This window comes from Paenibacillus mobilis, from assembly GCF_058267595.1.
Genome location: NZ_JBZCMS010000009.1, coordinates 173,015 through 227,895, shown reverse-complemented (window position 1 = coordinate 227,895; position 54,881 = coordinate 173,015). Strand labels below are relative to the sequence as shown.

Sequence of the window (54,881 nt, the reverse complement as noted above, 5' to 3'; positions counted from 1 at the left end):
CCCCTCAAGATGAGATTTCCCAATTAGTAAGACCCCTTGAAGACGACGAGGTAGATAGGCTGGGGGTGGAAGTGCAGCAATGCATGGAGCTGACCAGTACTAATCGGTCGAGGGCTTATCCAAAAGAGTCCCACCAAAGTGAAGAAGCGCTGACGAAGCAAATTCCGAATACTTTGGCGGGGCCCCGAAAGAACAACTAATTGCAAATGATTGTTTCGTATCCAGTTTTCAAGTGATCAAACACTTGAATGTGGGCAGATATCAGGGATTGATATTTTCTCGCAGCGATTTCGAGGAGCAGATGCTCCGAAAAATCATGTTTGGTGGCGATGGCGGAGGGGTTCCACACGTACCCATCCCGAACACGACCGTTAAGCCCTCCAGCGCCGATGGTACTTGGACCGCAGGGTCCTGGGAGAGTAGGATGCCGCCAAGCGAAACTTAATATTTATTGTTCCCTGATAGCTCAGTTGGTAGAGCACTCGACTGTTAATCGAGTTGTCACAGGTTCGAGTCCTGTTCGGGGAGCCATTATGGAGAGGTGTCCGAGTTGGCCGAAGGAGCACGATTGGAAATCGTGTAGGCGTCACAAGCGTCTCGAGGGTTCGAATCCCTCTCTCTCCGCCAGCTAAGATTTTAGTAAGGCCCGTTGGTCAAGGGGTTAAGACACCTCCCTTTCACGGAGGTAACAGGGGTTCGAATCCCCTACGGGTCACCATATATATTCGGAGGCTTAGCTCAGCTGGGAGAGCATCTGCCTTACAAGCAGAGGGTCGGGGGTTCGATCCCCTCAGCCTCCACCATTTACAATTTCATATTTTATAACGACGCGGGGTGGAGCAGCCCGGTAGCTCGTCGGGCTCATAACCCGAAGGCCGCAGGTTCAAATCCTGCCCCCGCAATTAATTCCCAAAAAGTAAAGAGATGCTTTGAAGCAGATTTCGATTACTTTACGGGGATCCCAAGCAAGACTTTAGGCTGTGGAACCGTGGTGTAGAGGCCTAACATGCCTGCCTGTCACGCAGGAGATCGCGGGTTCGAATCCCGTCGGTTCCGCCATTTTATTTGTACGAGCCATTAGCTCAGTTGGTAGAGCACCTGACTTTTAATCAGGGTGTCGAAGGTTCGAGTCCTTCATGGCTCACTTTTATTCCTTAAATGTTTTTGCGGACGTGGCTCAGCGGTAGAGCATCGCCTTGCCAAGGCGAGGGTCGCGGGTTCGATTCCCGTCGTCCGCTCCAATGTGCGCCCTTAGCTCAGCTGGATAGAGCGTTTGACTACGAATCAAAAGGTCAGGAGTTCGAATCTCTTAGGGCGCGCCATTTTTTTCTTAGCAGGTTTTACACCGTGCCGGTGTGGCGGAATTGGCAGACGCGCGCGACTCAAAATCGTGAGGGAAACCGTGGGGGTTCGAGTCCCTTCACCGGCACCATTGTTATCGGGATGTAGCTCAGCTTGGTAGAGCACCTGGTTTGGGACCAGGGGGTCGCATGTTCGAATCGTGTCATCCCGATTTCACGAAAGCAGTCATTCTTAGGAATGGCTGCTTTTTTTATTTTCGGGTTATTATCTTTGGTTCCTGTTATTTTGCATAATTGAAACCCTGAAGGGTCAAAATAGGAAAAAATAACACTGGATAGAGGGGATAACCCGTGACTATTTTTAAATTGAAAAGAAGGATGAGGCTCCGTTGGAGAAGATGGAGAAGGGCCGTGTGGTCACTGACGGCGGTAACAGCTTTATTCGGGTTTGCGAGCCTAGGCGTGCCTCTTTCCGGCCAACTGAAGCAGCTGCTGAACGATGACGGGCCTATAGCCAAAGAAACACTGGCCAGCCTGCAGGAATGGACCCAGGAAAATGCTGAAGAAACCGCAGAGGACACTGAAATGGCAGAGAAAGCCGTTGAGGATAACTTTTTAGCCGAGCTTATCCGCTCTAATCGGGCGAGAATCGTGCATACGGGCACCGTATATATTGGTGGTTCTGAAAATAAAATCGTCGGCATTATGAAGCCGGATGAAATTCTCGATTTGATGAAAAGCCACCCGAGCTGGACCGGTCGAATGGATTATAAAGGTGAAGTGTGGCTGGAGGAGCATGTTGCCGAGTTATCCGCCGCCTGCAAGGAGAAAGGGTACATCGGTCTCGACGCGAACGGAGCCTTGAGCTTGTTTGAAGGGAAACCGGAGAAGGAAAAGGTGATGCGGACGTTTTTTCAAATTGATATTAAGTCCATGGAGTCCGCACTTCCCAAAGAAATCGTAAACCAGCTTCATGACGGCATCCGCGTACAGGACTTGGAAGAGTACAACAGCGTTATCTCCACGTTCAGCGACTATGCGTTAGATACTGAAGCGGCCGGAATAAAACATTAGATCAAAAGCTTGTATACTGATGGAGCGCGTATGGAGCAGGTAGGATACGTTAGGAGACATTAGGAGACGTTCAAAGGGACGTCTCTTTTTATTTTTTTCACTAATCCGCAAATTCCAGAAATCGCATCTAAACCTGCCCCCGAACGCATAAAGTTTGTTATAATGTAGAGTGAATACATATGTTCGCCTCCCTGTATGAGGAGGACATGGGTTTGGGATAGATGAATTGGGAGAGATGAATTTGCGAATTTTAGGCATTGACCCGGGGATCGCGATTGTGGGTTTTGGATTTATCGATAAACAGGGCAGCAAATGTGTGCCCGTGCAGTACGGCTGTATTCAAACTGAAGCCCATACGCCTGAAGAAGAGCGGCTGCTTCATGTTTATGAAGGAATGATTCAATTAATTGATAAATATAAACCGGATGCGGTGGCTTTGGAGAAGCTTTTTTTCAACCGCAACGTGACGACGGCCATGACGGTCAGCCAAGCTAGAGGGGTTATGGTGCTTGCTGCTGTTCAAAAAGGACTGCCGATTGCCGAATATACCCCTATGCAGATCAAACAGGCGATCGTCGGTTACGGGAAAGCGGAGAAAAAGCAGGTCCAGGAAATGACCCGGATGTTCCTTAAGCTGCAGCAAATCCCGAAACCGGACGATGTGGCGGATGCGCTGGCGGTTGCGATTTGTCATGCTCATTCTTATACTTTAAATTCCAGGATAAATGAGGTATTGCGCAAATGATCGATTTTTTGAGGGGGAAGGTTGCCCATTTTGAGACGGAGTATGTGGTGCTGGACGTAAACGGCGTCGGGTACAGGGTATTTTGCCCTAATCCGTATTTTTTTGCGAAAAATAAAGAAGAAGTCACGATTTATATCCATCATCATGTGCGCGAGGATGCGATCCTGCTGTTTGGGTTTGCGACGCGGGAAGAGCAGAAATTATTCCGTAAACTGATTGAGGTTTCGGGCATCGGTCCGCGGGTGGCGCTCGGCATTTTGGCCGGGGGGACGCCGGACAGCGTCGTGGCTGCTATTTACCAGGAAAATATTACGTTCCTGACCCGCCTGCCGGGCATAGGGAAGAAAACGGCGCAGCGCATCATACTGGACCTGAAGGACAAGCTGGACGGCATAAGCACCGGGGCTGTAGTGATTCACTCCGAGCTGGAGGTCGATCTGTTTAATCCGGATCAGTCGATGTGGCAGGAAGCCAAAGACGCGCTGAAATCACTGGGTTATACGGACGTAGAGCTGGATAAGGTATGGCAAAACATGAAAGACAGCGTTACGCCTGACGAAACCGTGGATGCGGTCATGAAAAAGGCGCTTAAACTGCTGTATGTCGGATAAAGCAAGGAATAGGAAAGGAGCGGTGCAGAGATGGAGGACCGGATCATTTCGGCGAATTTGATGATGGAAGATCAGGCGGTGGAACTCAGTCTGAGACCGCGTTATTTATCCGAATATATCGGACAAGGCCAGATTAAAGAGAATCTGAAAATTTATATTGAAGCAGCAAAAATGCGGAAAGAGGCACTGGATCACGTGCTGCTTTACGGACCTCCGGGACTGGGGAAAACGACCCTCGCCAACATTATCGCCAACGAGCTTGGCGTCAATCTTCGCACGACTTCCGGACCGGCCATCGAGCGGCCTGGCGATTTGGCGGCCCTGCTGACGAATTTGCAGGAAGGGGACGTTCTTTTTATCGATGAGATTCATCGTCTGCATCGAACGGTAGAGGAAGTGCTCTATCCGGCCATGGAGGACTTTGCGCTGGATATCATGATCGGCAAGGGGCCGAGCGCACGGTCGGTCCGGCTGGACCTGCCGCCTTTTACCCTCATTGGAGCCACAACCCGGGCAGGACTGCTTTCCGCGCCGCTGCGGGACCGTTTTGGTGTCGTAAGCCGTTTGGAGTTCTATACCGTGGAAGAGTTAAGCTATATCGTTTCGCGGGGCGCGGATATTTTGGGCATTGAAATCGTCGGCGATGCCGCAGATGAGATTGCTCTTCGTTCACGCGGAACGCCGCGGATTGCCAACCGGCTGTTAAAAAGAGTCCGCGACTTCGCGCAGGTGCGCGGAGACGGCATTATCACGCCGGATGCGGCGGTAGAGGCTCTGCGCATGCTACAGGTCGATCCCCGCGGGTTGGACCAGATCGACCATAAAATGCTGCGGGCGATGATCACCAGCTTTCGCGGCGGGCCGGTCGGTCTGGATACGATCGCGGCCACGATCGGCGAGGAAAGCCAGACTATTGAAGACGTTTATGAGCCTTATCTGCTGCAAATCGGCTTTTTGCAGCGGACGCCAAGGGGACGGATGGCGACGCCGGCGGCGTACCATCATTTAGGGCTGCCAATTCCGGAACCGATGTAAGTCCAAGTGTCCAAGTCCGGCGGCCTATCGGCCGGCATCAAGATGTTTGCAGATTAGATTTAGTCATTATAGAATCAGAAACCATAGAGCGGCCAATGGTCGCAAATTTTACCGTCACATAGAAATCGAATAACTTTTATAGTAGCAATACGGAAAGCGAGGTTCGTATGAAACATACCGGAAAGTTTACCGGCCTGAGGAAGTGGGGCAGTGGAATCGGAGCAGGGCTGCTGCTGCTGGGCGCATTAAGCGTACCGGCCGCAGCGGATGATTCCGGCGGACAGACCGACGAACGGATCAGGGTTGCCATGTTTTTGGATCTGGGCAGCACCTATAAATCAACTACGCCTTCGGTAACGCTGGTGCCTTCAAGCGGTTTGAACGCCGGCCCTGGAACCGCAGGGAGCTACTTAAACTGGATTCAGCCCGGAGCTGGAAAAGCGGTAAAGTTCAGCGTTAACGGATTTCGGGTAAAAGTCCTTCAGACTTCGGATTTCAGTACAGCCGCTTCGGCTGCCAAGAAACTCCAGGCGACTTCCAACAAACCGCTGTTATTCTCGGCAGAGGCGGCAGGAAAAACGGTTTATCAGCTGTACACCGGCATGTATGCTTCGGCTGATGAGGCGAATAAAGCGGCAGCTTCGGTCGCCAGCACGCTCGGCAGCCTGCTGGGCACGCAAAAACCTGAAGCTAGAGGCAAACTTTATCTTTCGGCGGGAGTGTTTAATTCCGCCTTTGATGCGCAATCTCTGCGCGACCAAATCCTTGCCCAGGGAATTGATGCCTGGGAAGTGCTGACGAAGGGAGCAGGGGACAAACCCGCTTATTCCGTTTGGATTGGAGAGGCGGCAACGCAAACCCAGCTGGCTGCGGCTAAAGCGGCGGTAAATGCCAAGCTGCCGAATATGCATCTGTCCGAGGTCGACGGCTCGGCGCCTGCCCTAATTGTCCAGAGCGATGTAACCTCCGATCTCACCGCGCCTGCCGAGGTTTCGCATTTTATGCTGGCCGGAACCGGGGCTAAGCTGTGGGTGGACGCCGGAGACGGCGGAGTGACCCAGATCAAGGAACGTTCTGCCCGCAAATACCGGGGCGGTTTTGAAATCAGCATGGTCAACGGACAGCTCGCTTTGGTGAATGAGCTCCCGCTTGAACAATATTTGTATTCCGTAGTGGGCGGAGAGGTTTCGTCGTCTTGGCCGCTGGAGTCGCTGAAAGCGCAGGCGGTTGCCGCGCGCAGCTACGCTCTTTTTCAATCGCCAACAAAATTCAGCATAGCCGGCGTAGTGGATACGACGCTCAGTCAGGTATATTCCGGTGTAAGCACGGAAGCGGACAGCATTGTGAACGCGGTGGACAGCACAGCAGGCGAGGTGCTGGAAAGCGGAGGCAAAATCATTGAAGGCGTCTTCTCCTCCAACAGCGGGGGCATGACTGCCGACCCTTCCGAGGTATGGGGTAATCCCAGTCCCGTATATGCGGCCGTAAAAAGCACCGAAGACGTTGCCGCAAACGCCAATTTGAAGAAATGGTACCATGTGCTGCTCAGCAGCGGCAAAAGCGGGTATGTGAGGGAAGACAATACGAAATTTACCGGCGCTTCAACGGCAGCCGGACTCAAATATTTGACGGTCACCGCGGACGGCACCAATGTGCGTCCTCTGCCTTTGATCCAATCGGGCGTAGATCCCGTAGCTAAAATGGATCCGGGAGATCAGGCAGTGGTCCTGGAACTGGTGGAAGAGTCCGGTTCTTACGCCTGGGTACGGGGACCGTTCACTTCGAGTCAGCTCGTGGCCAGCATGAAAGGCAAGGTTTCCGGGACGGTTCCGTCTTCCGTTACGTCGCTTGAAGTGACGCAGCGGGGGCCGTCGGGACGAGCTACGGAGGTCAAAGCGAACGGTCAGGCGCTGAAGGTGAAATATCCGGACCTTTTCCGCTCTACCTTCGGCAGCCTGCCAAGTACGCTGTTTGATATTGTAAACACAGGACGGTATACTGTACAGGGTGCAGGCGGGCAAACCGGAAGCGGGACCGCGGCATCCGGAACGACCGTACTGTCGGCCAACGGAAAAACGACGTTATCCGGCAGCAGCAACCTGGTTGTGATGGGCGGAAATGGACAAGCCAGAGTGGTAGACCATACGAACAACTTCCTGTTTGTCGGACAGGGCAACGGACACGGCCTGGGCATGTCCCAGTGGGGCGCAAAGGGAATGGCCGATGCCGGGTATGATTACCAGAGCATTTTGCAACACTATTATCAAAACGTAACCATTACGAAGGACTGACTTTTAAAATGAATGTAGATTTATATGATTTTGAACTGCCTGAACGACTGATTGCTCAGACGCCGCTGCTTGACCGGACGGCCTCGCGGCTGCTTACTTTAAATAAAGAGACAGGCCATGTCGAACACCATCAGTTTTCTCATATTCTTGAAGAGTTGAAGCCCGGAGACACGCTGGTGCTGAATGACACGAGAGTGCTCCCGGCCCGCTTATTCGGTACGAAAGAAGATACCGGGGCCAAGGCCGAAGTGCTCCTGCTCAAAAACCTGAGCGGAGACAAATGGGAAACGCTGGTGAAACCCGGGAAAAAGCTGAAAAAAGGTTCGGTGATCGTCTTCGGCGACGAGCTTAAAGCCGTCGTGGAAGAAGAAGGCGAGATGGGCGGCCGGGTGCTGAACTTCATTTACAGAGGCATCTTTAATGAGATCCTTGACCGGCTCGGTCAAATGCCTCTTCCTCCATATATTAAGGAGAAGCTGGACGATAAAGAGCGGTACCAGACAGTGTATGCTCGTCATGAGGGATCGGCGGCGGCGCCGACAGCCGGGCTGCATTTTACGGAGGAGTTGCTGGATCAAATCCGGGCAAAAGGGGTCACGATCGCTTTTGTAACGCTTCATGTCGGATTGGGCACGTTCCGTCCGATGTCGGTGGATCGGGTGGAGGATCATGTGATGCATGAGGAATATTATATTCTTCCACAGGAAACGGCGGATATTCTGAACGAGACGAAAGCCAGAGGCGGCCGCGTAGTGGCGGTAGGAACCACTTCGGCGCGCACCCTGGAAACGGTGGCAGGCAAATGCGAAGACGGAAAAATCGTCAAATCCAGCGGCTGGACCGGCATTTTTATATATCCGGGCTACAATTTCCGGCTGGTGGATTGTCTGATTACCAATTTCCATTTGCCGAAATCCACGCTGGTCATGCTGGTTAGCGCTTTGGCCGGCCGGGAACGTATTCTTGCAGCCTACCGGGAAGCGGTCGAGCAGGAATACCGGTTCTTCAGCTTTGGGGATGCCATGTTTATTTACTAATAGATTGTTAGAGGATGGTTGATCAGATTGGCAGCAGCGATTACTTACGAACATATCAAAACGTGCAAGCAGTCCGGTGCAAGGCTCGGCCGGGTGCATACGCCGCATGGCGTTATTGAAACGCCGATTTTTATGCCGGTGGGCACGCTGGCCACGGTAAAAACAATGAGTCCGGAAGAACTAAAGGAAATGGAAGCGCAAATTATTTTGTCCAACACGTACCATTTGTTTCTTCGTCCCGGGCATGAAATCGTCCGCGAAGCGGGCGGACTTCATAAATTCATGAACTGGGACCGCGCCATCCTGACGGACAGCGGGGGGTTTCAGGTGTTTTCCCTCAGCGACATGAGAAAAATCACCGAAGAAGGCGTGCATTTCCGTTCCCATCTGAACGGGGACAAGCTGTTCCTTTCTCCGGAAAAAGCGATGGAGATTCAAAACGCCCTCGGTTCTGATATTATGATGGCCTTTGACGAATGTGCCCCTTATCCGGCTGAACACAAATACGTGAAAGATTCGCTTGAACGCACCACAAGATGGGCGGAGAGATGCCTGGAAAGCCATGCCCGCCCTCATGACCAGGGCTTGTTCGGCATTGTTCAGGGCGGGATGTTCGAGGACCTGCGCAAGCAGAGCGCCCGTGATTTGACTTCCCTGGATTTTCCGGGTTATGCTATTGGTGGACTGAGTGTAGGTGAGCCTAAACACCTAATGTATGAAGTGCTCGATTACACGGTACCCTTACTGCCGAGTGACAAACCCCGTTATCTGATGGGTGTAGGTTCACCGGATGCGCTTATAGAAGGCGCGATCCGCGGCGTGGACATGTTTGATTGCGTGCTGCCGACCCGGATCGCCCGCAATGGAACAACCATGACCAGCCAAGGAAGACTGGTAGTCCGCAATGCCCAGTATGCCCGTGATTACGGCCCGTTGGATCCGGAATGCGATTGCTATACTTGCCGGAATTATTCACGTGCATATCTTCGCCACTTGATTAAAAGCGACGAGACGTTTGGCCTGCGGTTAACTACTTACCATAATCTGCATTTCCTGCTGAACTTGATGAAGCAGGTGCGTCAGGCGATTATGGAGGACAGACTGCTCGACTTCCGGGATGAATTTTTCGAGAAGTACGGTTTGTTTGGCAACGAAAAAGGGTTTTAAAATCATTTGTTTTTAAGTAAAGGGGGATTTTACATGCATATGTTTTCGTATGCAGCGTCTAGTGGAGGAGGAGGCGGTTCCTTTATCGGGATCATCGTTCCTTTTGTCATCATGTTTGCCGTATTTTATTTTCTGCTGATTCGTCCTCAGCAAAAGAAACAAAAAAACCGCAGCTCCATGCTTAAAGAGTTGAAAAAAGGGGACAAAATCGTTACCATCGGGGGTCTTCATGGAACGATCGTTGAACTGACCGACGATGTTGTTGTGATCCGTGTCAACGATGTCACCAAAATGACGTTTGACCGCAGCGCGATCAGCCACAGCGTGGCTTCCGCTCCGGGTGAAAAGACGACGACAGCTTAAATCCAGATCACGGCTAAAAAGCCGGCTTACAGCGAAAACGCTGCAGCCGGCTTTTTATTTTGCGTATAAGGATATGCAGGGAACTGCCTGCTATAAATTAGCGCTGCCGGAGCAGCACCGGTTTCACGGAGGAATCCCGCACCGTGCCGGAAGCCCAGCGGACGGCCAGCGTGGTAGCCAGTGCGGATAACACCAGCCCGCCGAGCATATCCGTCAGCCAATGGATGCCCATGTAAAAAATCGTAAAAATGATGATCACAGCAATCGTACAGGCAATGGCCGCCCATCTGCGGTTGCCGGAACGGACGGCCAGGATGGCCATGGAAACGGAAATCGAGGTGTGCAGGCTCGGAAAACAGTTGTTGATACCCGACAGCGGCCGATAGACCTCTTCAAACTTCGGGTAAGCTTCCAGCATATAAAACGTAACACCCGCCGGCGGGTAAGACCAAACCTCGTTGATCGGGAAAAACAGGAAAAAGGGAATCGCGATCGCGTAATTCAAAAGCACCGTATAGCAGGTGGCGAACAAAAACTTTTTATTCTGCTGGCCCGCATAGATCCCGATGGAAGCAACAAGAACGGACTGTAAAATAATGACGTAGAAAAAGGCAGAGACCTGGGATACCCATGCATGGTGGAACAGCTGCTGAAAATCCCGGACAAAATGACCTTCAATCCCGAAAAACAAAGGGGTAAAGTCTTTGCGCTCAGGGAGCATGTTCTCCAGCTTCAATTCGTATTTGTTGACTAGAAGCACGCCGCCCATAGCCGCGAATACAAGCAGAAACCGCCAGGAATGAAGCAGTTCATAAACGAAACGGTAAGCGGCGGATAAAGGATTCCGGCCCGTTCCCGCGTAAATGAATACGGCTGTCATCAACACGGTTAATCCGGATACATAATACATAGATTCATAAAGCAAAGCGGGTATAGCCTCCTCTGGATTCAAAACTCCGATTTAAATAGTTTATCATACCGGAAGTGAGAGAGGGTATCCCTTCTTAAGCAATCTCAGTTTTTTCTAGCGTTTTTGCCGAAGATCCCTCCGGTTGCCCCGATCAGGAAGGCGGGAATCAAATAGAGGAAATCTCCGCCGTCAAAGGAAGAATCCAGAGCGAGAAAGCTGATCACAAACAGAAGCACGGCATAAAGCGTGCCGGTAATTCCCCCTTGGTACCAGCCTTTGCGTTCGCTTCTTTTGCCCGATACAAAGCTGCCGAAAAGCACGGCTGCCGCGTGAACGACATACGTAAAAGTAGACAGCTTCGTTTCCTCAAGGCTGGACCATCTTAGCAGCAGAGAGAGAAGCAGGGCGCCCAGCATCATCCATAAATAGGCGTACCATAGTCCGGAAAGCGTGGGGCCGGCAATGCGGAAAGGGATAAAACGGCGGATGTGTTGCATAAATAACCTCCTTAACGTTTTTATATATTTAAAAGGGATGGGCAAGCTTGGCCAGCGTTAACGAAACCATTTTCCAAAGACAGGCACCCGCTGCAGATCGAACCGGTCGATCAAACCTGTAGCGAAGGTCAGGATCAGGTAAAGCACAAAAGCCACGGCCGCAGAAAAAACAAATTGAAGGAGCGCCGTAGGCGCAAGACGGATCTCATGGTACAGGTAGCTGGCGCAGCCGGCCATGATGACCATCCCGCAAACGACCTTCACGGCATCCATCAGGGGAAATCGGTATTGAAGCGCCCGGGAAACGGCCATGCCGTGCAGAAGGGTGACGATAATGATATTAACGATGCTTGCGATAATAGCGCCGTAAATGCCAAGCGCGGGGTTGGAGGCGAGATAGAGAATCAGAACGATTTTGATAACGGCTCCGATCAGCGTGTTGGTCAAGGCGGTTCCGGGTTTGTCGAGAGCTTGCAGGGTAGCCTGCAGAGGGGCCTGGGCATACATAAACATGGCGAACGGCGCCATCGCCTTTAACATGCCGGCGATTTCGGTGTTGTTATAGAGCAATTGGCAGAGCGGTTCGGCCAAAACGTACATGACGACGGCGAACGGAGCGCCGGTGACAAGGGCCAGCCGCAGGGACTGGTGGAGACGTTTGTGGATCGTCTTTTTGTCCCCTTTGGCCTGGGCTTCGGCAAGAGACGGCACCAGCGATATGGCCAGCGAAGTCGTAAGGGCGCCCGGCAGCAGCAGCACGGGAACGACCATGCCCTGCAGCGCTCCATATTGGGCGGTTGCGACAGCGGTGGCTACACCGGCAATAGCCAGGCTTTGAGCCGTGGTAATGGATTCGAGCAGGTAAGATAAAGAGCCTACAAGGCGCCCGCCGGTAACGGGAACGGCAATTCTTAAAATCCGCCGCAGCGTATACAGAAAACCGGTTTGTGCGGATTTGGAGGAAGATGAATATGGGGTGTTTCCGGCTTTGGCGTTTGGCATCTCAACGCCTTTTGTTGTCTCTGTCCGTTCCGTATTTGTTGCGTCGTTTTTCTTCTCTCTGCTGCGGTGTACAAAAAACTGCCACAGCAAGGCGATCAGCGCGATCGCTTCCCCGGCGAGAACCCCGAGCATGGCCCCGGCGGCGGCATAAGCGATGCCCATCGGGAGAAACAAGGTGGCGAACCAAAGCTGGCAGAGAATCCGGGCCATCGTTTCCAGAATTGATGAGCTGGCTGAGGGAATCATGTTCTGTTTGCCCTGAAAATATCCCCTGAAGACGGAAGAAACGGCAACGATCACAATCATGGGACTCATGCTGATAAAGGAAGGATAAACGCGGGCATCGGTCAGCACATGGCGCATCAGCCAAGGAGCAGCCAGCAGGGAAAGGACCATAAACAGGAACCCGGCCGTTCCGGATAAAATAAGGCTTGTGCGCAGGATCGCGCGGGATTTTTCAGGTTTCCCTTCCGATTCGGCTTCCGCAATCAGTTTGGCAATGGCCAGAGGGATGCCGCCCGAAATGATCGTGACCAGCACGAGAAAAAAAGGATAACCCAGCTGGTACAGGCCGACCCCTTCCGCGCCAATGACTCTGGGCAGCAGAATTCGGGGAATGAAGCCCAAGATCCGGTTTACGATGCCTGCGGCAAGCAGAATCATAGTTCCGCGAATAAAAGATTGTTTGTTCAAGTGGAGTCCCTCTTCTCTTTCGAAATCCTGGGCAGCGCAATCAGGTGGTTGATATATGGATATGCCCAACCTGTCCAGCTTCATGACAGCTACTTTTGTTCATAATGTGTTAACTTTTTGAAGAAGCAGGAATTGGGAAGAGAAAGCCCGAAATATTATCCTTCTAGCGGCGTTTTTAAATGGTATAATGGCGAAGAGGTTGCTGTTAACCTACGAGGAGCGAAAGGAGTCTAACCAAGATGGCTGATGAAGAAATCAACGACCAGGAACTGATTAAAGCCATTGACCAGCTCTGTCAAAGCAAAGCTGAGGAGTTCCGCCTGTTCGGCTACGAGCATGTCACGCAGGCCGACGTATGGGAATGTATCAGCTCGAAATACAAAAAGGAAGGGATCCCGCCCGTTCACCGGCTGGTCAACGATATCCTGACTTTAAAAGTAACGACCTTTATGAATTATTTGACGCTTTCCGCCTATCGTGGATCCCGCTTTGAATGATCGGGGTTCTTTTTTTGCCTGGGGAGTCCATAATTTGACAAGCTGCAACTTGTTTCTGACAAATTGACGGCATTTTCCTGCATGGCTATAATAGGAATATTGAGAATGAAAGGGGAACAAATAACGGGATGAAAAGAATCGTCACATTCATAGCCGTAGTGGTAATCACCATTGGGGTTATGGCCGGGACAAGCCCTTGGTTGATCAATAAGATGGAACTGGGCCTGGACTTGAAGGGCGGGCTTGAGATTTTGTATCAAGCGACACCTTTGGAGAACGGCGCCAAAGTTACCAAGGAATCCCTGACACAAACGGCACTCAGTCTTGAAGAACGTTCCAATGTGCTTGGCGGGACGGAACCTGAAGTTACCACGGAAGGAACGGACCGCATCCGGATCAAAATTCCGGGCGTGGCAAACAGCGAGGAAGTCCGCAAAAAGCTGAGTGAACCGGCATCGCTGACTTTCCGCAGTAAAGACGGTACAGAAAAAGAAGCCAATCAGTATAACAAGGTCGAGCTGATCGGCAGTGACTTCGCCGAGAATGGCGCAAGCATCACTTATGACCAATTAAACCGTCCGCAAATCAGTATCAAATTAAAAAGCAAAGAGAAGTTTGCTGAAGTAACCAAACGTCTGGCGGCTAAACCTGCGGGTTCCCCGGAAAGACAACTTGCGATTTTCCTGGATGACCAGCTGCTTTCCGCTCCTGAGGTCCAGCAAGAACTGAATCAGGGCACGGCCGTCATCACGGGTTCCTATACGCTTGATGAAGCGAAAGAGCTGAGAGATACGATTAATCTCGGCGCCTTGCCGCTCAAACTGACGGAGAAATATTCCCAGGTTGTAGACGCGACATTGGGTAAATTGTCTCTGCATCAAACGCTTTTGGCAGGCGGAATTGCATCCGTTGTCATTTTGCTGTTTATGATGATCATTTATCACCTTCCTGGCGTTATCGCCAGCTTTACCCTGATTTCCTACGTCTGGATGATGCTTCTGGTCTTCCATTTTGCAGGAGTTACCCTTACGCTTCCGGGTATAGCGGCGTTTGTTCTTGGGATCGGAATGGCGGTTGACGCCAATATCATTACGGATGAACGGATCAAGGAAGAGCTTAGAAGCGGCAAAAGCATCATGTCTGCCGTCAAAGCGGGCAACAGGGTTTCATTCCGTACGGTTATGGACGCTCACGTAACTACGTTTATCGCCGCAGCTGTCATGTATTGGATGGGGACAGGCTCCGTTCGGGGGTTTGCGCTCGTTCTAATGATCGACATCGTGGTGAGCATTATTACGAACATTTTCTTCTCCCGCTATCTGCTTGTGCTTCTGGTGAAGGGAAATGTCATCAAGAAACCGGGCTTGCTTGGTGTTAAGGAGAGTGAAATCGGTGCCCTCTAATCCAAAAGAAAAAACAGTTGAAAATCAAAAAACAAGATGGAATTGGGATTTCATCAAATACAGTAAATTCTTTTATACCTTTTCGATTTTAATCACCATTGTAGGGATTATAAGCCTGCTGGTATTCCAATTGAATTACGGTGTAGATTTCCGCTCCGGCTCCAATGTGGATATCTCGGCCAAACAGCTGAATAAGGCTAAAATTCAAGAAGTGCTGAACGAGGCCGGACTAGGCCAGCGGGATATGGTCATTACGCCGGGTGCCCAGCAGAGCAGCGTCCGCTTCTCGGATGTATTGACCGAAGCGGATCAGAGCAAACTGCAAGCGGCCGTAACAAATAAGCTGGGCAAAGACGCCTCCACCGAAATCAATACGGTAGATACGGAAATTGCCAAAGAGCTTGAACGGAACGCTTTGATTGCCGTGCTTGTCGCAAGCTTGGGCATTATCATTTACGTAACGATCCGTTTCGAATGGCGTTTTGCCGTTGCGGCTATCGTTGCCTTGCTCCATGACGCTTTTATGGTCATTGCTGTGTTTTCGATCTTCCGCCTGGAAGTCAACCTGACCTTTATTATCGCGCTGCTCACCATCGTCGGTTATTCCATTAACGACACGGTCGTTATCTTCGACCGGATTCGTGAGAACATGCGTTTTGCGAAAGTGAAGACCCGGCAGGATCTGCATGCCGTAGTCAACAAAAGTATCTCTCAAACGATGACCCGATCGATCAACACGGTATTTACCGTATTTATTGCTTCCGTAGCCTTGCTGATTTTCGGCAGCGAATCGATTCGGATGTTCTCGCTTGCCATGGTCATCGGTTTGCTGTTTGGTGCTTATTCCTCTATCTTTATCGCGAGCCCGCTTTGGTTCCTGCTTAAAGGTAAAAACGTGAACACTAGCAAAAAGACGGCTAAGGCGACCAGTTAAGCCATAATTTAAAAGTGCAAAGCCGCGTCGCCTTGACGCGGCTTTACACTTTTCCGGGGTTTTAAACGATACTGTTTAAACCATAAAATTGAATTTTTATGGAATAAGCAAGGGGGACTAGCATGATTAACCGGCAAAGGGGTCAAATGGATGGAGCTGCCTTGGCGGGGGCGGTGAATCGTCTTACTCTCGCCTTGTTCAAAGGGGCTGTCGGCTGGCTGGGCGGCAGCAGGGCTTTATTGTCGGATGCTTTGTTTTCTGCGGGAGAAGCGATTCAGGTTCTTGCAGGAGTTAGACGGGGGAGAGCGGAAGGCCCATTCTCCGAAATTTCCGGCTCCCCGAAGGAAAAACAAGCGGATAACGGATTGCTTTTCATCGCTGTTTTAGGTCTTATCCTGGTGTGGGGCGCCGCCCAGTCGATCGCTGCTGCCATAAAAGCCTTAATGGAATCGGATACGCCTGCGCCTCATTATGCCGCGGGAATGGCAGCGGTTTTATCCATCGGCATCAATGAGTTGGTATTCCAGGTGAGATTCCGTCAAGCCGCTCAAGCCGGCCAGCGAAAAAAGCTCTTGTCCGAGCATCGTATTTCTATTCTTTCTTCGCTTATTGTGCTGGCCGGCGTCATTGGCGCGATGACCGGCGACCTGCTGGAGAACGATGTTCTGCTTGATTTTGACCCTGCCGCGGCGATTCTTGTGGCGGTTATGGTGCTTTGGAAAGCCGGGCGAATGCTGGTTCAGGGACTCTCCGCCTCTGCTGCGAAGCGGGAACCCGGCTACGATACTCAGCAGATGCTGGAAACGGTTCAGCGGGTATACGGCGTAATTACGGTCGAGCAGCTTCACATTGCCGAGCAGGGGAATAGACTTGCGGTTCATGTCCAGATCAGTGTAAATCCACGCATTTCCATGCACGAAGCTGTTGAGATTGCCGGAAGGGCCAAGGTGCTGCTGCTGACCAGATTCTCTTTTATCCAAGAGGCTGAAGTCCGCGTAATGCCGTACGAACCGGGTTATCCCTATAAAAGCAATTACGAAAATCAAGATAATGATGAAACATTGCTGCAATGAATATATATTTTTATAGAAAAAGAGCAGGAGGTGGTTTCTGGTGCTGCATGCCCATTATCGCTGGAGTACCCTTCAGCCTGATCAACAGGCGGTGGCCAAGCTGGCGTCGGAACTGAAGCTGCCTGAAATGGTGGCTTCCCTGCTTGTGACACGCGGGTTTGACACGGCCGAAAAGGCCGAAGCTTTTTTATACGCCGGTACGGAAGGATTACATGACCCCTTCAGCCTGCATGGTATGGAGAAAGCGGTCAGCCGGATTCGGGAAGCGCTGGCAAGCCGGGAGCGCATTTTGATTTATGGCGACTATGATGCAGACGGAGTTTCATCAACTTCGCTGATGATTCGTTTGATGGAGCATTTGCAGGCAAATTTTGAATGGTATATCCCCCACCGCTCCAAAGAAGGGTACGGCTTGCACAATCATGCGCTGGAAGCCGCGGCGCAGCGCGGCGTAACCTTGGTGGTTACGGTGGATACGGGCATTAGCGCTGTTCAGCAGATTGCTTTTGCCAAAACGCTGGGCATGGATGTAGTGGTGACCGATCACCACGAACCGCCGGCTGTTTTGCCTGAAGCCTATACCCTTGTGAATCCGAAGCTGCCTTTCTGTCCCTATCCGTTTAAAGGGCTGGCAGGGGTAGGCGTTGCTTATAAACTGGCCTGCGCCCTGGTGGAGGAGGTACCGTCTTCATGGACACAGCTTGTAGCGCTGGGTACGGTGGCGGATTTGATGCCTTTGACGGGCGAAAACCGGATTCTGGTTACCCAAGGCCTGGCTTCTCTGGCGGAGGAACCGTTGACCGGGATGTCTGCTTTGCTGCAGGTTTCCGGAAGCACGGCCATAAATTCCACGACGATCGGTTTTGCGATGGCGCCGCGGATCAATGCCAGCGGTCGGCTGGCACATGCCAAAGATGCGGTTGAGCTGCTGATCACCGCCGATCCGGACACTGCTGCTTCCATAGCGGACAGGCTGGATTTGTTGAACCGCGAACGCCAGCAGATCGTGGACGAGATCGTTCAGGAAGCGGTTCATCAGCTGGAGGAAAACAACCCGGACGGAAAAATTCCTTCCGTCATCGTGTTGGCCGGCGAAGGCTGGAATGTCGGCGTTGTTGGCATTGTCGCTTCCAAAATCGTGGAAAAATATTACCGGCCCGTGCTCATTCTTGGCATCGATGCCGAAACAGGCATGTGCAAGGGCTCAGCGCGTTCCATCCCCGGCTATGACATGTATGAAGCGCTGACGGAATGCGCGGACCTTCTGGACCATTATGGCGGGCACCCCTCGGCAGCGGGTATGTCGCTGCACCGCGATCAGCTGGGGGCATTCAGCGAACGACTGAATGCCTACGCCGGCAAGGTGATGACGGAGGAACATTACATACCGATGCTGACGGCCGATTTGGAATGTTCGCTGGACGAAATTAACGTGAACTCGATCGAGCTGTTGTCCAAGCTAGAGCCGTTTGGGATGAACAACGGATGCCCGCGGTTTCTGATCCGGGGGGCCCAAATCCTCGAATGCCGCCAGATGGGCAAGGACCGCAGGCATTTGAAGATTACGCTGAAGCAAAAGGGCAGCGTGATCGAAGCCGTGGCTTTTGGAAAAGGTCCCTGGGCCGATCTCTTGACCGAAGGAGCCCAAATGAATTTAGTGGCCGAAGCCAGCATCAACGAATGGAACGGCTCGCGCAAAGCCCAGCTGATGCTCATGGACGGAGCGGTAGAGCATACGCAGATTTTTGATTATCGAGGTATCAAAAATCCTTGGCATAAGCTGGACGAGTTGTTTGAATATTGGCGGACTTCATCCGCAGCGGGCAAAGGACAGGCGGCCCTGATCGCAAGGGCGGACGCGGGGACGAAGTTATTTAGGCAATTGCGGGAACTGCCGGTTTGGGTATATGATAGGAACGCTGGTCTGATCATGGAATCCGCTGAAGCGGCGGTCAGCTGCCGCCCGGAGGACGTTACCGTGCTGTTTGTCGCGGACGCGCCCGAAACGCCGGAGCAGCTAAACTCCCTGATTGCTTCTTTTGGAGCAGTGGAACGGATCTATCTCCTGCATTCGGCGGGAGAGGTATCGGAACGTGTGGAAAGCCCCACGCGGGAGCAATTTAAACAAGTGTATGCGCTGCTTCGCAAAGCGGCCGAACATGCAGTGTCTGAAGCGAAGCTGATCAGCTGGCTGTCTGGACAAACCCGGCTTTCGCCCCGGATGGTTACAAAGACGCTGGCGATTTTTGAAGAATTGAACTTTATTTCAAAAGACCGGGGAATGATAAGTTTAAATCCGTCTCCGGCCAAAAAACCTTTGGAATCGTCCATACGCTACAATGAATTGAGCCTGCTGGCGGAAATGGAGCATTATTTGCTTTATGCCGGCATTTCAGAGCTGACAGAATGGATTCTAAGCAGAATGAAAGGGGTATCCTGATTTCTGCTGGAGGACTGGAACATTTTTAGGAGGAGATTAAACCGTGAATTTCAAAGATTACATCCGGGTGATCCCGGATTTTCCCCAACCTGGCATCAGCTTTAAAGATATTACAACCCTGCTGAATGACGGGGCCAAATATCGTGAGGCGATTGAGGAAATGAGAAAAATGATCGCCGATCTGAAGATCGACCTGATCGCCGGTCCGGAAGCCCGCGGTTTTGTAGTTGGCGCGCCGCTCGCTTATGCGCTTGGCGTAGGTTTTGTGCCAATTCGCAAAAAAGGGAAACTTCCTTTCGATACGATTGAAGTCTCTTACGATCTGGAATATGGCACGGATGTGCTGGCTATGCACAGCGACGCCGTTAAACCGGGCCAAAATGTGCTGATCGCTGACGATCTGCTGGCTACGGGCGGAACAATCGCTACATGCGTAGACCTGATTCGCCAGGTTGGCGGCCATGTGGTCGGCGCAGCCTTCATGATTGAACTGCAGGATCTGAACGGCCGCGATAAGCTGCCTGACGTGGAAGTATTTACGTTGACCCAATATCCTTTTTAAGGAACACGAAAAAAGAGCAGCCATGGCCTATATGGGTCAAATGGTACATAAAAGGACCGCCTTACAGGGCGGTCCTTCAGGCTGTCGAGAAAGTCTCGACAGCCTTCTTTATGTGTGTTTATTTTAAGACGACACCGCGTTAATGTTGTATAATAATAGGTAACTACTCATGAACGGAAGGTGTTTTGGAATGCTGAGATCTAACCGGGAAAAACAACAAAGCTATGAATTTGTATCTATTGAGGAGTTGGTTCCGCAGGATCACTTGCTTCGGAAAGTGGATAAATATATCGACTTCTCCTTTATTGAGGATAAGGTTCGTCCTCTATATTCCGCAGATAACGGGCGACCGGCCATCGATCCGGTTGTTCTATTTAAGATGATTTTTCTCGGTTATTTTTACGGCATTCGCTCGGAACGCCAGTTGGAGCGCGAGATTCAAACCAATGTCGCTTACCGCTGGTTTTTAGGTCTGGGTCTAACCGACAAAGTCCCGGATCACTCCACCATTAGCTGGAATCCGCGTACTCGGTTTAAGGATACCAGCATTTTTCAGGAGATTTTTGACGAAATCGTCCTTCAAGCCATTTCGCACAAAATGGTGGGCGGACGGGTGCTCATTACGGATTCGACTCACGTAAAAGCCAATGCCAACAAGCACCACTATACCAAGCAGGAAGTCCTGCAAAACACCAAAGACTACCTAGACGAACTCAATGAGGCTGTGGCGGAGGACCGCAAAACGCACGGAAAAAAGCTCTAAAAGCACGAGAGGAAGTGAACGAAACCAAAGAAATAAAAGTGAGCACCACCGACCCGGATAGCGGCTATATGATGCGCGACGGCAAACCGGAAGGGTTCTTCTATCTCGACCACCGGACGGTGGATCTGAAATACAATCTCATTACCGATGTCCATGTCACGCCGGGAAATGTCCATGATTCGGTTCCGTATTTGTCCCGATTAGACCGCCAAAGAGAACGTTTTGGATTCCAGGTTGAAGCTGTAGCCCTGGATTCGGGGTATTTAACAACGCCGATTTGCCGAGGTTTACAGAAGCGAAAGATATTTGCCGTTATTGCTCACCGGAGATTTCATCCGAAGCAAGGTTTGTTTGCCAAATGGAAGTTTACTTACGACGCTGAAAGTGACTCCTATACCTGCCCGGAAAAACACCAACTGACCTACCGGACAACCGACCGGAAGGGTTACCGGCAGTATGCGTCAGATCCGGCGCATTGCAAGACTTGCCCGATGCTTGCCGGGTGCACTCATTCCAGGAACCACCGGAAGGTACTGACTCGGCATGTCTGGGAAGACTGCAAAGATGAGGTCCGAAACAACCGGCTAAGCCGAGATGGCAAGCAGCTATACCGAAAACGAAAAGAAACGATTGAGCGAAGCTTCGCGGATGCTAAAGAGCTCCATGGGTTTCGCTATTGCCGTTTGCGCGGACTCTCAAACGTCACCGAACAGGCGTTGATGACGGCCGCCGTACAGAACATGAAGAAGATGGCGATCCACCTGGATCGCCTGGAGAAACAGGGGTAAACCCTGTTTTTTGATACCAAAGATTAGGTATTGAACAGACAAAAAGAAACCCTCGTCTAAAAGACGGGGTTTCTCGACACTCTGAAGGACCGCCTTACAGGGCGGTCCTTTTTAATGCTTTTTTATAGCTGCATGAAGTATGACGGGTTTGGCCGGGGAGGGCGTGAGAGCCGTCCCTTAGTCCGGATTTTTGACCGGAGGGGCCTGTTCGCTCGAATCGTTGGACAGCCCGGTCACCTGGAGGAGTCGGAAAAACAAGCTCAGTAAAATGCCTACGATCGTTGCGAGCGCCATTCCTTTAAGCTGCACGGAACCGAAGGTCACCGTTGCTCCGCTGAGGCCGGTCACCAGCACTATCGTAGTAAGCAGCAAATTTTGAGCTTTGGAATAATCGACCTTTTGCTCAACCAGGATACGCAGTCCGGAAGCCGCGATTACCCCGAATAGTAGAAGGGAAACGCCGCCCATCACCGGTGTAGGGATCGCAGCGATCGCTCCGGTAAAGGTACCGGAGAAAGATAAAACGATCGCGATAACGGCCGCTCCGCCGACAACAAATATGGAGTAAACGCGGGTCAGCGCCATCACTCCGATATTTTCCCCGTAGGTCGTATTCGGCGTGGAACCAACGAAACCGGACAGGATCGTGGAAATCCCGTTGCCGAGCAGCGAACGGTCCAGACCGGGATCCTTGGACAAATTTTTGCCGACGATATTGCCGGTTACAAGCAGGTGCCCTATATGCTCTACGATAACGACAAGCGAAACCGGAATGATGGTCAGTATAACGGACCAATTAAAAGTAGGCGTGGTAAAGGTCGGCAGCTGAACCAGGTTAGAATCCCGAATGGCAGACGTATCGATCAGCCCGAGCGGGAAAGAGAGAATATAACCAACCGCGATGCCGATCAGGATATGGATGATTTTCGGAAATCCCCGGAACATGACGGCTCCCAGCAGAGTAACGGCAAGAGTAACCAGCGACAGGGTAATCACTTTGCCATCCGGCACCCAGGCGGCAGGATCTGCCCCGTCAGGCGCAATCAGGCCGGCCATCTGGGCCGCCTCCGGAATAAGCTCCAGGCCGATCAGCGCTACGATCGCACCCATGGCGGCTGGCGGGAATACAATATCCAACCAGCCAGTACCGGCGAAATGAATGATGATCGCCACAGCCGCAAAAATAATCCCGGTAACCACAAAAGCCCCCAGGACCAGCGAATAGCCGTCGGCATTAAAGCCGTATTTCCCCAATACGGTGGTCACCGGTGCTATAAAAGCAAAGCTCGAGCCTAGGTAAGCGGGGATTTTTCCTTTGCAGATCAGGATGTACAGCAGGGTTCCAATCCCGTTCATCAGCAAAATGGTTCCCGGATCGACATGGAACAGATTAGGCACCAGAATGGTGCTTCCGAACATGGCAAAAAGATGCTGAAGGCTCAGCAGCAGCCCGGGCCCGAACGGCAGCTTTTCATTAACTTGAATTTCACGTTGCACGTTGTACGCTCCTCATTGTTAATATATTCCATACATTAGTGTGTCCTCAATCTTAATAGCTTATAGAGTCAGGCTTCATTTTTCAATAACGATTTTAATATTTACCCAAATTCTTTACTAAGCCTTCATGGAGAATGGTTGACGCGGCCTGACGCAAGAGGCATAATTATAGGAAATCACTATTCAGGAACCTGATGCCGGAAGAGCTATGAACAGGTTCCCTTTTAATATTTCAAAGGACGGAATCAACCTATTTTACGTATAAATGAACAAGGCCTAACCAGCCGCCGCATTCGGAGAATTCCTGGGCGTTCATTTATGAATAGAAAGGATACGACAACGATTCAATGGGTATACAGCGATTACTTGAAAAGGCGTCCGCCTATATCACAGAAGCCGATTTGGACCGCATCCGCGAAGCCTATGAATTCGCCGAACAGGCTCACCACGGCCAAGTCCGCAAATCCGGGGAACCCTATATTCTTCATCCGCTCGCTGTAGCGGATATTGTCGTTAATATGGGCATGGATGTTTTGTCCATCATTGCGGCGCTGCTGCATGACGTAGTGGAGGATACGACGGTTTCCCTGAAGGAGATCGAGGACCAGTTCGGCAGCGGCTGCGCCATGCTGGTGGATGGTTTAACCAAGCTGGAACGCATCCGATTCCAGTCGAAGGAAGAGCAGCAGAACGAGAACTACCGCAAAATGTTTATCGCTATGGCCCAGGATATCCGGGTAATCGTAATTAAGCTTGCAGACCGCCTGCACAACATGCGCACGCTGAAATATCAGTCGGAGGAAAGCCAGCGCAGAATCGCTTACGAAACGCTGGAAATTTTTTGTCCCATCGCCCACCGGCTCGGTATTTCCGCGATCAAATGGGAGATGGAGGACATCGCCCTTCGTTATCTAAATCCCCAGCAGTATTACCGGATTGCCAATTTGATGCATAAAAAACGGGCGGAACGCGAAGCTTTTATCGATTCCGTTATTTCGCGCATTTCCGAGAAGCTGGACGAAATGGGCGTGGTAGCCGATCTTTCCGGACGCCCTAAACATATTTACAGCATTTATAAGAAAATGACGTCCAAAAACAAACAATTCAACGAGATTTACGATCTGTTTGCGATCCGGATTATCGTCGACAATATCAAGGATTGTTATGCGACGCTCGGAATTATTCATACCTTGTGGAAGCCGATGCCGGGCCGTTTTAAGGACTACATCGCCATGCCGAAAGAAAATATGTACCAGTCCCTTCACACTACGGTGGTGGGACCGAATGGCGAGCCGACGGAAGTCCAGATCCGGACTTGGGAAATGCACAAAACGGCCGAATTCGGTATCGCGGCCCACTGGGCTTATAAAGAAGGCGGCGGGGATACGTCCGGACCGGAGAGCAAAATGCCGTTCTTTAAAGAAATTTTGGAGCTTCAGCATGAAGCGCAGGATGCCTCGGAATTTGTGGAATCCCTGAAGATGGACTTTTTCTCTGATTTGGTTTTCGTGTTTACACCTAAAGGGGAAGTCATTGAACTGCCAATGGGCTCCGTACCGCTTGATTTCTCTTACCGGATTCATACAGAGGTAGGGAACCGAACGATCGGGGCCAAGGTGAACGGACGGATCGTACCGCTTGATCACAGGCTGAAAAACGGTGATATCGTTGAAATTTTGACCTCCAAACATTCTTATGGACCCAGCCAGGATTGGCTCAAAATTGCGCAGTCTTCACATGCGCGGAGCAAGATCAAGCAGTGGTTCAAGAAAGAAAAACGCGAAGAAAATGTCGAAAAAGGTCGAGATATGATTGAACGCGAGCTGCGGCGTTCCGGCTTTGAGCCTTCCGGTTTAATGACGGACGACAAGCTGCTGGATGTTGCCCGCAAGTTCGCCTTTAACGACATTGACGATATGTTGTCGGCGATTGGCTTTGGAGGCCTGACGGCGGCCCAATGCTGTACGAAGCTGACGGAGAAGCTCCGCAAGGAGCAGGAGGAAGCCGGACAAATCGAGCTGAGCTCGGAAGTCAAGGAAGTCAAATCCCAGCCGGATGAGAAGAAACACCGGCCGACTAACGGAGTAAAGGTGAAGGGCGTAGACAACCTTCTGGTACGTTTTGCCCGCTGCTGCAACCCGGTTCCGGGGGACGATATTATCGGTTACATTACCCGGGGACGCGGCGTTTCCGTTCACCGCAAGGATTGTCCGAACATTCCGGCCGGCGATGACGGGGAAGAAGCGGCACGCGTGATCGATGTAGAATGGGAAGCTGCGGTGGAAGCCAACTACAGCGTCGATATCGAGATCACGGGACATGACCGTAGAGGTTTGCTAAACGAGGTGCTTCAGGCGGTGTCCGAAAGCAAAACGAATATTTCGGCCGTATCCGGCCGCTCCGATAAAAATAAACTGGCTTTGATTCACATGACCATACTCATCCGGAATACGGATCATCTGCAGGCGGTTGTAGAGAAAATCAAACGGGTTCAGGATGTTTATTCCGTACACCGGATTATGCAATAAGCGCTAAGGAGATTTAGAAGATGCGGGTACTTGTACAGCGCTGCAAACGGGCGCAGGTAACAGTGGAAGGCGAAATAACAGGACAGATCGGCACAGGACTGTTGCTGCTTGTCGGGATTACCCATGACGATCAAGAAACGGACGCCGCTTATTTGGTGGAGAAAATTTCCGGCTTGCGTATTTTTGATGATGAAGACGGAACAATGAACCTCAGCGTGCTGGATGTCGGAGGAAGCATCCTGTCTGTTTCCCAATTTACGTTATATGGAGACACCAGGAAGGGGAAAAGACCGAGCTACAGCTCGGCGGCCGGCGGAGACAAGGCGGAACCGCTGTATAACCGGTTTAACGAGCTGCTTCGGGCCAAAGGGTTGACCGTGGAAACCGGTCGTTTTGGAGCCGATATGGACGTGGAACTGGTCAACTGGGGACCCGTAACGCTTTGGGTGGAAAGCCCGCAGAAATCATTCAGTAGGATTTAAGTCTTTAAATGAACCTCTATGCGGGAAAGGATTGGCCTTGCGCCATCCTGTGAACCTGCATAGAGGTTTGTTGTTCCGGGCATTCTTTAGGAGAAATGAATTAGCAAAGGGGTTCTTCTCTTGCGACAGCCGGACAAATCTTATGTTTGCCGCTCGGCCGCTTTTCATTTTCCCGGACATCTTCGCGAAGCCGCAGCGCTCAGCCGCCTAGCGGATGATGACAGGGGAGCCGCCCTGCAAGCGTTCAGGCCGCGGAAAGGCAGCCCAGGCCGGGGAGGGCGCTTGTCCTAAAAAGCCGCAGAAAGCATCCTGGTCCCGGGATGCTTTCTTCTTTTTGCAGAGCTTCAGCTGGCTTTCCGGCATTTCAAGGCTCTTGTTAGAAGCGGTACGCGACAGGGTAATAAACGTTTAGAAAGATTACACTGCTGGAAGGGAGAACGATTTTACGATGAGCAAAGTAGCTTTTTTGCTGGCGAATGAATTTGAAGATTCCGAAATGCAGGTTCCTTATGACGCAGTCAAGCAAGCTGGACATCAAGTCGATATTATCGGCCTTAAAGCCGGTGAAACCTTAAAAGGAAAAAAAGGCAAAGCCGAATATAAGACGGAAAAAGCCATTACAGACGTAAAAGCGGGGGACTACGATGCGGTGGTTATTCCGGGCGGTTCCTCGCCTGAAAACCTGCGGCTCGACCCGAATGTGCTGGAGTTCGTGAAGCAGTTTGACGATTCGAAAAAGCCGGTTGCGGCCATTTGCCATGGTCCGCAGATTTTGGCCAGCGCCGGTCTGCTCAGAGGCAGAACGATCACCTCGTATCCGCCTCTCGAGGTGGATATGGTGAATGCGGGAGCCAATTTTGTCGACCAGGAGGTTGTCGTGGACGGAAATTTTATTTCCTCCCGTACTCCGAAGGACGAACCGGCGTTTGTCCGCGAGCTGCTTCAAGTTTTGTAATAGAATTTTTCTAGCATTTCCAATCCGTAAAAGGGAGTGAAAATCATGTCCAAACATATCCAAGCTTATTTCAGGACCGAAGATGATGCTGAAAGCGCCAGATCCCGATTAATAGGGTACTCTTTGGATAATCTCGAGGTAGGCCGGCTGCAGGAAGGCATCGGGAACGACCGTGATATCTTGATTCCGGTGGCCCCGGTGGGGAATACCCCCGGCTTGTACGCGGGCGGAGCACAAACCGCTGGCGGAGTCGGCGGCGGCGTTTATACGACTCAAGGTGCGATTCCGCTTAACAACGTTAGAGATAACGATACGGAGGCCGAGCGGGACCGGCGGGAAGACCGGCCGGAAGACGGCGATTTGGAATTGGGTACTTATCCGGCCGTAGGGGATGATGATTACAGTGAACTTCATTATGTGCTCAGCGCCCGTGTGGACGATCAGTACTATGAAGAAATCGTTCAGAAGCTGAGAAACGAAGGCGGTTATGTAGAACGTTTTGATTAAGGTCAATGATCGCCTGGCGTTTGCTAAGCTTTGTAATATAACTGTAATATTAGAACCGTTTTGTTGTAATGTTGGCTGTTTATAATAAAGGCATGACCCCCTTTTTTAATATATGCTGTTGAACCTGCTGAATGAAGCAGGTTTTTTTCTTGTTTCTTTTCTTGACTTTGCCTCTTTAGTTCCTTAAAATCTAACAATAACAGTTATATTCGATATGTCGAATTTCGACGAAGGGACAAAGTACTTCAAACCCACTTCCACAGAGAGGAATTCCGGACCGCTGGACAGGCACAGGCTTAGGGCGGGCAGGCTGGAAGAATTCCGTAGATGGTTGAACGAAAGACCTCCTGGAGAACCTGCGGCGAACCTTGCAGTAGCCGTACGGCGTATGACGGGCGTTAACCGTTTAAGCGGCCGGTTGCATCGGATGCAGCCAGTCGGAATGTGGGTGGTACCACGGGCGACTTTAATTACGGTCCCTCGTCCCTGTTGCGTTAAGCATCAGAGGCGGGGGATTTTTTATTTGTATAACGAGAGAGAATTGGGAGGAACTAACGATGGCTTTTCAAAAACCGACAGGCACCCAGGATCTGCTTCCGGGTACTGTAGAGAAATGGCAGTTCGTAGAGGAAAAAGCACGCGATTTGTGCCGCAGATTTAATTACCGGGAAATCCGGACGCCGATTTTTGAGCAAACTTCCCTGTTCGAACGCGGCGTCGGCGAAACCACGGACATTGTCGAGAAAGAAATGTACACGTTTGAAGATAAAGGCGGCCGGAGCATGACGCTTCGTCCGGAAGGCACTGCCGGCGTGGTCCGTTCCTACGTGGAAAATAAACTGTATGGCGAACCTGATGTGAGCAAGCTTTATTACATCGGTCCGATGTTCCGTTATGAACGTCCGCAGGCCGGGCGTCAGCGCCAGTTCCACCAGTTCGGGATCGAGGCGTTCGGCGCCACCGATCCGGCGATTGATGCCGAAGTGATTTCCTTAGGCTATCAGTTCTGCATCGAGCTGGGACTGAAAGGCGTCAAGGTGGAAGTGAACTCCGTCGGCAATACCGCCGTACGGGCCGCTTACCGCGAAAAGCTGCTGGACTTCCTGCTGCCGATGAAGGACAGCTTGTGCAAGGACTGCCAGTCCCGGATTCACCGCAATCCGATGCGCGTGCTGGACTGCAAAACGGACCAGGAGAAATTCGTCAACGCGCCGTCGATCCTCGACAGCCTGGATGAGGAGTGCAGCACCCATTTTGAGCAGGTGAAAAAATACCTTGATGAAATGGGCGTTGATTACGCCGTAAACCCGCGTCTGGTGCGGGGATTGGACTATTACACGCTGACTGCCTTCGAATATAAGGCGCAAGGCATCGGTGCTATTGACACCGTGGGCGGCGGCGGCCGCTACAACGGTCTCGTCGGCGAAGTCGGCGGTCCGGACCAGCCGGGCATCGGGCTTGGCATCGGTCTGGAGCGGATTCAGCTCATTCTGGAGAACCAGGGCGTGGAAGTGCCGGCAGTCAAGCCGCTGGACGTCTACCTGGTAGCGCTGGGCGAAGCGGCCGAGCAGGAGATCACCAAGCAGCTGTTCAAGCTGCGCCAGGCCGGTTTCTCGGCGGAACGCGATTATCTGGGCCGAAAGATGAAAGCCCAAATGAAATCGGCAGACCGGATGCAGGCGCGCTACACGGCGATTCTTGGCGACGACGAGCTGTCGCGGGGCGAAATCGCGCTCAAGTCGATGGAGAACGGCGAGCAGAAAACGGTGAAGCTGTCCGAGCTGGCTGATGAGCTGAAATAAACCGTGATCAATGAAGAAATGAAGCAAGACGGATGATGCAAGCTAATCTTTTTTAGATCAACCAAATTTATATAAAAGGGAGTTAATTGTATGTCTAAGACAAGGACACATCATTGCGGCCAGATCACAGAGGCCCAAATCGGAGAAACGGTAACGCTGAACGGCTGGGTGCAGACCCGCCGCGACTTAGGGGGCGTACTGTTCATCGACCTGCGCGACCGCAGCGGCATTGTGCAGATCGTTTTTAACCCGGCTTATTCTGGCGAAGCTTTGACCATTGCGGACCGTGCGCGCAGCGAATACGTGTTGTCCGTAACCGGTAAAGTCGTGAAACGCAGTCCGGAAACCGTCAACCCTAATCTGCCTACTGGCGAGGTGGAAGTGCAAATCACGGAAATCGAAGTGCTGAACACGGCTAAAACCCCTCCGTTCTTCATCGAAGACGGCATTGAAGTCGACGAATCGCTTCGTCTGAAATACCGCTACCTGGACCTGCGTCGTCCGGAAATGCAAAATACGCTCCGGTTGCGCTCCAAAGCTTCGAAGATTTTCCGCGACTTCCTGGACGAGCAAGGATTTTTTGAAGTCGAAACGCCGATCTTAACGAAAAGCTCCCCGGAAGGCGCACGCGACTATCTGGTGCCTAGCCGGGTGCATGAAGGCGAATTTTTCGCCCTGCCGCAATCTCCGCAGCTGTACAAACAGCTTCTGATGGTCAGCGGCATCGAACGTTATTTCCAGATCGCCCGCTGCTTCCGCGACGAAGACCTGCGCGCCGACCGCCAGCCGGAGTTCACCCAGGTCGACCTGGAGACCTCCTTCCTGAGCCAGGACGAACTGCTCGGCATGATGGAGCAGCTGATGGCCCGCTTGTTTAAAGAAACGGTCAACGTGGACATTCCATTGCCGTTCCAGCGCCTGACTTACGCCGAAGCGATGGACAAATACGGTTCTGACAAGCCTGACCTGCGTTTTGGCCTCGAGCTGATCCAAGTAAGCGACCTCGTGGCAAGCAGCGGCGTGAAGGTGTTTGCATCCGTCATTGAAAAAGGCGGCGAAGTCAAAGTGCTGAACGCCAAAGGCTGCGGGACCTGGAGCCGGAAAGAGATCGACGACTTGGGTCCATTTGCGGCCCGTTACGGCGCCAAAGGCCTGGCCTGGATTCAAGTCAAAGAAGGCGAATTCAAAGGCCCGATCGTGAAGTTTTTTACGCCTGAAGAAATCGAAGCCCTTAAAGCGCGCACCGGCGCCGAAGAAGGCGACCTGCTGCTCTTCTCCGCCGACACGAAAAAAGTCGTAGCCGACGTGCTTGGCGCCCTCCGTCTCAAAATCGGCAAACAGCTTGGCCAGATTAACGAAAACGAGTTCAAATTTGCCTGGGTAGTAGATTTCCCGCTGCTCGAGTGGGATGAAGAAGCCAAACGTTATGTAGCGCTGCATCATCCGTTTACGCGTCCGCGCGAAGAGGATCTGCATCTGCTCGATACGAACCCTGACCAGGTTCTGGCACAAGCCTATGACATCGTGCTTAACGGCTATGAAGTGGGCGGCGGTTCCATGCGGATCTACAAACGCGACATTCAGGAAAAAATGTTCGCAGCCCTCGGCTTATCGCAAGAGGAAGCAAAAGACAAATTCGGCTATCTGCTCGACGCCTTCGAATACGGCACGCCTCCGCACGGCGGCATGGCGTTTGGCCTTGACCGTCTGGTGATGCTGCTGTCCGGACGCACGAACCTGCGCGAAACGATTGCATTCCCGAAAACGGCAAGCGCCACCGACCTGATGATGAACGCGCCGTCCGAAGTCGATCAATCCCAGCTTGAACAGCTGCACATCAAATTGGCGCCAACGGTGAAGAAAACCGCTGAAGAAGCCAAAGCTTAAGCAAGCCGGATCGGAAAAAGGAGGAACATCATCACCATGCGCAACCAATTTTCAAGAACGGAGCTGGCTATTGGCGCCGAAGGCATTGAGGTTATGCGAAGCAGCACCGTCGCCGTACTCGGCGTGGGCGGCGTGGGCTCTATGGCCGTCGAAGCGCTGGCCCGCGGCGGGATCGGCCGGATCATCATGATCGATAAGGATACGGTCGACATCACCAACGTCAACCGGCAGATTCCGGCGCTCACCACTACGGTCGGCCAGAAGAAAGCCGACGTTATGCTAGATCGGGTGAAGCAGATCAATCCCGACTGCGATGCGATTGCTTTGAATATGTTCTATACGGAGGAAACGTACGAGCAGCTGTTTGAGCTGAAGCCGGATTATATTATCGACGCCTCCGACACGATTGTTTACAAAATCCATTTGATCAAGGAGTGCCTGAAACGGAACATTCCTCTTATCTCCAGCATGGGCGCGGCGAACCGGATGGATCCGACCAAATTCCTTGTCGCGGATATTTCCAAGACGCATACGGACCCGATGGCCCGCGTCATCCGCAACAAGCTGCGGAAAGAGGAAGGCATCAAAAAAGGCGTTAAGGTCGTTTTCTCGACCGAAACGCCGGTGAAGCCGCGCAAAGAGGTTACGGAGAAAATCGTGCCGGAAAACGCGCCGGAAATCCGCAAGGCGAAGCAGCCGCCGGCGAGCAACTCTTTTGTACCGCCAACCGTTGGTCTGATTATGGTCAGCGTGGTTGTAAGAGAGCTGCTGGAAGCGGCCGAAAAGAATAGAAACAAAGAATAGAAACAAAGAATAGAAGAACAGCAGCAAAGCGTAGAAGAAATTAAAACACCTTCAAGGGAATGCAGCCATGTCGTAAGACAGGGTGACCATCTTGGAGGTGTTTTTGCTTTGGCAGAGGCAGCAAGCTTTGATCATGGATTTTCACAATGTTTATACTTATATTCAAGATTTATCCCCTTCTCAGTATTTTTTGAGCAGGCTTACTGCTTGGGCGATTGCGTGCAACTTTAGCTATAGCTCTTAATCGTTCTAGTCCAGGGATAGGTTTCGCCGCCGGTCTGGTGTTTGAAAGGGATGAGGGGGAGGTTCAGCCAGTAAACCAATTATAATGACGCGGGCCCTCTTGCTTATTTTCATGGCAAGTTCCTTCTTCTTCTTCTTCTGGATTAAAAGTAATTCGTTACTCCTTTTATGTCGTATCTGTAAATTACCTTAAGGCCGCAAGTGAAGTCAATGCACGGCGAATTTAGGACAGGACGGTTGAGGGGTAAACCCGATTCATGCGGTACCTTTTTCGCCTGCCAAGTGATATAATGGATATTCTTTGGTTCAGGAGCAATTGACCTGTCGCCATAAAACCCATACCAATCTTAGGAGGTAACTGAAATGGACGATTTTCAAAGTGCCTATCAAGAGGAAAAGGAACACCTGGACCGAACGTTGGCCACGATCGAAGCCGAACTGGCGAGATTGCGGGCGGTGCCTGTCTACACGGGCAATGATTACACGGAACAGGTGCTGGAATCGGGCAGGGAATCAGCGCGCAGAGGGCTGGCCCAGTCGGTGCAGGAGCCTTACTTCGGACGGCTGGATTTTGAAGAGAAAAACGGAAATCGCATGCCGCTTTACATCGGCAAGAACGGGGTAGGCGGCGAAGGCGAGAAGCCGCTTGTCATTGACTGGCGCGCTCCGGTGGCCAGTTTGTTTTATTCTTTTACCGGAGGGGACTCGGCTTCCTATGAAGCGCCTGAAGGATTGATTGAAGGCCTTGTTTATTTAAAAAGGAACGTCATGATCCGCAAACAGATCCTCGAACGGGTGGTGGACACCTATAACCGGGATGACGGCGGCCCTGCCGTCTCGGATGAATTTTTGCTGTACCGCCTCGGGGAGAACAAGGATAACCGGCTGCGCGATATCGTGTCGACGATTCAGGCCGAGCAGGACCAGATCATCCGTGCCGCCCGCAATACGGCGCTGATCATTCAGGGCGTGGCGGGAAGCGGAAAAACGACGGTGGCCCTCCACAGGCTGGCTTATCTGCTTTATCAATACAAGGAACAGATTGCGGCAGACCGGATGGTCATTTTTGCGCCGAACCGTATGTTTATCGATTATATTTCCGACGTGCTGCCGGAGCTGGGCGTGGGCGATATTCAGCAAAATACGTTCAGCGACTGGGCATCGGATGTGCTGGGGCTGGATGAAACGCCGATGGACGGGCCAGATGAGCTAGGAAAATGGTTCGAGCTCGGAAAAGGGTTCGATCAGCCGGGCGCAGGCCGATTGGACGATCAGCTATTGCCGGGACGTTTCAAAGGTTCGATGGTATTCCGTGATCTGCTGGAAGAAACGGTCAAGCGGCTGGAGAGATATTGCCTGCCTGAGGGGGATTTTTCGCCATGGGACGGTGCGGTATTGAAGGAAACAACGATCCGTCAGTGGTTTGATGAGGAATATAAACCTTATCCGCTGGTCCGCCGGAAGGAACGGACTTTGGCGCGGATTCACCGCTGGATCGAAATGGAGCTGAAGAAAGCTCCGTCGGCGGCCGCCCTTAAGGACCGCAAGAAGAAGGCCTCCCAGCGCGAAAAAGCCTACGCCAAAAAATGGCCGGACCTGTCGCCGGCTGCCGTTTACAAAGCGTTGTTCGGCGCGAAGAAACTCGCCGGCGCGGCGGAGCCGCTGCAGGCCGAACTGGATGAACTGGCTCAGCAAATCCCGCAGCCAATCCTGAAGCAGACGTCAGGCGATTTGAAAAAGAATAAATTCCGTGAAGAAGACCTTGCCGGATTGTTATACCTGTTCGCCACACTGGATGAAATCCGCGGCGGGCAGCGGTTTGACCACGTCGTGATTGACGAGGCGCAGGATTTTTCTCCGCTGCAGGTGGCGGTGCTGGACAAATTCGTCAAAGGGCACTCCTTTACGATTCTGGGCGATTTGTCGCAGGGCATCCACTATTATCGGGGCATACGGAAATGGGAAGAGATGCAGAGTTTGTTCACGCCTGAAGAGACGGCTTATTTTGCGCTGACGCGCAGCTACCGGTCGACGATGGAAATCATCCTGTTCGCGAATGAAATTCTCAAACGCGGCGTCGATACCGAGCTGCTGGCCGTGCCGGTCTTCCGCAGCGCGGAGCCGGTGCGGGTGCTGAGCATCGATCTGCCGGACCGCGTGAAGTGGATTGCCGCCGCGCTTGACCGCGTTATGCAGGGGCCTTACCGGACGGCGGCGCTGCTGACAAGAACGCTGCAGGAGGCCGAAGAGCTGCACGCCGCTTTAGCAGGGCTTGGCAAAGAGTTGAACTTGATTGATGGGCGCAGCAGTGAGTATCAAGGCGGGATGTCGGTGCTGCCGGCTTATTTGTCCAAAGGCCTGGAGTTCGACGCCGTCCTGGTCACTGATGTAGATAAAGAGCATTACGGCGAGCAGGACGCCAAATTGCTGTACGTCGCCTGCACCCGTGCGCTGCATGAGCTGTGGCTGCTGTCCTCCGGCGAACTGCCGCCTTATGTCGCAGCAGAGGATCCGGAGATCGCTTTGACGGTGTGGCCGGAGGAGAAAAAAGCTTAGAATACAAGTTCGAAATAAAAGTTTAAAATAAAAGCCTAAAATAAAAAGCTTAACCGGACGAGATTCGAGAGGTCCAAATACTTGCATAAAAAACTTAAGCCCTTGCGCTTCCCATCGTGGAAAGGCAAGGGCTTAAGTATATTCGTGCGCCGCACAGGGGCCTGCTTCTCTTCGGAACCCGATTACGAAAGAAGGGGGCAGAGCTTGCGGCGCTCTATTTTTGATGAATAAAAAGTTTGTCATGTGCATTGGATTATTTATGCGCGCCTACCGCGGCTGTGGCCGCCGCCCGTTGGGCCGAGCGCATTTTGGTAAGGATCTTACGGATGCTGTCGATCGACAGGTGGTAGGACTCGGCGAGTTCCTCCACATCGTTCCCCGCACAATACGAATGGTAAATTTCTTCGTTCCGACGCGCAATCAGTTTGCGCGAGCCGCTGATTTCACCCCAGAGGGCGCGTTTCTTGTCACATTTCGGAATGTAGACAAGTTCGCCTTGTATGTAATCCTGAAGTTCTTTCAGCAGCCTAGGGGGAAGCACATCCTTCCCATTTTTGTAGTTCACGTTTCATTTCCTCCTTAAAACATTGTACGGCGGTTGCAACGATTGCTTTGTTAAAAGTGGTCATGTTTACGCTTCCTCCTTTCGGTAATTTTGGAATTGGTGAAACCTTTAATGATGGATTTATTATAAATGAAATTGTATGCGGATGGTAAAGAACTTTTCTGGAAGTAATAAGGGAGGCCTTTGGGGCCTCCCGGAATAGCGGCTTCCGCTGTTAGGCGGAAACCACCTCATATGCTGTATTCAAATCGATCAACTCCTTTCCCAGCGATTTGCCCGGCCGGACACTTATTATTAACTCATATCCCTGTGGGAAAGGAAAGTGAAAGAATGTTTATAAACATTTATTGCGAAAATGGCTGCTGGGGAAGCTGAAGCGAAACTTGCGGACATGCTTGCGTTATCTCCGGAGATTTCTTTCCCCCCGCGTTATGATAGAATAAGAAGGAGTATTTAGCGCGCTTTTCCATTAAAAGTTAAGGAACCCTTATTTATAAATGCAACTTAAGGAAGTGACGGATGAACATGGATTTGTTTTCTTACAGCCAGCAGCCGGAAGCCGGAATGGGGCTGTTAGCCGACCGGATGCGGCCGACGACGCTTGATGAATATATAGGACAGGAACATATTATCGGCAAAGGCAAGCTGCTGCGCCGGGCGATCGAAGCGGACCAGGTGTCCTCAATCCTGCTCTACGGGCCGCCGGGCTGCGGCAAAACGACGCTGGCGCACATCATTTCCCGGCATACGCAGGGGGAATTCGTGCGCCTGAACGCGGTGGACGCTTCCGTCAAGGACGTCCGCGAGGTGATTGACCGGGCGCAGGACGCCAAAGCGCTGTACGGCACGAAAACGATTTTGTTCCTGGACGAGGTGCATCGTTTTAACAGCGCCCGACAGGATGCTTTGCTGCCCGCCGTGGAGCGGGGCACGATTATCTTTATCGGCGCGACGACGGAGAACCCGTTCCACTACGTGAACGGGGCCTTGCTGAGCCGCTCGACGCTGTTCCAGCTGGAGGCCTTGACCAAGGAGCACTCGCTCGCCGCGATGCGGCGGGCGCTGGTGGACGAGGAGAAAGGCCTCGGCTTTATGCAGCTGCGCGTGGACGAGGAAGCGCTGCTGCATATCGCGTCCATGGCGAACGGCGATATCCGCCGCGCCTTGAACGCGCTGGAGCTGGCGGCGCTTACGACGCCGCCGGAATCGGACGGCACCGTCCACATTACGCTGGACGTGGCCGAGGAATCGATCCGCCGGCCGATCGTCAAGGCGGATGAGTCTACGCAGTACGACGTGCTGTCTGCGTTCCACAAGAGCATCCGCGGCTCCAGCGACGCCGCGTTGTTCTGGTTTCTCTACGCCGTAGAGAAACTGGGCATGGACCCGATGGTGTTCCTGCGGCGGCTGATCGCCGCCGCCAGCGAGGACATCGGGCTTGCGAACCCGCAGGCCATGGTGCAGGCGGTCAGTGCGCTCGACGCTTACCGGACCAACGGATGGCCTGAAGCCCGCCTGAACATCGCGCAGGCGATTTTGTTCGCGGTGGAAAGCCCGAAATCGAACGCCGTAGTGATGGCGATTTCGCGGGCGATGGACGCGATGGATGAGCTGAAGTCGGCGGAAGTGCCGCTGCATCTGCGGGATGCCCATTACAAAGGCGCGGTGAAGCTGGGCCATGTCGGCTACCAGTACCCGCACAATTTTCCGGGGCATTACGTGAAGCAGCAGTATCTGCCGGACAAGCTGGACGGCATGAATTTCTACCAGGCTACCGAGCAGGGCAGCGAAGCGAAGATCAAACATAATCAGGAGCTGCGCCGCAGACAGGACTGAATTTCAAATCAAAAGAGCCTCCCGTGAAGGAGGCTCTTTCTATATTGGTTTGTTTCACTGCATTGGTTTGTTTAACTACGGATTATCGGGCAGCTTTCAGAGCAGCAGCTTCATAAGGCACCTTATCCGCGGTTTCGATAATGCCGCCGCCCAGGCAAACCTCGCCGTCGTAGAAGACGACCGCTTGTCCCGGCGTAATGGCTTTTTGCTGCTCATCAAAAGCGACATGAACGGTATCATCCTCGCGGAAGGTGATCGTGACACCTTGATCCGGCTGACGGTAGCGGAATTTCGCCATGCAGTGCAGGGTGCTTCCCGCTGACGGGCGGTCACCGGCAATCCAGTTCAGTCCGCTTGCAACCAGGCCTGTGGAATACATACTTGGATGTTTGTCGCCTTGGACGACGTACAGAATGTTGCGTTCCAGGTCTTTTTCCGCTACGAACCAAGGTTGTCCGTTGCCGGAACCGCCGATGCCGAGGCCTTGGCGCTGGCCAAGCGTGTAATACATCAGCCCGTCGTGGCGGCCTTTCACTTCGCCGGTTTCAATGTCCACCATATCGCCGGATTTGGCCGGCAGGTAGTGGCTCAGGAACTCGCGGAAGTTGCGTTCGCCGATAAAGCAAACGCCGGTGCTGTCCTTTTTCTTCGCGGTGTACAGTCCCGCTTCTTCCGCAATGCGGCGCACTTCCGGTTTCGGCAGGTGGCCGATCGGGAACATGGCTCGAGACAGCTGCTCCTGGCTCAGCGCGTTCAGGAAATACGTTTGATCCTTATTGCTGTCCACGCCGCGCAGCAGCTTGAATTTGCCGTCTTCTTCCACAACGCGCGCATAGTGGCCGGTAGCCACGTAATCCGCGCCCAGATCCAGCGCTTTGTTCAGGAATTCGCCGAATTTGATTTCGCGGTTGCACATCACGTCCGGATTTGGTGTGCGGCCCCGCTTATATTCATCGAGAAAATAGGAAAATACTTTATCGTAGTACTCCTTCTCGAAATTGACGGTATAGTAAGGAATGCCGATTTGTTCGCAGACGCGCCGTACGTCTTCGGCGTCCTGCTCGGCCGTGCAGTAACCGAGTTCATCGGTGTCATCCCAGTTTTTCATGAAGATGCCGATCGGCTCGTACCCTTGCTGTTTGAGCAAAAGTGCGGTGACGGAAGAATCGACGCCTCCCGACATGCCTACGATCACTTTTGGTTTTGCAGTTTGTTCTGGCATAGACTTATCAACTCCTCTGGACTTGAAGGGTCCGAATATTGATGATTGCCCTTGGTGGTAAGCTTGGAAGTTTCCTAAACCCCGGTTCGTATGGTACGATAGTTTATGCTGGGAATTTAGTCGAAAACATGGACTTCATTAGGCTTCCCGCTCAAGGAGCAGATTTTGGAACTTGTTCTTAGTATAACAAATCCAAAGTTTTATTATATAAAGAATACGTGAAAATTGAAAGAGGTGCCCGGTTTGAAAATTTCAACAAAAGGACGTTACGGTCTGACTATTATGATGGAGCTTGCGGCCAAATACGGGGAAGGCCCAACTTCCTTAAAAAGCATTGCTGAAAAAAATCAGCTCTCCGAACATTATCTGGAGCAGCTGATCGCTCCGCTGCGGAATGCCGGTTTGGTAAAAAGCGTGCGCGGCGCTTACGGCGGTTATATTCTCGCTAAAGAAGCGACCGAAATCACGGCTGGAGATATTATCCGTGTCTTGGAGGGACCGATCTCTCCGGTGGATTTCACCGAAGAAGATGACCCCGCCAAACGCGACTTGTGGCTGCGCATCCGCGACAGTATCGCCGACGTGCTGGATTCCACCACGCTGGACAGTCTGGTGAACTATGAGGATCATGAGACGAATAGTAATTTCATGTTCTATATTTAAGGGAAATAAGGCTCCTTCGGGAGCCATAGGCTGCCCGAGAAAGTCTTGATATAAAAAGAAACACCTCTCCAAATTTCGATTAGAGAGGTGTTTCTTTTTATTCATTAGCTACTTGTTCTAATACCTCCGCTTCAGTTGCTACGTCATCAAGTGCAACCGCAATCACACGAGTATTTTTGGTGAAATATTCAATATTTTTACCCGATAAATTGCTAACAGCATCATCAATAATTGAACCACCGGCACGAAGAGCTTTTGCAGCTGCTTTAAGAGCTGTCTTTGTGATCCAGGATTTAATACCTTGTGTCGTTACATCACCATGGTTAGTGGATGTTATTGTGGCATTCTCAAAATCAATACTATCCACGGCCCAAGCTAACAAAAGCGATGAATTCCTATTCGTCACTCTAGGCAGCAGCCCCGCATACCATACTGTATCTGTTAGCGGGAGGGAATTTTTCAAGTGTATAATAACGTAAACGTATATCATTCGGTGTTGGATCAAATTCTGGCGAAGTGGCCCCAGGAGCAAAAAAATACGGTGCATCAGTTCATTCACAAATACGGCATGCCCCAGGATGCCAGCTGGACCAAGATAACTTGGTACAACAACGGCCCCTGGAAACGTACGGTTGTTCATCTTCATACGGTGCCTCATAACGCCCCGACGCCGCATCTCGATTATTTGGAGCAAACGATCGATTATAAGGTTCCCGTCTCCTATTTTGATGATCTGGCGCGGTTTGACGGCAGCCTCTATCCCGACCGGACGGCAGGGGAAGCTACGGCTAAATGTGACCAGGAGGCGGCCAATTTTATGGCTTTAAACCTGATGAACGACATCGTAACCGGCAAAAGAACCGTGGAAGATGCCCGCCATGCCGCTGTGGAGATCGAAAAAGGGTTCCGTTTAAAAGGTCAATATTCCCCTTATACGACAGGTTTTTTATTCCCGAAACAGTCGCATACGGCTGATCCGGACATCGCTTCTTTTTAAGCACCGTTACACAAAGGAGAAACGCCAAAAAGCCTCCGCATGCTGCGAGAGGCTTTTTGGATTAATAGTCTAGCGACCGGCCGTATTATGATTCCGCAGAAATTACAGCAGGAACGAACGGCTGATGATCACCAAAAGGATAAACAGGACCAGGATAGCCCCGATCGATGTGAAACCGCCGTAACCAACGGAATTAACTTCACTCATTGCGCGAACCTCCTTTTGTTTGACTATGCTTCATTTTATGCGTCATGAGGCGAAGTGGACTAGACGTCAATCCTATTCCGCTGGCGTCCTGTCCTTTGCAAAGAAGGTTCCTATTAGAAGGAAAGCCGGGGGTTACCGCTCCCAAATGCTGTAGTATCTTGGCTGCTGAGGCTGCTGAGCTTGTTGAGACTGCTGCTGGGTTTGCGCAGCGCCTGTCTGTTGATAAGCTGGCTGATTATTCCACTGTCCGGCGTTTGCGTCGTAGGGCTGGCCGTAAGTTTGGCCGTACGACAGGTTGTTGTTGTACTGAGCCTGCTGGTCCTGGCGGGCAGTTGGCTGATTGTAATAGCCGGGCACCATGCCGTGTCCGATGCTGGCGTTAATGCCTGAAGGTTTGCCGTTCACGCAGTTGTTTGGCGGGCCGATCACGACGGTATCGGTAATAGGCGCCAGAGTTTCTTTGACCATGGCTTCGTTCAGGCAATAAGTATGGGCGAGTAAACTGGCGGGCGTCAGGCGCAGCAGATCGGAGCCGAGGATGACTTCAGGCGTAGGAGCGTCAAAGATAGCGAGCAGGTGCGTATTATCTTCCATCGTGGTTTCATAGTGCCACCAGCCCTGCGGCACGTTTGAGACTTGGCCCGGCGTAATGGGCGAATGAATGAGTTTTTTTGTGAAAGGATTGATCAACGAAACGACAGCGGAGCCTGAAATGCAATAAACCAGTTCCGATGCATTTTGGTGGATGTGAGGCTCAATCACATTGTTTTTACTGAGGTAGATATCAAGCAGGGAGGTATTGCCAAGCGTATTGAGCTGTTGGACACCGAGAGCGTTGATCAGGTTATGGCTGTCCTTGGTGAAGAAATTGTTATTCTTCAAATCATAAGTATACTGTACGTTAGGCGAGGTGAAATCCATATAAGATACCATTTCTTTTTTAGGCCTACCCTTCAATCTAAATTAGGCTGACGCCCTTTGATGAGATATGGTATGTAGCGGGCAGGGCAAGTGTACCGTTTTTTTCATAAATCCTCTGGCCGGAAAAAAATAGACAGCCAACCGTGCCGCAAGCAAGCCTGCCGCGCCGGTTGGCTGTTTCTTTTTACAGGATATTACTGTGGAAGCAAATGGAGCCCCGGTTAAACCAGCCCTTTATCCATCGCTTTGCAAATCAAAGCGGCGAACAGGCTGTTGGACCAGGCGAACCAAGGTCTGGAGAAGTCGGATGGATCATCGGGATGAAACCCTTCATGCATATAACCGGTTCCGGCATCTGTAGCGATCAGCGTGTCGATCAGGGCTTTGATCTCTTCGTCGTCCGTCGAGGTCATGGCCTGCATGGACAAAGCCATATGCCAGACATAACCGCCCGGCGTGTGCGGGCTGCCGATACCCTTGGCGAATTTGCCTTCGAAATAAAACGGATTGTCAAAGCTTAAAGCAAACCGGCGAGTGTTTTGATAAATCGGATCATCTGCCGTTACGTAACCGAGGTAAGGAATCGACATGAGTCCCGGTGTGCCGGCATCGTCCATCAGGCAGTAGTTCCCAAAGCCGTCGGTCTCGTAGGCGTAAATTTTTCCGTAAACCGGATGGTTGTAAATGCCGTAAGCACGGATGCCGTAATCGATCTCCTTGCGCAGCTTGCCTGCCCGTGCGGCGAGTCTGCTATCTTTATAGATATCTTCAGCGATTTCCCGGATATGACCAAGAATGACTACCGCAAACATATTGGACGGAATATTATAGCCGAACAGATTGGCGTCATCGCTTGGACGGAAGCCCGACCAGCTCATGCCCGTATAGTTCACCGGCAGTCCGCGGCCTTCGTTCTGCAGCGTTTCCGTTTCCAGCTCGGTTTGGCGCACAAAGCGGTAAGGGGATTTTTCCATATGATGCTGTTCCGTCTGGATCAGCTGGACAATGCTGCTAAGCGCTTGGTAGCAGGCGTCGTCAAACATGGACGTACGTCCGGTTTTCCGCCAATATTCGTGGAGGAGCTGCACGGGAAAACAAAGCGAATCCAGCTCGTATTTCCGTTCCCACATCCAAGGATTTAAATCGCATTCATCCGTCGCCCGGTAATGGCGGTCATTGGCGGTTTCGTTAAAGGCATTGGTGTAGGGATCGATGTTAATGTAAAACATCTGGCGGGCGATCAGGCCCTCCAAAATTTCCTGCAGCTCCGGATCTTCTTTCGCAAAAGGGATATAGTGCCGCACCTGCTCGGTGGAATCCCTCAGCCACATCGCCGGAATATCTCCGGTAAACACGAAGGTGGTCCCGTCTTCCAGCCGTTTTGTGGTCGTCTCCAGCGTATTGGGAAAGCAGTTGCGGAAGAGCTTCCGGAGTTCGGGATGGGCAGCCAGGCGTTGGTCGGCTTCGTCCAGAAACTGTTCGATCGATTGAGGCAGCTTCGTCGTAATCATGATCTTTAATCCTCCTAGATGTTCCCTGAGTTAAAATGAAGAATAAGGCCAGGTTCGCAGTGACAGACTTCGATAGCCAGATTTACACATTCCCGCTGAAAGCACAATATGTATCATTTGAACCGGGAAATCAGGGGTTAAAAACGACATATTCCAGCCGGCAGTCGACGGGGAAATAAAAGGCAGAAGGGATGTAGAAATCCTTATCTGACAAGGTTTTTTCCCAAATCTGACCTGACAATTCAGATCTTACATATTTACGGTGTCAGCTACTATTCCATACAATTTGAATTGTAAGCGCTAGCAACAAGGGAGGCGCCGGATGATCCGGCTATGCTGACACTGCCGGGTCAACTTTTCTATTCAAAAAGGAGGAAGGAGAGATCTGAACAAATGAGAAAAGAAGGAAAACGTACGGCGGCAAGCGGCGAACCCATGATCGGGGGCCGAACGCTGACCACCCGGATTTTCATGAATTGGGAGCTTTATTTGTTTCTGGCGCCCACGCTGCTATTTTTCCTGGTGTTCTGTTACTGGCCGATGTACGGCATCCAGATTGCATTCAAAAACTTTTCACCGGTGAAAGGCATCACGGGAAGCCCGTGGGTCGGCTTTGAGCATTTTGAACGTTTTTTCCATTCCTATTATTTCGGCGATTTATTATGGAACACGTTTAGTCTAAGCTTATATGAACTGGCCGTAGGTTTTCCCCTGCCCATCATCCTGGCGCTGGCCTTTAATGAGGTCCGCAACGGTTTCTTCAAAAAATCCGTGCAGACCGTTACTTACGCGCCGCATTTTATTTCCGTAGTCGTTATGGCCGGGATGATCATTACGTTTCTTTCTCCGTCTTCGGGAATGATTGTAAAGTTTGTCGAGTTTTTAGGTTTTCATCCTCCCGATTTTCTGACGGATCCGCGCTGGTTTAAAACGGTCTACGTTTTGTCGGGCGTCTGGCAGAGCACCGGGTGGGGCACCATCATTTATTTGGCCGCATTGTCCGCCGTTGATCCCCAGCTTCATGAAGCGGCGATCATGGACGGGGCCAGCCGTTTCAAACGAATGCTTCATATCAATATTCCGACGATCATCCCGACGATCACGATCCTGCTTATTTTGAACGTCGGCAACATCCTGGGCATCGGCTATGAAAAAGTCCTGCTGCTGCAAAACTCGCTTAATATGGACTCCTCGGACATTATTTCCACGTTTGTGTACCGGTCCGGTTTGGTCAGTGCGCAGTACAGCTTTTCCACGGCTGTAGGTTTGTTCAACTCGGTAGTGAATGCGGTGCTGCTGATCGCGGTCAACCGGTTTGCCAGACGGACAAGCGAAACCAGCTTGTGGTAAGGAAAGGAGGAGGCAAATGGCGGCTACAACCGTACTTAAGGAAAGCAAATCAACCAGAAGGCTCAAGGCATCCGGACCGATCAGGGAATCGGGTACGGACCGTTTTTTCCTGGCGGTCACCTACTGTTTTCTGGCTATCGCTTTAATCGTCGTCCTGTATCCCGTGGTTTACATTATCAGCGCTTCGATCAGCAGTCCCAAGTTCGTAAGCTCGGGCGAAATGTGGCTATTTCCGAAAGGCCTGACTTTTGACGGATACAAATTGGTGTTTGAAAACCCTAAAATTTGGCTGGGCTACCGCAATACGATTGTTTATACCGTTTTGGGGACGCTGCTGAACCTGCTGCTCACGATTCCGTCCGCTTATGCGCTCAGCCGTACGGATCTGGTGGGACGCAAGCTGTTCCTGGGCCTTATTCTCGTCACGATGTTTTTCAGCGGCGGCCTGATTCCGACCTTCCTGGTCGTGAAGGATCTGGGTCTGGTCAATACGATCTGGGCGCTCATTTTGCCTACGGGCGTGTCGGTCTGGAACCTGATCGTTGCCCGGACGTTTTTCCAGTCTTCGATTCCAAAGGAACTTCAGGAGGCGGCCCAGGTGGACGGCTGTTCCAACACCCGTTTGTTCGTGCAGATCATTTTGCCTTTATCGGCCCCGATCATCGCGGTGATGACGCTATTCTACGGCGTAAACCAATGGAACAGTTATTTCCCGGCGCTGATTTACCTGAACGATGCCGATAAATATCCGCTGCAGATGGTGCTTCGCCAAATTCTTGTGCTCCAGGAAATGTCGGCGGAGACGACGGGGGCGGCGATCAGCAGCGACATTGCGCAGGCGATGAACAACAAAGCGGAAATTGCATCCCTGGTGAAATATGCGGTTATTATCGTTTCCACGCTGCCGATTATCGCCATTTATCCGTTTGTGCAGCGTTATTTCGTCCAGGGCGTCATGATCGGCTCCGTGAAGGGTTAAGGATCTGTTGCAGACTTGCTCTATACCAGAGCAATGGCTTCTATCACATAAATCTTTGAAAAGGGAGGACTTCACTATGTTTCATAAAAAAGGGTTGACCCTGCTGGCGTCCGTCAGTTTGCTTGGCGCAGTTTTGTCCGGCTGTGCCGGCGGAGGAAATTCAGGCGGTGCAAGCGGCTCGGGGAATGCGGCTGAAGCCGTAAGCAAAGACGGGTTTCCGATTGTAAGCAAACCGATTACCTTGACCCTGATGGCGCCCGACATCGGGCTGCAGAATTGGAAGGATATGCCGGTGCTGCAGGAGATGGAGAAGAAGACTAACATCCATTTTGAATTCCAGAATGCCGCTAAGGACAGCTTCGATACGAAAAAAAATCTGGTTTTCGCCAGCGGCGAATATCCTGACATTTTTTATGCGGCGAGCCTGACGCCTGCCGAACAGATGAACTACGGCGAGCAGGGGATTTTGATTCCGCTTGAGAACCTGATCAATAACTATGCGCCTAACTTTAAGAAGATCCTGGAGGAAAATCCGGATGTCCGCAAATCCATTACCGCTCCGGATGGGCATATCTATTCCCTGCCGGTGATCGACTTCAATCAGCCCTGGTACCGGAACCCGCTGTGGTACAACGGCGATTTCCTGAAAAAGCTGGGCGTAACGAAATTGCCTGAAACGACGGAAGAGCTGTATCAATACCTGAAACGCGTCAAAGAAGAAGATCCGAACGGCAACGGCAAAGCCGACGAAATTCCGCTGTCCGTAGCTTCCAACCCGACCGGCCTTAGAGAAGTCCGCACCTGGCTGCTGGGTGCCTTCGGAATCTACGATGAAGAAGTTTACGTGGATGACGCGGATAAAGTGCATTACACGCCGCTTGAGGAAGGATACAAAGGATACCTTGAGTTTATGAACCGGCTGTGGAAGGAAGATTTGCTGGACCATGAAAGCTTCTCGCAAACGGCTGACCAGAAGAAAGCCAAAGCGCAGAACAACCAGGTGGCGCTGTTCTCCGACTGGAACGCTTACATGACTAAAGGCGGAGATCCGAGCACGGAGGATCCGATGTTTGCTCCTGTCCGCAGCGAAATGGTCGACAAGCCGGCCATTGCCAAGAACAGAGGTATCACCACCGGCGCTTTCGCCATCTCGAACAAAAATCCGGCACCGGAAGCCAGCATGCGCTGGGTGGACTATCTGTATTCCTATGAAGGCTCGCTGATGTTTGATAAAGGCCCTGAAGGCATGCTGTGGGAGTATACGGATAAAGATACGCTGACCAAAAAATACCTGCCTGTACCGGGCGGCGGAGACCGCGAGGAATACCGGGCGACTTTGACGCCGGATTACGGCATTCCGGCACCAACGATTGCTACGCCGGAAATTTATAAAGGACTTAAGACCGACTTCGATTTGTGGGTCGATAATGAGTCCAAAACGAAGCTGCTTGATAAAGGGGCGCGAATCCCGTTCCCTACCCTGTTCCTGACCCCGGACGAGCAGGCGGAAGTCAACGCGCTCAGCTCTGATTTGAATACGTACGTGCGGAGCATGGAAGCGAAGTTTATTACAGGCGCCGAACCGCTTACCGGCTGGGACAACTATTTGGAGACGGTTAAGAAAATGGGCGGCGAACGGATGGCCGAAATCTATCAGGCGGCTTATGACCGCTGGAAACAAAGCTGATCAGGAGGCAGAAAATGATGAAAATCACCAGGCATCCGGCCAACCCGATCGTGGTTCCCGGCGGTTATGAATGGCGCAAGGTGACGGTGTTTAATCCCGCGGTCATCATGGATGAGGGGAAATTTTATATGGTGGAGCGGACCGCTGGTTCGCTCACCCCATGCAAAAATTTTCTGGGCCTGCTGGAAAGCGAGGACGGGATTCATTTCACCCACGTGAAGGATGAACCGATCGTGACGCCGGATATGCTCGGGTTCCCGTACGGCAGCGTCCAGGATCCCCGGCTTGTCAAAATTGACGGGACGTATTATATGAATTATGCGCTTCGGCCCTGTGCCATGAACTATTATCCGACAGGAGCAGGGGTGCCGGACCGCTCCTTTCCGAAATACCCGGACGGATGGGGAGAGCAGGAGGGGCATTGGCTGACCCGATCCTCCATTCTGGCCTCCCGCAATCTGATCGACTGGGAGTTTGTGTCCGATACGACGCCGCTGACGATCAACGACCGCGACAATATTTTGTTTCCGGAGAAAATCAACGGCAAATTCGTCATGCTGCGCCGGCCGGAGGAATATGTAGGCGAAGCGTACGGCACGGAGAAAGCCGCGATCTGGATTACGTATTCCGAGGATCTGATTCGCTGGGAAGAACCGAAGCTGCTTGCCAAAGGGGAGCATCCAGGCTGGGAATCGCGGAAAATCGGCGGCTCCACGCCGCCAATCCGGACAGATAAAGGCTGGCTGGTGCTGTACCACGGCGTGGATGACGAGATCGTCTACCGCGTAGGGGCTATGCTGCTGGATTTGGACAATCCGGAAAAGATCATTGCCAGAACCCGCAACTTCATTATGGAGCCGGAAACGTATTACGAGAAATTCGGCTACCAGATTCCGAATGTCATTTTCCCTACGGGCAATGTGGTCAAAGACGGTCTCCTCTACATTTATTATGGCGTGACCGATACGGCGATTGCGCTGGCGACTGTGCCGCTGGATGAACTGGTCGATCATGTTTTGAACGAACCTGAAGTTTGACCGAGGGAGGGGCATAACCGTTATTTCCATCGCTTCGGAAAAAAAAGACACTTCCAAGCCGCCAAGGCGGCCGGAAGTGTCTTTTTGCGTTCCTGCAAAATGGGACGGAGAGAGCGGCGGTTACTGTCGTCCGCCCGCGTGCAGCTTGCGGTACTGGCCGGGCGTATAGCCCGTCTCTTTTTTGAATTTGCGGATAAAGTTAGGGGCGTCCAGATAGCCGACCTGCTCGATGATTTCCTTGAGCGGCGCGCTGGTCGTGACCAGCAGCCTGGAAACCTCATCCATCCGGCGCTGCCAGATGTACTGGGAGAAATTGCTGCCGGTTTTCTCTTTGAATATCCGGCTCAAATATGAGCTGGAGATGGAGTAACGCAGCGCCACATGCTCCAGGCTGAGCGTATAGTCCATATACTGCTGGTCGACATAAGCGACGATATCGTCGATCAGGGAATACTGCTCGGCTTCCGCGTTGTGTTCCACCTGCTGGCAAATCCGCAGGGCCAGGAATCCCAGCTTGGCCTCCAGCTCCTCCAGCGTATCAAAGGAGGTGAAGCCGGCGATATCCCGGAAAACCTCGTCCATGCCAAGCTCGGAAGCGGTTCTCAGCAGCGTATTCAGCAGATCAAAGCAGACGCAGCGGAGAAGAGGCATCGACAGCGCCTGCTCTTTCACGTCGTTCATGATGCTGGCGATCACCTCACGGGCCACGCTTTCGTTGCCCTGCTTCAAGCTTTGCACGAGTTTCAGGCTGTCCGATTTCGGCAGCCAGTAGGTATCGGCGGAAGCGGCGTTTAATTCGGCCAGCTGACCGAAATACGTTACCCGCCCGTTGGAGCCGACCATCCGGTGCTCGAGGGCCGCCGCGGCTTCAATGAAGGACTGGTTGACATCCGCCAAACCGGCATACAAGGTTCCTACGCCAATGTAAGGCACCGGCTGGGAGCTGTCGATCAGCATCACCTTGACGGCATCCACGATGGTCGGAACCCGGAGAGCGGCTTCATCCAAAGCATCCACATCTATGGAAAGCATCAGGGCAAACTGGCCGGTCGGCGAAAATTCTAGCCCATATGCCTTTGCGTCCAAATCGGGAATTTCCAGTTCGCTCAGCATTTCCTCGGCATGCTGCCATGACGGTCCCGATTCCTGCCCTTCGTCCCAAGCCAGAATGAGGCAGAAGTAGTAACCCCGGTTTTCAGGGAGCTCCAGACCGGAGGCGGCGACCATTTCCTGAATCTCCGGATCATCGGGTTTGCCGTGTTTGAGCAGCAAAAGCAGGCATTGATTTCGGACATAAGGCTGCTGCATATGAATCCGCGCGCTGTAGTCATGCAGCATTTGCCGGATCCATTCCCATTCGCTGCGCATTTTGAAATTAACACCGGGTGCATTTTTCAGTCCTGCAAATTCAAGCAGGTCGCGGATCGGATGATATTGTCTTCTTGCGAGCAGAATGGCGGCAAGAATGCCGATCGGTACGGCGATGCAGAAGACCAGCAGGATCAAACTTTTAATAGGCGAAACATGGCTGAAAAATTGATAGCTGGGCATAACGGTCATATAGGTCCAGCCGTTTTCCTTGGACTTGACGGATACTACGGAATACTGCTCCCCGGCCAGCGTCAGGCTGTGAATCCCCGGAGCCAGCGAAGAAAGGGAAGCCAGTTCTCCCGTAGGAAGGTTGATCCCGTGGTTGTTGGCCGTAAGCAGCTGATCGTGTTCATCGAAAATATAGCTGCTGCCCGAATAGTCGTTCAGAATGGAATCCATTACGCCCATCAGGGTGGATTCCTTCATTAAATATAAAACGCTGCCATAAGGGTAGGGGTCATTCGGTTTAATCGGCACGATTAGGGCCAGCATCGGCTCTTGCCGCGAACTGAGAGTGACCATTTCGGCAGGACGCATTTCGATATGATTCAGCTCGTTGAGATCCTTGCGCACCTGTTCGGCGCTCCAATTCTCGAACCGGTACATCCGGTTGAACGTTACGTCGAGGTCGGCCAGTCCGCGGTACGAATAAATAAGAGAATCATTATGGAAGTACAAAAACAGGTCCTCCAGAATGCCGCTGTTGGCCTTGTAGCTGGCCAGGGAGCGGATCGCTTCCAGGCTGTAATAAGGATGGTGAACCATATAAGGAGTGAGATGCTCGTCGTAAGAAATTTTGCTTGCGATTTCCTGAAGCTCGGACATCCGGTCGTCCAGGGTGGATTTCACTTGATTCAGCTGGTTAACGTTGGACTGTTCGATTTCGGAGCGGAGGCTTTTGACTGCGTTTTCATAAACGAAGAGAGTAACCCCTGTCAAAGGAATCAGGAACATAAGGACGTAGGATAAAATGTATTTCAGGAGAAGCTTGGACTTGAAATGATTCCAATTCATGGAGAATCGGGATAAAACGGATGGCTTCATGGATAGTTTTGACACGATAAGGCGCCCTCCCCTTTTTGGTTATCCGTCTTTCTATTGCAAACGTTCTCATAAGTAGGCATCGGCTTTTCATTTTTGGCTGTTAAGAAATATATTAACACAGGCAAAGGGCTTGTCCCATAGCGTTTTTTTTGATAGGGAAAAGCATTATTTATAGCGTTCTGCCGGAAGCGGAAGAAGGACCTTTTTCGATCCGGGTTTTAAGGGCCGAATTGCTGGAGAAAATCTAAAATGTAACGGAATATTACATTGTAAGGAGCTGAATTAAGGACTATACTAAGGGATACGGTACGGGGTTTTGACTTTTACTGATTAATTACGGCAAGCCCCTCTATTTCTATTTTTGATCTGAGTTAAGGAGTCCTTCGATATGAATCACATATATTTGGATCACGCAGCTTCAACGCCGGTTCATCCGCTTGTGGCGGAAACGATGTTTGACATCATGAAAGGCAAGGTAGGCAACGCTTCCAGCATTCACGCCTTTGGCCGGGATGCGAAACGGATCATTAACGGGGCCAGGGATCAGGTCGCCGCTGCGCTCGGGTGCGGGCCCGACGAGCTGATTTTTACCTCCGGCGGGACGGAAAGCGATAATTTGGCTTTGTTCGGGGCGGCAGCAGCCTGCCGGGAAGCCGGCAAGGGCAAACATATTATTACAGCCTCCACCGAACATCACGCGGTTCTGCATGCCTGCGAAAGACTGGAGCAGCAGGGATTTGAAGTAACCTACCTTCCGGTCGACCGGTATGGACAGGTTCATCCGGAGCAGGTTAAGGAAGCGATCCGGCCGGATACGATCCTGATCAGCCTGATGTACGGCAACAACGAGGTGGGGACGGTCCATCCGGCTGCGGCAATCGGGGAGATCGCCAGGGAACACGGGATATTGTTCCATGTTGATGCGGTACAGGCTTTTGGAAGCGTCCGCCTCGCGCTGGGCGATCTGCCGGTGGATCTGCTCAGCGTGTCCTCCCACAAGATCAACGGTCCGCAGGGCGTAGGCGCGCTTTATTTGCGCCGGGGCACCATGCTTGACCCGATTCTCTACGGCGGCAACCAGGAGCGCAAACGCCGTGCGGGAACGGAAAACATGGCCGGATTAGCCGGATTTGCGAAAGCCGCGGAAATCGTGGCCGCGGACCTGGAAGGCAGGAGGGTGAATTATGAAACGCTGCGCCAGACGCTTTTACACGGTTTAAACAACGAAGTCGGCCCCGAGTATTACCATGTAAACGGGCATCCGACGGAGCATCTTCCGAATATTCTGAACGTCAGCTTTCCTGAGGTCGGAACGGAGACAATGCTGATGAACCTAGATATGGAAGGAATCGCGGTGGCCAGCGGCTCCGCCTGCACCTCAGGTTCCCTGGAACCGTCCCATGTGCTGGAGGCGATGAGGCTGCCGGAACAATTTTTGCGCTCGGCGATTCGTTTTAGTTTCGGTTTGGGTAATACTACTCAGGAAATGGAGCTTACGGCGCAAAAAGTTGGAACCATTCTTGCCCGCATCCGTAATAGACGATAAGGCTTCTATTACGCTTGACGGGAAAGGAGGTCCGCTGAATTCAGAGGAGGTGCCATGCCATGAAGCTGCAGGAAATGATCGGATTGCCGGTGTTTGATGTAGATAATGGCAAGGAGATCGGCAAGGTTTTGGATGTGCTCCTTAGCGAAGAGTGGAAGATCGGCGGCATCATGCTCGAAGGGAAAACGTTGTTTTCTCCTCAAATAAAAGCCGTGCTTTGGGAAGACATTGTCGCTTACGGCGACGATGCCGTAATGATCCGCAATAAACAGGCCGTCCGCAAGATGGATCCTGAACATATAAAATATACATTTGCGCTGGGCAGCGGCAAGGTGAAGGAACTTCCCGTGCTGACCAGCGAAGGGGTCATGATTGGTCACGTCAGCGATGTTTATTTTGACCAACATTTGGGAAATACAATAACAGGGTTTGAAATTAGCGACGGTTTTATCTCCGACTTGGTCGAAGGACGGAAGCTGCTGCCTTTTACCGGGGATATCGTCAAGGGCGAAAATGCCGTGATGGTGCCCGCGCTCAGCGAGCAGCGGCTGGAGAACCGTTAATTTAGCGGAGAGATGGTGTTGTGAGATGATGAAATGTCCAAACTGCAATTCTAAAGATATCGGAAAAATTGGTTCCCATCAGTTTTACTGCTGGGGCTGCTTTATTGAACTGACCGTAAACGGCGAAAAAATGTCGGTTTACCAAGTGGAAGAAGACGGCACGCTGAGCTCGCTGGACGATTTGTTTTTCGGCGAAGAAATGGTGCAGGAGTTCCCTCAGCTACATGCGCCGTCCTGACGATCGGTTACATAGCCTAAGTATGGCAGAGGCGGAGCAAAGCGATGTTTTTATCCGTCCGGCTTGAGACAGGGCATTGGCGCGTAAGCGCCGGTGGCCTGTTTTTTGTTCGGCCCCTCCCGGGTTATTTTGGGCGTCAGCGGCATATACTGACATATAGCCAGTCCGCTGGCAGGGAGGGATAGGTAACGATGGAGCCATTTTACAAAAGCAAGATGTTCCGCTATGCCTGCTGGGTCTTGCTGTCCTTAATCATTTTATATTTTATTTGGCTGCTGAGGCCATTATTCGGACTTGTTTATAGTTTTCTTAAAGCGGTGCTTGCCCCGTTTGTAATTGCGGTCATCATTTCTTACGTTCTGAATCCGGTCGTCAAAATGCTCAATGCGCGCAAGGTGCCGAGAACGATGGCAGTGCTGCTGATTTATGCGGTTTTTTTGACCAGCCTGACCGTCATTTTGATGAATATGATTCCGATGTTTATCGAACAGCTCGGCGAGCTCGGCGAACATCTTCCGGAACTTACGATGCACACGCAGCAGATTATGAACAAATGGGACAATCCGCTGCTGCCGCAGGGGATCCGCATGGGCATGAACAACTGGTTTTTCCAGGCGGAGCAGCGGCTGGCCACCGGAATTTCCGGCTTTATGAACAATATCGGCACAACGATCGGCGTGATGTTTAATGCGTTTATCATCCCGTTCCTGATCTTCTACATGCTGAAGGATTTCGAAGTGTTTGAACGGATGCTGATCCGCTGCCTGCCGAAATCTCACCGCAAATCGATCGTCGGCTTGCTGAAGGAAATCGATGAGGCGCTGGGCAACTATGTGCGGGGGCAGTTTCTTGTCTGCGCGATCATCGGCGTGCTTGCTTACGCGGGATACATGATCATCGGCATGCCTTATGCGCTGCTGTTTGCCGGCGTGGTCGCGGTGTGCAATATCATTCCTTATCTGGGTCCATTCCTCGGGGCCGCACCGGCGGCTTTGGTCGCCACTACAATCTCTTGGAAAATGGTGCTGTTCGTCATCATAGTCAATATGGCCTGCCAGATCATTGAAAGCAACATCATTTCCCCGCAGGTGGTCGGACGGACGCTGCATCTGCACCCGATGTTCATCATTTTTGCGCTGCTGGTCGGCGGCGAAATCGGGGGAATTCCGGGGCTGATTCTGGCCGTTCCTTTTTTTGCGGTCGTCAAAGTGGTGATCCAGCATTTCTATGCTTATTACATCCGCCGTAAAACGGTTTAAGCCGGCCGATTGACAGGCCGCGCCGCGGGCTTATATACTAATATTGATTTTTATGCGCTTTCTGGCGTATATTCCATCAAACAACCAATACGAAGACGAAAAGAAGTACGTCCTGAACGATTCACCAGCGAACGGTTCCTTTGCCGTTTCCCAGGCTTTTGACAGCCTTGAGGAAACCTGAACGGCATCGGGTGGAAGAACCGGAATGAAGGCGGGGCGGAAAGCTGCTTTCCGAGTGCGGACAAACTCCGCCGGGGGATTCCCGTTACAGAATCAGACAAAGGCGATCAGCATTGAATCAAGGTACGGGGATGTTCCTCCGGGCTTTCGCAATGCCGATAACCAGGGTGGTACCGCGAGACAATCGTCCCTGATCTTCAGGGGCGTTTTTTCTATTTTCAGAATATTAGGAGGAAACGTAAATGAAAGCAAGTGAAATTCGTTCCAAATGGCTGCAATTTTTTGCATCCAAAGGGCATTCGATCGAGCCGAGCGCTTCGCTGGTTCCCCATAACGATCCGTCCCTGCTGTGGATCAACGCGGGTATGGCGCCGCTGAAACCGTATTTCGACGGCCGCGTAAAACCTGAGAATCCGCGCATCGCCAACTCGCAGAAATGCATTCGGACCAACGACATCGAAAATGTCGGCAAAACCCGCCGCCATCATACGTTTTTCGAAATGCTCGGCAATTTCTCCATCGGCGATTATTTCAAAGAGGAAGTCATTACCTGGGCATGGGAGTTCCTGACGGGCAAAGATTGGATCGGCTTCGATCCGGAACGCCTGTCCGTAACCGTTTATCCGGAGGACGAAGAAGCGTTTAAGTTGTGGAACGAAAAGATCGGCCTGCCTGCAAACCGCATCATCAAGCTGGAGGACAACTTCTGGGACATCGGCGAAGGCCCTTGCGGACCTTGTACGGAAATTTTTTATGACCGCGGCGAAGCCTACGGCAATGATTCCGAAGATCCGGAGCTGTACCCGGGCGGGGAAAATGAACGTTATCTCGAGGTGTGGAACCTCGTGTTCTCGCAGTTCAACCATAACAAAGACGGCAGCTATACGCCGCTTCCTAACAAAAACATCGATACCGGCGCCGGGCTGGAGCGTTTCGCTTCTATTTTGCAAAACGTCGATTCCAACTTCGATACCGATCTGTTCGTGCCGATTATTCAGCAGACAGCTCAAATCGCCAAAAAGGAATACGGCAAAGACGCCGAGCTTGACGTGGCTTTCAAAGTCATCGCCGACCATATCCGTACCGTGGCGTTTGCGGTAGCCGACGGCGTGCTGCCTTCCAATGAAGGCCGCGGCTATGTCATTCGGCGTTTGCTGCGCCGGGCTGTCCGTTACGGCAAAATGCTCGGGCTGGACCGGCCGTTCATGTTCTCTCTTGTGGAAACAGTAGGGCAGATCATGGGCGAGTTCTATCCGGA

The 54,881-nt window shown here is 51.9% G+C and carries 46 protein-coding genes, 11 tRNA genes and 2 rRNA genes (1 of these 59 cut by a window edge); 48 read left to right on the top strand and 11 right to left on the bottom strand.

The window, feature by feature from the left end; all coding sequences use genetic code 11:
* The 21 genes from AC3ZPD_RS17420 to yajC all read left to right on the top strand — a co-directional run.
* Positions 1–123 (top strand): 23S ribosomal RNA (locus AC3ZPD_RS17420); the annotation flags it as partial.
* Positions 124–319: 196 nt separating this feature from the next.
* Positions 320–436, top strand: a 5S ribosomal RNA gene (rrf, locus tag AC3ZPD_RS17415).
* A gap of 19 nt (positions 437–455) precedes the next feature.
* A tRNA-Asn gene (locus AC3ZPD_RS17410) sits at positions 456–531 on the top strand.
* Positions 532–535: 4 nt separating this feature from the next.
* Positions 536–627, top strand: a tRNA-Ser gene (locus AC3ZPD_RS17405).
* 16 nt (positions 628–643) lie between these two features.
* Positions 644–718, top strand: a tRNA-Glu gene (locus AC3ZPD_RS17400).
* Between the two features lie 9 nt (positions 719–727).
* Positions 728–803 (top strand) — tRNA-Val (locus AC3ZPD_RS17395).
* A gap of 25 nt (positions 804–828) precedes the next feature.
* A tRNA-Met gene (locus tag AC3ZPD_RS17390) sits at positions 829–902 on the top strand.
* Between the two features lie 80 nt (positions 903–982).
* Positions 983–1,059 (top strand) — tRNA-Asp (locus AC3ZPD_RS17385).
* Positions 1,060–1,071: 12 nt separating this feature from the next.
* Positions 1,072–1,144: transfer RNA gene (locus AC3ZPD_RS17380), tRNA-Lys, on the top strand.
* Between the two features lie 22 nt (positions 1,145–1,166).
* Positions 1,167–1,241 (top strand) — tRNA-Gly (locus AC3ZPD_RS17375).
* Positions 1,242–1,245: 4 nt separating this feature from the next.
* Positions 1,246–1,322, top strand: a tRNA-Arg gene (locus tag AC3ZPD_RS17370).
* 27 nt (positions 1,323–1,349) lie between these two features.
* A tRNA-Leu gene (locus AC3ZPD_RS17365) sits at positions 1,350–1,432 on the top strand.
* A gap of 7 nt (positions 1,433–1,439) precedes the next feature.
* Positions 1,440–1,513 (top strand) — tRNA-Pro (locus tag AC3ZPD_RS17360).
* Between the two features lie 199 nt (positions 1,514–1,712).
* Complete coding sequence (locus tag AC3ZPD_RS17355) at positions 1,713–2,375, top strand: BofC C-terminal domain-containing protein (protein ID WP_490985535.1); 663 nt, start codon at positions 1,713–1,715, stop codon at positions 2,373–2,375.
* Between the two features lie 241 nt (positions 2,376–2,616).
* Positions 2,617–3,120: a crossover junction endodeoxyribonuclease RuvC gene (gene ruvC, locus AC3ZPD_RS17350; RefSeq protein WP_490985554.1), complete on the top strand. Its 504-nt coding sequence runs from the start codon at positions 2,617–2,619 to the stop codon at positions 3,118–3,120.
* Positions 3,117–3,731, top strand: a complete 615-nt coding sequence (gene ruvA / locus AC3ZPD_RS17345) for a Holliday junction branch migration protein RuvA (protein ID WP_490985534.1) — start codon at positions 3,117–3,119, stop codon at positions 3,729–3,731. The genes ruvC and ruvA overlap by 4 nt, the downstream gene beginning before the upstream one ends.
* A gap of 30 nt (positions 3,732–3,761) precedes the next feature.
* A complete protein-coding gene (ruvB, locus tag AC3ZPD_RS17340) occupies positions 3,762–4,766 on the top strand; it encodes a Holliday junction branch migration DNA helicase RuvB (RefSeq protein WP_490985533.1) in 1,005 nt (334 codons plus the stop codon).
* 167 nt (positions 4,767–4,933) lie between these two features.
* Positions 4,934–7,057: a SpoIID/LytB domain-containing protein gene (locus AC3ZPD_RS17335; RefSeq protein ID WP_490985532.1), complete on the top strand. Its 2,124-nt coding sequence runs from the start codon at positions 4,934–4,936 to the stop codon at positions 7,055–7,057.
* An 8-nt stretch (positions 7,058–7,065) separates the two neighbouring features.
* Positions 7,066–8,094 (top strand): tRNA preQ1(34) S-adenosylmethionine ribosyltransferase-isomerase QueA, encoded by a 1,029-nt coding sequence (gene queA / locus AC3ZPD_RS17330; RefSeq protein WP_490985531.1) that lies wholly within the window; start codon positions 7,066–7,068, stop codon positions 8,092–8,094.
* A 27-nt stretch (positions 8,095–8,121) separates the two neighbouring features.
* On the top strand, positions 8,122–9,261 hold the full coding sequence (gene tgt, locus AC3ZPD_RS17325; RefSeq protein WP_490985530.1) for a tRNA guanosine(34) transglycosylase Tgt: 1,140 nt from the start codon (positions 8,122–8,124) through the stop codon (positions 9,259–9,261).
* A gap of 39 nt (positions 9,262–9,300) precedes the next feature.
* Positions 9,301–9,624 carry a preprotein translocase subunit YajC gene (yajC, locus tag AC3ZPD_RS17320; protein WP_490985553.1) on the top strand — a complete coding sequence of 108 codons (324 nt, stop codon included), beginning with the start codon at positions 9,301–9,303 and terminating at the stop codon, positions 9,622–9,624.
* A gap of 97 nt (positions 9,625–9,721) precedes the next feature.
* On the opposite strand, the gene AC3ZPD_RS17315 is transcribed toward yajC, so the two are convergent.
* From AC3ZPD_RS17315 to AC3ZPD_RS17305, 3 genes are all read right to left on the bottom strand, one after another.
* Positions 9,722–10,549 carry a phosphatase PAP2 family protein gene (locus tag AC3ZPD_RS17315; RefSeq protein ID WP_490985529.1) on the bottom strand — a complete coding sequence of 276 codons (828 nt, stop codon included), beginning with the start codon at positions 10,547–10,549 and terminating at the stop codon, positions 9,722–9,724.
* An 89-nt stretch (positions 10,550–10,638) separates the two neighbouring features.
* A complete protein-coding gene (locus tag AC3ZPD_RS17310; protein WP_490985528.1) occupies positions 10,639–11,031 on the bottom strand; it encodes a TIGR04086 family membrane protein in 393 nt (130 codons plus the stop codon).
* 57 nt (positions 11,032–11,088) lie between these two features.
* Positions 11,089–12,726, bottom strand: a complete 1,638-nt coding sequence (locus AC3ZPD_RS17305; protein ID WP_490985527.1) for a putative polysaccharide biosynthesis protein — start codon at positions 12,724–12,726, stop codon at positions 11,089–11,091.
* Positions 12,727–12,965: 239 nt separating this feature from the next.
* Between AC3ZPD_RS17305 and AC3ZPD_RS17300 the strand changes: the two genes are divergently transcribed.
* The 7 genes from AC3ZPD_RS17300 (at position 12,966) to AC3ZPD_RS17270 (ending at position 21,186) form a co-directional block, all read left to right on the top strand.
* On the top strand, positions 12,966–13,223 hold the full coding sequence (locus AC3ZPD_RS17300; RefSeq protein WP_490985526.1) for a post-transcriptional regulator: 258 nt from the start codon (positions 12,966–12,968) through the stop codon (positions 13,221–13,223).
* 128 nt (positions 13,224–13,351) lie between these two features.
* The gene (gene secD / locus AC3ZPD_RS17295; RefSeq protein ID WP_490985525.1) at positions 13,352–14,626 is read left to right on the top strand and encodes a protein translocase subunit SecD; all 1,275 of its coding nucleotides are present in this window, start codon (positions 13,352–13,354) and stop codon (positions 14,624–14,626) included.
* Positions 14,616–15,560 carry a protein translocase subunit SecF gene (gene secF / locus AC3ZPD_RS17290; protein ID WP_490985524.1) on the top strand — a complete coding sequence of 315 codons (945 nt, stop codon included), beginning with the start codon at positions 14,616–14,618 and terminating at the stop codon, positions 15,558–15,560. The genes secD and secF overlap by 11 nt, the downstream gene beginning before the upstream one ends.
* A 122-nt stretch (positions 15,561–15,682) precedes the next feature.
* Complete coding sequence (locus AC3ZPD_RS17285; RefSeq protein WP_490985523.1) at positions 15,683–16,633, top strand: cation diffusion facilitator family transporter; 951 nt, start codon at positions 15,683–15,685, stop codon at positions 16,631–16,633.
* 40 nt (positions 16,634–16,673) lie between these two features.
* The gene (gene recJ / locus AC3ZPD_RS17280; RefSeq protein WP_490985522.1) at positions 16,674–19,073 is read left to right on the top strand and encodes a single-stranded-DNA-specific exonuclease RecJ; all 2,400 of its coding nucleotides are present in this window, start codon (positions 16,674–16,676) and stop codon (positions 19,071–19,073) included.
* Positions 19,074–19,116: 43 nt separating this feature from the next.
* Positions 19,117–19,635 (top strand): adenine phosphoribosyltransferase, encoded by a 519-nt coding sequence (locus AC3ZPD_RS17275; protein ID WP_490985521.1) that lies wholly within the window; start codon positions 19,117–19,119, stop codon positions 19,633–19,635.
* 190 nt (positions 19,636–19,825) lie between these two features.
* Positions 19,826–21,186, top strand: a protein-coding gene (locus AC3ZPD_RS17270) for an IS1182 family transposase (RefSeq protein ID WP_490985520.1) whose coding sequence is annotated in 2 segments (ribosomal slippage) — positions 19,826–20,393 and positions 20,393–21,186 — 1,362 coding nt in all. Because the reading frame shifts where the segments join, the coding sequence is not laid out codon by codon here.
* Positions 21,187–21,363: 177 nt separating this feature from the next.
* On the opposite strand, the gene uraA is transcribed toward AC3ZPD_RS17270, so the two are convergent.
* Positions 21,364–22,683, bottom strand: coding sequence for a uracil permease (gene uraA / locus AC3ZPD_RS17265; RefSeq protein WP_490985519.1), 1,320 nt, complete (start codon positions 22,681–22,683; stop codon positions 21,364–21,366).
* A gap of 347 nt (positions 22,684–23,030) precedes the next feature.
* Here uraA and AC3ZPD_RS17260 point away from each other — a divergent pair, with 347 nt between their 5' ends.
* The 8 genes from AC3ZPD_RS17260 to AC3ZPD_RS17225 all read left to right on the top strand — a co-directional run bounded on the left by AC3ZPD_RS17260 (position 23,031) and on the right by AC3ZPD_RS17225 (position 34,447).
* Positions 23,031–25,211, top strand: coding sequence for a RelA/SpoT family protein (locus AC3ZPD_RS17260; RefSeq protein ID WP_490985518.1), 2,181 nt, complete (start codon positions 23,031–23,033; stop codon positions 25,209–25,211).
* Positions 25,212–25,231: 20 nt separating this feature from the next.
* Positions 25,232–25,693 carry a D-aminoacyl-tRNA deacylase gene (gene dtd / locus AC3ZPD_RS17255; protein WP_490985517.1) on the top strand — a complete coding sequence of 154 codons (462 nt, stop codon included), beginning with the start codon at positions 25,232–25,234 and terminating at the stop codon, positions 25,691–25,693.
* 448 nt (positions 25,694–26,141) lie between these two features.
* Positions 26,142–26,648: a type 1 glutamine amidotransferase domain-containing protein gene (locus AC3ZPD_RS17250; RefSeq protein WP_490985516.1), complete on the top strand. Its 507-nt coding sequence runs from the start codon at positions 26,142–26,144 to the stop codon at positions 26,646–26,648.
* A 45-nt stretch (positions 26,649–26,693) separates the two neighbouring features.
* Positions 26,694–27,155, top strand: coding sequence for a hypothetical protein (locus AC3ZPD_RS17245; protein ID WP_490985515.1), 462 nt, complete (start codon positions 26,694–26,696; stop codon positions 27,153–27,155).
* Between the two features lie 557 nt (positions 27,156–27,712).
* On the top strand, positions 27,713–28,957 hold the full coding sequence (hisS, locus tag AC3ZPD_RS17240) for a histidine--tRNA ligase (protein ID WP_490985514.1): 1,245 nt from the start codon (positions 27,713–27,715) through the stop codon (positions 28,955–28,957).
* Between the two features lie 90 nt (positions 28,958–29,047).
* Positions 29,048–30,844: an aspartate--tRNA ligase gene (gene aspS, locus AC3ZPD_RS17235; RefSeq protein WP_490985513.1), complete on the top strand. Its 1,797-nt coding sequence runs from the start codon at positions 29,048–29,050 to the stop codon at positions 30,842–30,844.
* A 36-nt stretch (positions 30,845–30,880) separates the two neighbouring features.
* Positions 30,881–31,648, top strand: a complete 768-nt coding sequence (locus AC3ZPD_RS17230; RefSeq protein WP_490985512.1) for a tRNA threonylcarbamoyladenosine dehydratase — start codon at positions 30,881–30,883, stop codon at positions 31,646–31,648.
* Positions 31,649–32,254: 606 nt separating this feature from the next.
* Entirely contained in the window at positions 32,255–34,447 is a 2,193-nt protein-coding gene (locus AC3ZPD_RS17225) for a HelD family protein (RefSeq protein WP_490985511.1), read from the top strand.
* 253 nt (positions 34,448–34,700) lie between these two features.
* Here AC3ZPD_RS17225 and AC3ZPD_RS17220 read toward each other — a convergent pair whose 3' ends face one another.
* Entirely contained in the window at positions 34,701–35,012 is a 312-nt protein-coding gene (locus AC3ZPD_RS17220) for a CD3324 family protein (RefSeq protein ID WP_490985510.1), read from the bottom strand.
* A gap of 525 nt (positions 35,013–35,537) precedes the next feature.
* Here AC3ZPD_RS17220 and AC3ZPD_RS17215 point away from each other — a divergent pair.
* On the top strand, positions 35,538–36,848 hold the full coding sequence (locus tag AC3ZPD_RS17215) for a replication-associated recombination protein A (protein WP_490985552.1): 1,311 nt from the start codon (positions 35,538–35,540) through the stop codon (positions 36,846–36,848).
* An 82-nt stretch (positions 36,849–36,930) separates the two neighbouring features.
* On the opposite strand, the gene mnmA is transcribed toward AC3ZPD_RS17215, so the two are convergent.
* The gene (mnmA, locus tag AC3ZPD_RS17210; RefSeq protein ID WP_490985509.1) at positions 36,931–38,070 is read right to left on the bottom strand and encodes a tRNA 2-thiouridine(34) synthase MnmA; all 1,140 of its coding nucleotides are present in this window, start codon (positions 38,068–38,070) and stop codon (positions 36,931–36,933) included.
* Positions 38,071–38,313: 243 nt separating this feature from the next.
* Here mnmA and cymR point away from each other — a divergent pair, with 243 nt between their 5' ends.
* A complete protein-coding gene (gene cymR / locus AC3ZPD_RS17205) occupies positions 38,314–38,733 on the top strand; it encodes a cysteine metabolism transcriptional regulator CymR (protein ID WP_094093880.1) in 420 nt (139 codons plus the stop codon).
* Positions 38,734–38,830: 97 nt separating this feature from the next.
* Here cymR and AC3ZPD_RS17200 read toward each other — a convergent pair whose 3' ends face one another.
* Positions 38,831–39,115, bottom strand: coding sequence for a YqxI family protein (locus AC3ZPD_RS17200; protein WP_490985508.1), 285 nt, complete (start codon positions 39,113–39,115; stop codon positions 38,831–38,833).
* A gap of 81 nt (positions 39,116–39,196) precedes the next feature.
* Here AC3ZPD_RS17200 and AC3ZPD_RS17195 point away from each other — a divergent pair, with 81 nt between their 5' ends.
* Positions 39,197–39,730 (top strand): hypothetical protein, encoded by a 534-nt coding sequence (locus AC3ZPD_RS17195; protein WP_490985507.1) that lies wholly within the window; start codon positions 39,197–39,199, stop codon positions 39,728–39,730.
* 102 nt (positions 39,731–39,832) lie between these two features.
* Here AC3ZPD_RS17195 and AC3ZPD_RS17190 read toward each other — a convergent pair whose 3' ends face one another.
* The 3 genes from AC3ZPD_RS17190 to AC3ZPD_RS17180 form a co-directional block, all read right to left on the bottom strand.
* Entirely contained in the window at positions 39,833–39,937 is a 105-nt protein-coding gene (locus AC3ZPD_RS17190; RefSeq protein ID WP_490985506.1) for a YjcZ family sporulation protein, read from the bottom strand.
* A gap of 132 nt (positions 39,938–40,069) precedes the next feature.
* On the bottom strand, positions 40,070–40,870 hold the full coding sequence (locus tag AC3ZPD_RS17185) for a cupin domain-containing protein (RefSeq protein ID WP_490985505.1): 801 nt from the start codon (positions 40,868–40,870) through the stop codon (positions 40,070–40,072).
* A 209-nt stretch (positions 40,871–41,079) separates the two neighbouring features.
* A complete protein-coding gene (locus AC3ZPD_RS17180; protein WP_490985504.1) occupies positions 41,080–42,369 on the bottom strand; it encodes a glycoside hydrolase family 125 protein in 1,290 nt (429 codons plus the stop codon).
* 435 nt (positions 42,370–42,804) lie between these two features.
* Between AC3ZPD_RS17180 and AC3ZPD_RS17175 the strand changes: the two genes are divergently transcribed.
* The 4 genes from AC3ZPD_RS17175 to AC3ZPD_RS17160 all read left to right on the top strand — a co-directional run bounded on the left by AC3ZPD_RS17175 (position 42,805) and on the right by AC3ZPD_RS17160 (position 47,422).
* The gene (locus AC3ZPD_RS17175; protein WP_490985551.1) at positions 42,805–43,719 is read left to right on the top strand and encodes an ABC transporter permease; all 915 of its coding nucleotides are present in this window, start codon (positions 42,805–42,807) and stop codon (positions 43,717–43,719) included.
* Between the two features lie 16 nt (positions 43,720–43,735).
* Entirely contained in the window at positions 43,736–44,698 is a 963-nt protein-coding gene (locus AC3ZPD_RS17170) for a carbohydrate ABC transporter permease (RefSeq protein WP_490985503.1), read from the top strand.
* Between the two features lie 76 nt (positions 44,699–44,774).
* Entirely contained in the window at positions 44,775–46,385 is a 1,611-nt protein-coding gene (locus AC3ZPD_RS17165) for an extracellular solute-binding protein (protein WP_490985502.1), read from the top strand.
* Positions 46,386–46,402: 17 nt separating this feature from the next.
* Positions 46,403–47,422 (top strand): glycoside hydrolase family 130 protein, encoded by a 1,020-nt coding sequence (locus AC3ZPD_RS17160; protein ID WP_490985550.1) that lies wholly within the window; start codon positions 46,403–46,405, stop codon positions 47,420–47,422.
* A 120-nt stretch (positions 47,423–47,542) separates the two neighbouring features.
* Here AC3ZPD_RS17160 and AC3ZPD_RS17155 read toward each other — a convergent pair whose 3' ends face one another.
* Positions 47,543–49,852 (bottom strand): helix-turn-helix domain-containing protein, encoded by a 2,310-nt coding sequence (locus AC3ZPD_RS17155; protein WP_490985501.1) that lies wholly within the window; start codon positions 49,850–49,852, stop codon positions 47,543–47,545.
* Between the two features lie 373 nt (positions 49,853–50,225).
* On the opposite strand from AC3ZPD_RS17155, the gene AC3ZPD_RS17150 reads away from it, so the two are divergent.
* From AC3ZPD_RS17150 to alaS, 5 genes are all read left to right on the top strand, one after another.
* Positions 50,226–51,383 carry a cysteine desulfurase family protein gene (locus AC3ZPD_RS17150; protein ID WP_490985500.1) on the top strand — a complete coding sequence of 386 codons (1,158 nt, stop codon included), beginning with the start codon at positions 50,226–50,228 and terminating at the stop codon, positions 51,381–51,383.
* A 59-nt stretch (positions 51,384–51,442) separates the two neighbouring features.
* Positions 51,443–51,946 carry a PRC-barrel domain-containing protein gene (locus tag AC3ZPD_RS17145; protein ID WP_490985499.1) on the top strand — a complete coding sequence of 168 codons (504 nt, stop codon included), beginning with the start codon at positions 51,443–51,445 and terminating at the stop codon, positions 51,944–51,946.
* Positions 51,947–51,974: 28 nt separating this feature from the next.
* A complete protein-coding gene (locus AC3ZPD_RS17140) occupies positions 51,975–52,184 on the top strand; it encodes a YrzR-like zinc ribbon domain (RefSeq protein ID WP_490985549.1) in 210 nt (69 codons plus the stop codon).
* Between the two features lie 191 nt (positions 52,185–52,375).
* Positions 52,376–53,443 (top strand): AI-2E family transporter, encoded by a 1,068-nt coding sequence (locus tag AC3ZPD_RS17135; RefSeq protein ID WP_490985498.1) that lies wholly within the window; start codon positions 52,376–52,378, stop codon positions 53,441–53,443.
* A 422-nt stretch (positions 53,444–53,865) separates the two neighbouring features.
* Positions 53,866–54,881, top strand: the beginning of a protein-coding gene (gene alaS, locus AC3ZPD_RS17130) for an alanine--tRNA ligase (protein WP_490985497.1). It continues 1,612 nt past the right edge of the window; only the first 1,016 of its 2,628 coding nucleotides appear in the window; it begins with the start codon at positions 53,866–53,868; its stop codon lies off the right edge, out of view.

Bases quoted from the DNA above. Each gene is read 5' to 3' on its own strand.
- AC3ZPD_RS17150 (WP_490985500.1), top strand. From the start codon at position 50,226: ATGAATCACATATATTTGGATCACGCAGCTTCAACGCCGGTTCATCCG.
- yajC (WP_490985553.1), top strand. From the start codon at position 9,301: ATGTTTTCGTATGCAGCGTCTAGTGGAGGAGGAGGCGGTTCCTTTATC.
- AC3ZPD_RS17180 (WP_490985504.1), bottom strand. From the start codon at position 42,369: ATGATTACGACGAAGCTGCCTCAATCGATCGAACAGTTTCTGGACGAA.
- AC3ZPD_RS17225 (WP_490985511.1), top strand. From the start codon at position 32,255: ATGGACGATTTTCAAAGTGCCTATCAAGAGGAAAAGGAACACCTGGAC.
- AC3ZPD_RS17335 (WP_490985532.1), top strand. From the start codon at position 4,934: ATGAAACATACCGGAAAGTTTACCGGCCTGAGGAAGTGGGGCAGTGGA.
- AC3ZPD_RS17245 (WP_490985515.1), top strand. From the start codon at position 26,694: ATGTCCAAACATATCCAAGCTTATTTCAGGACCGAAGATGATGCTGAA.
- queA (WP_490985531.1), top strand. From the start codon at position 7,066: ATGAATGTAGATTTATATGATTTTGAACTGCCTGAACGACTGATTGCT.
- AC3ZPD_RS17285 (WP_490985523.1), top strand. From the start codon at position 15,683: ATGATTAACCGGCAAAGGGGTCAAATGGATGGAGCTGCCTTGGCGGGG.
- AC3ZPD_RS17230 (WP_490985512.1), top strand. From the start codon at position 30,881: ATGCGCAACCAATTTTCAAGAACGGAGCTGGCTATTGGCGCCGAAGGC.
- ruvB (WP_490985533.1), top strand. From the start codon at position 3,762: ATGGAGGACCGGATCATTTCGGCGAATTTGATGATGGAAGATCAGGCG.
- AC3ZPD_RS17190 (WP_490985506.1), bottom strand. From the start codon at position 39,937: ATGAGTGAAGTTAATTCCGTTGGTTACGGCGGTTTCACATCGATCGGG.
- mnmA (WP_490985509.1), bottom strand. From the start codon at position 38,070: ATGCCAGAACAAACTGCAAAACCAAAAGTGATCGTAGGCATGTCGGGA.
- aspS (WP_490985513.1), top strand. From the start codon at position 29,048: ATGTCTAAGACAAGGACACATCATTGCGGCCAGATCACAGAGGCCCAA.
- AC3ZPD_RS17170 (WP_490985503.1), top strand. From the start codon at position 43,736: ATGGCGGCTACAACCGTACTTAAGGAAAGCAAATCAACCAGAAGGCTC.
- AC3ZPD_RS17215 (WP_490985552.1), top strand. From the start codon at position 35,538: ATGGATTTGTTTTCTTACAGCCAGCAGCCGGAAGCCGGAATGGGGCTG.
- AC3ZPD_RS17300 (WP_490985526.1), top strand. From the start codon at position 12,966: ATGGCTGATGAAGAAATCAACGACCAGGAACTGATTAAAGCCATTGAC.
- dtd (WP_490985517.1), top strand. From the start codon at position 25,232: ATGCGGGTACTTGTACAGCGCTGCAAACGGGCGCAGGTAACAGTGGAA.
- AC3ZPD_RS17185 (WP_490985505.1), bottom strand. From the start codon at position 40,870: ATGGTATCTTATATGGATTTCACCTCGCCTAACGTACAGTATACTTAT.
- hisS (WP_490985514.1), top strand. From the start codon at position 27,713: ATGGCTTTTCAAAAACCGACAGGCACCCAGGATCTGCTTCCGGGTACT.
- AC3ZPD_RS17260 (WP_490985518.1), top strand. From the start codon at position 23,031: ATGGGTATACAGCGATTACTTGAAAAGGCGTCCGCCTATATCACAGAA.
- ruvA (WP_490985534.1), top strand. From the start codon at position 3,117: ATGATCGATTTTTTGAGGGGGAAGGTTGCCCATTTTGAGACGGAGTAT.
- AC3ZPD_RS17165 (WP_490985502.1), top strand. From the start codon at position 44,775: ATGTTTCATAAAAAAGGGTTGACCCTGCTGGCGTCCGTCAGTTTGCTT.
- AC3ZPD_RS17160 (WP_490985550.1), top strand. From the start codon at position 46,403: ATGAAAATCACCAGGCATCCGGCCAACCCGATCGTGGTTCCCGGCGGT.
- AC3ZPD_RS17140 (WP_490985549.1), top strand. From the start codon at position 51,975: ATGAAATGTCCAAACTGCAATTCTAAAGATATCGGAAAAATTGGTTCC.
- AC3ZPD_RS17135 (WP_490985498.1), top strand. From the start codon at position 52,376: ATGGAGCCATTTTACAAAAGCAAGATGTTCCGCTATGCCTGCTGGGTC.
- AC3ZPD_RS17250 (WP_490985516.1), top strand. From the start codon at position 26,142: ATGAGCAAAGTAGCTTTTTTGCTGGCGAATGAATTTGAAGATTCCGAA.
- secD (WP_490985525.1), top strand. From the start codon at position 13,352: ATGAAAAGAATCGTCACATTCATAGCCGTAGTGGTAATCACCATTGGG.
- AC3ZPD_RS17310 (WP_490985528.1), bottom strand. From the start codon at position 11,031: ATGCAACACATCCGCCGTTTTATCCCTTTCCGCATTGCCGGCCCCACG.
- AC3ZPD_RS17145 (WP_490985499.1), top strand. From the start codon at position 51,443: ATGAAGCTGCAGGAAATGATCGGATTGCCGGTGTTTGATGTAGATAAT.
- AC3ZPD_RS17175 (WP_490985551.1), top strand. From the start codon at position 42,805: ATGATCGGGGGCCGAACGCTGACCACCCGGATTTTCATGAATTGGGAG.